Below are 43,685 nucleotides of genomic sequence, written 5' to 3'. Positions count from 1 at the left end.
TAGATAGCTCGGCCTTCGTGAACATGGACAAGGTCGCACGTTGTCGTGATTGACCGCCTAAGTTGGTTTCGAGTATAAGTAGGCGGCAAAGCACGAGTTGGCACTGAGGAATCGCGCGAAGCGCGTCGACCAATGGGCTTTTCGGGTTCACCACCGCGGTGAGCTGATAGCCCATCTCGGCTTGTTGCTGGATCAAGGTGAGGGTTTGGCGTTCCCCACCGCTAAAACCTGACGCGAGATTGACGTGACAAATGTGCATGTTATTACCACACCTTATCGAAGTCTTCGTTTTCTAACACTTTCGGATCGCGTTGAAACTCCAACAATTTTGCATATTTAAGATAGCTATTCACGGCTGAGCTCAATGCGACTGTCATGCCATCAACACCGCCTAAAAATCCTCGCTGAAAAAGATATTTGCGAATAAAGGCATTGAGTCCGTGTATAAACGGTGAGAATCCGTTGGCTCGCTTGCCCTTTTGATACATGATTTTCGCGGCGCGGCCACTAAAGTTACGCCCGGGTTTAGCAAAGAGCTGGCCGATATTCTCAAAGGAGTAGTGGATGAGATCGCAATCAAGTTGTTTAGGGTTTTTAGCCTTTACTGCCGCATGTTGCTTAACCTCGGCAAAACGGGTTTTTGACTTGTTATACAAGCGAATGCAGTAATCTGGGTACCAGCCGCATTGTTTTATCCATCGGCTGCCGATGTGGTTACGTCGGCGAAAGGCAAAGGCATCATGCTCAGTATTAGCCAAATCGAGCGCTTGGATTTGCTTCACCGCCTCTTCAGTAAGGCGTTCGTCAGCATCAATGCTCAAGATCCATTGATTGTCAGTGTGCGCCAGGCCAACGTTTTTTTGCAGGCCATCACCGAGATAAGGCTGTGTGACCACGGTCGCATCCAGCTGTTCAGCAATAGCAATGGTGCTATCTGAGCTTTGTGAGTCAACAACCACAATATCAGAGCACACTTGTCTCAGCGACTCGATACAAGCTTGGATGTTTTTTTCTTCGTTGAGCGTAATGACGACGCCTGTGATCATGATGACCTCTACTTTTTAATATTATGAGCAACTAAACCGAGACATGAACCAATGTTTTAACTTGATTGCCCGTAATTTAACCTTGAAGGTGTAAGTGTCTTCTACGCCATATCGACTATTGACATGCTTTTCGTATTCATCATATGGTGCATTCCTTTTTTTAAGCTGTTTCAAGAATTTAAAACAAGTTTTTTTGAAAGGATAAACAAGTTCTATATTTTTCTTGGATAGAGGATAAATATGGTCGACGATATTAATATAATTGAACTGATACTCTTTACTATAATTTTTGTTTTTTGTTATAGAGCCAGGGCGTTGCCTGTAAAAAATCACATTTTCTCTGATTACTTTAACTTTTGGGAACATAGAGAATACCTGCCAGTAGAACTCTTCATCTTCATGTATTAATCCTCTGGGAATTTTATATTTTTTAGGATGTCTTTCCTATATAATTTATTCCAGACAACAATTTCCAGCTTGAAAAAATCTTCTMTAATGTCTATCTTTAAATCTCTTTTTTTCTTATAATCTCTTGCTTTTCCACTTATCTCATCGTAGCTTATGACTCCTCCTGATACAATGTCATAGCCTTGAGAATTGTTGATAAGATTCTCTAAAGCTTTTACGTCTAACCAATCGTCAGAATCTAGGAAAAATAGATATTCACCCGTTGAAGCTTTAATGCCTGTGTTTCTTGCACCTGACAATCCTTTGTTTGCTTGGTTAATAACTATAACTCTATTATCATCAAGTGCATATTTTTCACATGCTATTTTGCTCTGATCAGTCGAGCCGTCATTGATACAAATTATTTCTATATTTTCATGTGTCTGATTAACCACTGACTCTAAACACTGAGTAATAAAGCGTTCAACATTGTAGACAGGAATAATGACACTAACTTTAGGATTATACATAAGAAACCTTTTATATTCAGATATGATTTTCTCACCGCTGAATTCAGTCAACTTTTCCTCAATATAGGCTCTTTCTTTATCAGACCATGACGAAGTGAGTGATTTATACATTTTACTAGCGAGTATCTCAGGTTCTTGTGGACTGAGATACATTTCCAGGTCACCATCCATTATTTGACGAACACCACCGGCTGAGTCAGTGCAAACTATTCTAGTATCACAGGCCAGTGCTTCGAGCAATACCATTCCGAGCCCCTCAAACTGAGAGCTCAGCACAAAAAGATCAGCATGTTTAAACCATGGGAAAGGGTTCTTACGTGCACCTTTGAAAAACACGCGATGTTCTAAATTGAGCGCTTTTACAGATGCCTCGATATTTTCTCGATCCTTTCCTTCGCCGACAATAACCAGATCTTGAGGTATATCGTGCTGTTCAACGAGGTACGAGTAAGCTTTAACCAGTAATGTGAAGTTTTTGACTTGGGTTAACCTACCAAGGCCAAGAATAAAAGATCGAGGGTGTATATCAGGCTCGTCTATTTCCGCCTGTTTACGGATATAGGCTGTGTTATTTGGATTGCTTATAACTTGTGATCTCGAAGGCGATATATTGTGAACGTTGGTGAGAGATTGGAAGCTGTCATGGGCTCCCTTAGAAACGCAGACAATATTTTTACAATCAAAGAGCGCGCGATAAATGATGCTGGACAAAGCACCGTAATGGTGTGGCTTTATAATATTTTCACAGACATAAACGAAACGCTCGTCTCGCAATGGCCAGAGTTGTTCAAAGGTGCCTTGGCCACGAAAAATGACTAGATCGAATCTTCCTTTTTCTGCCTCTAGCTTTTGTAGCTTTCGTTTGAAGAAAAAAGCACTGGGATAAGCAAATAGCAGCGGGAATGTTTTGCTGATTAATACATTAAATAGTTTGCAAATAAGATAGTAAAATGCACCTATGCCAGTTTTCAATACTGATTTTTTAAGATCAAAAAGGCGGACGTCAACATCTGACGTCGGCTTTATATCTTGAGGTCGATTTTTGAGATAGATTAACGTGGCATCATCACCATTTTCGGCGAACGCATCAGATAAGCTCACGGCGACCCTTTCCATGCCACCGAGCTTTAGACAATTGACCACAATCGCGACACGCATATTAACGCTCACCCTGTGTGTTGTTTATGTTTGCCAATGAGTAAAAACAGCCTGACACAATCACAAAGGCAAATACGCCAAGGCTTCGACTGTTAAAGGTTTCGAACGCGTTAATCGTGAACCAATAAATAAAGAAAGACAGACAAAAGAATGCAATTAATTTGTCTAGATTGCTATCTTTTTGGAAAACAAAACAACGTCTAGCAATATAGAAATAGGTAAACAAAATCAGAGTAAAGCCTGCTAAACCATAAGCGACTAGTGTTTCAACATGGTTACTGTGCAAGTGTGCTAGATTGCTGTACATGGGTACATTGTGCTTTAATGCGGATAGCTTTTCGGATGAACTAATGACATAACCAATGCCATTTTCTCCTAGTCCCACAATAGGTGCGTCTTTAAATACATCCCAAGCGGCCAGCCAAGAGTTAAGTCTGATGCCGACACTGGTCATTGGGATATTATCCAGGTTGCCTTGAACCACACTAGATATGACCGAGCTCTCTTTTAACGCTCGGTTTTGGATGTACTCTGACTGGCTCACAGAGAATAGCGCGAGAAAGACAACCGCGTAGCCGAGGATTAGCTTTTTCTTCCCCTCTATCAGCCCAACAAACACAAGCAGCATAGGCGCTAATGCAATGACGAGTGCCAGCGCGAGCCAAACCTGTCGAGACTGACTGACCAGCGTGATGGCAAGACCCAGAATGGCAGAAAGTGCAAAAAACAAGCGAATAGTCCAGCGGTTACTATTGACGAGATAAAAGCCAAGCCCTGAAAAAATGAAAATAACACCACCTAGCATGGAAGTGTATTGTGCGTTTTTAAGTCCAAAATCAACGCGACGCATATTCAGTGCTTGTTGTATTTGATTGGCAAAGTCACTTTGCGTGTAGCACGCGATAAAAGCCCCCAATACAAAGCAGCCTGCCAATACTAAAACGGAATCTTTTCGTCCTTGTAAAGCAATACCTATAGGGACAAGTAAGAATAGCTTTGCCAGTCGGTCGACATGTGGGTATCCATTCGCGATGTCAGGGATCTGTATCAAACTGTTTGCCCAGCTTAGGCATTGGACAATAATGACACCGAAGAAGGCCCACATAATGGGGTCTTTTTTCAGTTGAGGCCAATGGGTATAAAGCAACGGCAGGCTCAGTAGCAAAAAGCCGGCGCGAAATACGTCACCCACGTCAGGAAATGCGATCGCACACAGGGCATAACCGAATAGGAAAAAGCGGATGATCGGGAAATACAACTGATGATTCAATAAACGAGAACTGCGTGATTTCATGCTGTTACTGCTCACGGTAGAATCCTTTTTACAACTCGGCTCGGGGCGAGATCGTTTAAACACTTCAAATGCCCCAGCGGACATTCGCGTTGGAAGCAAGGGCGGCATTCAATGTCGGTGTGAACGATATCGACCTTGCTGGTTAAAGGCGGCGTGTAATCGGGGGATGTTGAGCCATAAACGGCGATCACCTGGCAGTTGACCGCGGCGGCGATGTGCATCAAACCGGAGTCATTACTGACCACGGTCTGGCAAGCACCTAATAAATCAACGGCCTCAATTAAATTGGTTTTACCGGCCAACACGTGAATATTTGGTGCATTGTCGGCAAGGGCTGCAATTTTTTCACAGGTTTCAATATCTTTGGCAGAGCCAAACAGCCAAACTTGATAGCCCTTATCGTGCATTTGCCTAGCCACCTCGGCGTAGTGTTGCTCCGGCCATTTTTTGGCGGGACCGAACTCGGCACCTGGGCAAAGACCGATAACAGGCTTGTTTTTATTGAGCCCCAGCTTGTCGATCACTGCCGCTTGTGCATTTGAATCAATACTCAGCTCAGGCTTAGGGAGGATCGCTATTCCGCCCAGTGACGCTGAGCTTTGCATCGCAGCGCGCGGATAGGCCAGAGCGACATAGCGCTCAACCATATATTGAAACGCTTTTTTATTGGGGCGTAGGTCGTTGAGTAGGCCATAACGCATTTCACCCTTCCAGCCGGTACGTGTTGGAATACCGGCAAACCAAGGGATCAGTGCGGACTTTGCCGAGTTAGGCAACACATAGGCGTGATCGTAGTGTTGCTGTGCCAAGCTTTTTCCTAGTTGGTAACGTTTTCCTAGCGCGAACTCACCATGGCCCAGCGGCATGTCGATACTACGATTAACCTCTGGCATACGCGCCAAAATAGGGGCACACCATCCAGGCGCCATCACGTCAATGCTGGCGTCAGGGTGTTGTTGTTTGATGGCTTTATACAGTGATTGCGACATCACCATATCGCCGACCCAAGACGGGCCAATGACTAAAACTCGTGTCATGATGCCCGTTTCCTTTTTGCCTCTTGGTAGATATTGCGACCATCTTCGCGGGTGCGAAGAAGCTGCAGGATCCACATGTATTGATCTAGCTTACCGTCGAGCATGGTTTCGATGTGTTGGTTCATCATACGTGCGTCGGTGTGGCTGTCTCCCGTCGGGAAGTCATTAAACGCAGGATGAACCTCAATGACAAACCGGCCAGTTTGGGCATCAAAGCTAGATAGCACGGGCACGATATGCGAACGCGTCACTTTGCTCAACTTGCCGAGGCTGGGCAGTGTTGCCTTGGTCGCTGAGAAAAAAGGGACAAATTCACTGCTCTCGTCACGCATATCCTCATCGGGCAGGTAATAGCCCAAAAAGCCGCGCTTAACCGCACGAATGAAGGGTTTAATCCCTGCTTCACGCTCGTAGCAGTTCCCACCATATTGTACCCGTTGGCGGTGCATCAGCCAGTCGAGGAGACGGTTTTTTTGTCGTTTTGAGAAAGCCGCCACGGGCAAGCCCTGTGAGGCAAATAAAATCGCCGCCGCATCAATCGCCCAAGTATGAGGCACAAACAGGATCACCGGCTCACCGTTGTCGGTATGGCGGGTAATATGCTCCATGCCAATCACATCACAATGGTGTTGAAACCATTGGCGGCTGCGTAATGTAATCAGTGGAAAATTAAGTAAAAACGCACCCGCCGTCGTGAGCGTCTCGACTAAAATCGCTTCACGTGCCTGTTCTGATTGCTCTGGAAAGCAGGCTTCTAGATTAAGCCATGCATTGAGAATTGTGCCTGTTTTCTTTTTCACCAGCTTGCGTGCGACCCATTGGGCAAAGCGATATTTCACCCGCGCAGGCATGAGGAGGCTAACCGGTAAGGCGGCCAATAACATGAGCCAAGTGCCCCAATATTTCGGTGCCAGGTAGGCACGCGAAAACTCAGGGTTGTAGGCGTTCGGATCGTAATCGTGTTGCTGCTTTGTCATTATTCGATTTTCTCATACGCCAAGCGCAACGGCTTGGCGTAAACATCATGGAATTAGCGATTAATTTCAGCTAGGTAGGCGGCAACGCCTTCAGCCACGGTTTTAAAGGAGGCGGTATACCCTGCTTCACGGACCTTGGTCAGATCGGCCTGCGTGTAAGCTTGGTAGCGACCTTTAAGGTGATCTGGGAACGGGACGTCTTCTATTTCTCCTTTGCCGTGAAAGTCGATCACGGCGTTAGCAACAGCGCTAAACGGTTCGGCACGGCCGGTACCACAATTAAAAATACCGGAGATTTGTTGTTGCCAGAACCAGATGTTCATCTGACACACGTCGCCAACATAGACAAAGTCACGCTTAAAGGTGTCACTGCCTTCAAACAGTTTTGGGTCTTCACCGTTCAAAATTTGCTGGTTCAGGTGATACGCAACGGACGCCATGCTGCCTTTATGCTGTTCGCGAGGGCCGTAAACGTTGAAGTAACGGAAACCGGTGATCGGTGGCAGAGTGTCACCGTACGCCTTGGCATCTTCTTGCACACGACGGACATAGTTGTCGAATTGCTGCTTAGAGTAGCCGTAAACATTCAGCGCGCCCTCGTACTCTGGCGCTTCAATAAAGTCTCGGTCGCGGCCGCCGTAGGTGGCGGCTGAGGAGGCGTATAAAAATGGAATGTCACGGTCAATACAATAATGGAGCAGTTCTTTGGAATACTCATAGTTATTGAGCATCATGTACTTACCATCCCACTCGGTGGTGGCAGAACAAGCACCTTGGTGAAAAATCGCTTCGATCGGGCCGAAGTTCTCACCGGCCATGATTTGGGTAAGAAAATCTTCCTTATCCATGTAGTCAGCGATATCCAAATCAACCAGGTTAACGAATTTGGTTCCGTCTTTAAGGTTATCGACGACAACGATGTCACGGTAGCCTTGCTCGTTCAGTGCTTTTACTAAGTTGCTACCGATCATGCCGGCACCACCAGTCACAAAAATCATATCGTTACCTAATTCATCGTTGCAGGCCGACAGACCCCCGTCGCCATTATTGTTGACTGTGATAGTATGGTTACGCATCAACCGGGCAGAGGACTGAACCATACATGAAAACCCAAGACCGAATTATCCATGCTGCACTGGCTTTATTCAATCAACACGGTGAGCCCAATATTACCACGAACCATATTGCGGCTGATCTTGGGATAAGCCCGGGAAACCTTTACTACCACTTTCGTAATAAAGAGGCGATTATACACAGTATTTTTGACCAATACGCGCAAGATCTAGCCCTTGCTTTTGATCCTAGTCAGCCTCAAGAAGATACCCAAGCGCTATTGCAACATTATCTTGATGCAACGTTTAGCTTGATGTGGCGCTATCGTTTTTTTTACGCCAATCTGCCAGACATCCTGCATCGGGATGAGGCGCTACAAAACAAGTACCTCGATGCACAACAACAGCTTCAAACTAATCTTATGACCATTTTGCAGCATTACAGCCAAGCTGGATGGCTGAGTTTGAGCGAGAGTGGATTGGCTGCTTTGGGCGAAACACTGAAGCAGATCGCGTCGAGCTGGATTTTCTACCAAAGTGCGCAAGCGCCACAAACGCAAGTTCATGCCGGAGTGATCTACAAAGGCATTTTGCAGATGCTAGCATTACTGCATTCGCTGACGTCGGCGCAGGGCCAAACCGCCATCGCTGCATTAATGGACCACTATCAGCAGCAATTGGTTCGCCAAGATTTACGCGCACAGGATACATTGAACTAAACAGTCTGACTTCCCTTCTGATACTCTGCGCGATATTCCCCCAGTCGTGAAGCGATTACACGATATGAATCACTGTCTTGCGCGGGTTATTGGCACAAACCTAATGAACGTGCATGATAGCAGCCAATCATTCGCCGTACAGAAACTGTGCGGCGGCCTTCCAAAAGTAATCATCACCAGCATGGAGATTGCGATGACGGCTGCCTTCTATCAGCAAATCCGTCATCAGCTTGAGCAAGTAAAAGCTGATGGCTTGTACAAAAGTGAACGTCTTATTACTTCCCCGCAATCGGCCAGTGTGGCCGTAAACCATGAGCAACAGGTGCTCAACTTCTGCGCCAATAACTACTTAGGGCTAGCCAATCACCCCGCCTTGGTTGAGGCAGCTAAAGCGGGAATGGATGAGCACGGCTTTGGTATGGCGTCAGTGCGCTTTATTTGTGGCACGCAAGATGCCCACAAAATCCTCGAAGCCAAACTCTCTGACTTTTTGGGGATGGAAGATACGATTCTGTATTCGTCATGCTTTGATGCGAACACGGGCTTGTTTGAAACCATCCTGGGTCCAGACGATGCGATTATCTCTGATGCGCTTAACCATGCCTCGATCATCGATGGGGTGCGTTTATGTAAAGCGAAGCGATTCCGATATGCCAACAATGATATGGATGAGCTAGAGGCTCAGCTCAAAGCGGCAAAAGCAGCGGGCGCAGCAAATATCATGGTTGTCACTGACGGCGTCTTCTCAATGGACGGCGTGGTCGCTAACTTACCCGCTGTGTGCGATCTGGCGGAGCAGTATGGCGCGCTAGTGATGGTGGATGACTCTCACGCAGTGGGCTTTATGGGTGATCATGGTCGTGGTACCCACGAATACCACCGAGTGATGGATCGCGTCGATATCATCACCGGTACTTTAGGTAAAGCCATGGGTGGCGCCTCGGGTGGCTATACCTCGGGTAAAAAAGAAGTGATTGATTGGCTGCGTCAACGTTCACGTCCTTATCTGTTCTCAAACTCGCTGGCTCCGGCGATTGTTTCGGCCTCTATTCGCGTGCTCGATATGCTGGCCGAAAGTGACCATTTGCGCGCACAGTTATGGGATAACAGCGCTCATTTCCGTTCACGCATGACCGATGCAGGCTTCACGCTCGCCGGCGCAGATCATGCCATTATTCCGGTGATGCTGGGAGATGCCAAAGTCGCGAGCGAGTTTGCTGAGCGTATGATGCAAGAAGGCGTTTATGTCGTGGGCTTCTCTTATCCGGTGGTGCCGAAAGGACAAGCACGTATCCGCACTCAGATGTCAGCCGCGCATACGCGTGAGCAACTGGACCGTGCCATTGATGCTTTCATCAAGGTCGGCAAAGAAATGCAACTGATTGGGTAATCGCATGACACAAACAAGCATGAAAGCCTTGGCGAAGCTAAAGGCGGAGCCGGGCATTTGGATGACGGAGGCGGAGCTGCCCGAGCTTGGGCATAACGATCTGCTGATTAAAATTCGTAAAACCGCGATTTGTGGTACCGACGTTCATATTTATAAGTGGGATGAATGGTCGCAAAACACCATTCCGGTTCCTATGGTGGTTGGTCACGAATATGTGGGTGAAGTGGTTGGAATCGGCCAAGAAGTTAAAGGCTTCTCCATCGGTGATCGCGTATCTGGCGAAGGCCATATTACCTGTGGGCACTGCCGTAACTGCCGAGGCGGACGCACCCATCTTTGTCGCAACACCGAAGGGGTGGGCGTTAATCGCCCTGGGGCGTTTGCAGAATATTTAGTGATCCCGGCGTTTAATGCCTTCAAAATTCCAGAAGAAGTGTCGGACGATTTAGCCTCGATCTTTGACCCATTTGGCAATGCCGTGCATACCGCACTCTCGTTTGATTTAGTGGGCGAGGATGTGCTGATTACTGGTGCAGGCCCGATTGGTATTATGGCTGCGGCGGTCGCGCGTCATGTGGGGGCAAGACACGTGGTGATCACCGATGTTAACGAGTACCGTTTGGATCTGGCGCGTAAAATGGGTGTCACCCGTGCCGTGAATGTTGCCGATACCGCGATAGAGTCGGTGATGGCGGAGCTTGGGATGACCGAAGGTTTTGATGTTGGCATGGAAATGTCAGGTGTGCCGGCTGCCTTTAACAGTATGTTAGGCGCCATGAACCATGGTGGCAACATTGCTTTATTAGGTATTCCGCCAACCGATATGGGCATTGATTGGAACCAAGTGATCTTCAAAGGTCTAGTCATTAAAGGCATTTATGGCCGTGAGATGTTCGAAACCTGGTACAAAATGGCATCGCTCATTCAGTCAGGCTTAGATCTCACGCCGATCATTACTCACCACTACCGTGTCGATGACTTCCAAGAAGGCTTTGAGGTGATGTGTTCAGGGCTATCTGGCAAGGTGATCCTCGATTGGCAGAGCTAACTTATCTGCAGCGTCAGACTTATCTACTACGTCAGAAAGACAAGCGCCTACCGTTGGGTAGGCGTTTTTGATCGTATTCGACGTTATTTATCAAGGCCATGGGATCGGGTTGATGGTGTTGCCTTTGCGGCGAATCTCGAAATACAGTGATGGGGTTGATTGTCCGCCACTGTCGCCGACTAATGCGATGGGCTCACCCGCAGTGACTGTGTCGCCAACGTCTTTAAGTAATGCCTGGTTATAACCGTACAGGCTCATATCTCCTTTACCATGGTCAACAGCAATCAAAAGCCCATAGCCACGTAGCCAGCTTGATAACACCACTTTCCCCGCATGAGCGGCTTTGACTTCCGTTCCCCGTTTGGCGTCGATGACGATACCGTTCCAAGTCACTTCGCCCGATTGGCGTTCCCCAAAGCGATGCACGAGGTTACCTTGGGTGGGCCAAGTGAGTTTGCCTTTGGCGTGACTAATGCCCGCCATGTTTACCTGCGCACGTCGCGCCGCTTCGGCAATTTGTTCTTGCAAGCGCTGCTTGTTGGTTTTGAGCTCGGCTAAATACGCGCTGTCGCTGGCAATCTTGGTACGAATTTGTTTCGCTGTTTGGCTTTGCGTGTTTTGCTCGTTCTCAAGGGCTTGTTTTTTATCGGTTAACTCTGCCACAAGCTGGGTTTGTTTGTCCCGTTGCTGTTTTAGCTGGTGGGCGGTGAGCTGATAATCGGTACGGGTAGCGGCGAGTGATTCAATCGTCTGTTGCATGGTGCCTGCGACGATTTCGGCATAGCGTGTTAATCGATCAAGCGTGGCCGGTGATTCTTGGCTGAGCAATCGTTTGAGTTGGTCGTGTTTGCCTTGACGATATTGCGCGTCGATAAGCTCGCTCAACTGGGCTTGTTGGGCGATCATTTCCTGCTTTAATCGCGCTTGTTGGCGTGTCAGCTGGGTGATTTCGGTGTCCGTTTCTTGCAGGCTAGCTTGTGCTTGGCGGATCCGCTTCGATAAGGTGTCAATGCGTTTAGATTGGAGTTTTAAGTCACGCTGAAGCGCATTGAGTTTTTTATTGTGTTCAGCCAGCTGTGATTGTTGGCGAGCAATTTCATCACTCACCCCTTCAAGCTGTGAGTTCGCGTGCACAGGGCCAGTGAATAGGCACAGAAAAACGCCAGTGCATAAGGCACTGGCGCGGAGGGTTTGACCTAGGCGTGTTCGTTTCTCCCGCATGGAGCGATTATTTCAGATCGAACAGAGGCTTGCCAGTCATCTCTTCAGGAATCGGCATATCAGATAGCGCTAACATAGTCGGTGCGAGATCAGACAGCTTACCGCCATCTTTCAAGATCACCGGCTTGCTACCGACATACATCAGCGGTACGGGCAAGTTAGTGTGTGCGGTGTATGCACCACCGGTTTCCTGGTTAACCATCATTTCGGCGTTACCGTGGTCGGCGGTGATCAGCATTTGACCATCCACTTCTTTAATGGCTTCCAGCACACGACCGATGCAGCCATCGACGGCTTCACAGGCTTGGACGGCGGCGTCATAAATGCCTGTGTGGCCAACCATGTCACCGTTCGGGTAGTTACAGATGATCATGTCGAACTTGCCAGACTTGATAGCATCGACCAGTTTGTCCGTCAGCTCTTCAGAGCTCATTTCTGGTTGCAGGTCGTAGGTAGCCACTTTGGGCGACGCAACCAAAGAGCGCTCTTCGCCGTCAAACACGGTTTCCATGCCACCATTGAAGAAGAAGGTGACGTGTGCGTATTTTTCCGTTTCTGAGATACGTAGCTGGGTTTTACCGTTTTTCGATAGCCACTCACCCAAGGTGTTAGACAGGCTTGTCGGTGGGAAGGCCACCGTGGTGTCGATATCGGCTGCGTATTCGGTCAGCATCACAAAGTCGGACAGCTCGGCATACTTCTTACGCTCAAAGCCATCAAACTCAGGCATAAAGGCACGAGTCATTTCACGCGCGCGGTCGGCACGGAAGTTCATGAAAACAACGGCGTCACCGTCGTTGATGGTTGCTTTGTTGTCACCATCACGATAAATCGCTGTCGGGGCGACAAACTCATCATTTTCTTCACGTGCATACGCCGCTTCAAGTCCTTCGACCGCATTGGTGGCGCTATGCGCGCCTTGTGCCAAGGTCAGCAAATCGTACGCTCGCTCTACGCGATCCCAGTTGTTGTCACGGTCCATTGCATAGTAGCGACCCACCAGTGAGGCGGTACGTCCTTTACCCAGCTTGGCAAAAAGCGCGTCAAAACGCTCAAGCGATGCTTTTGCGCTACGCGGTGGCGTATCACGGCCATCCAAGAAACAGTGCAGATAGATTTGATCAGCACCGCGCTCAGCGGCCAATTCAACCATAGCAGCAATGTGATCTTCATGCTATGGACGCCACCTGGGGACATCAGGCCCATGATATGAACCGCTTTGCCTTTATCAACCGCTTTATCGACCGCAGCAGCGAGCGCAGGGGTCTGGTTGAACTCGCCATCGGCGATGGATTTGGTGATACGGGTGAGTTCCTGATACACCACGCGACCTGCCCCGATATTAACATGGCCGACTTCTGAGTTACCCATCTGCCCATCAGGCAGGCCAACGTCAAAGCCGGATGCTGAAATCAAGGTGCTGTTGTCGGCCATCAGGCTGTCGATAACCGGTGTGTTAGCATTGGTGATGGCGTTATCGCTTTGTGGGTCACGATAGCCCCAGCCATCGAGAATCACCAGTGCAAGTGGTTTTTTCGCAGACATATTACGTCCTCTTAATTCACGCTAAAGACTGACATTGGATGCCACTGACATTGGATGTCATGGAGCAGCCACTGAGGCTTGGTGCCAGATTGGTTGCTAGCATCAGGCCTCAGTGGTGCAGTGTGCGTAATTTTACAACATTTTACGCAAGGATACGTAGGCTAAGATCAATTATTCCAGCTGACAAGTAACCAGCAAGGGTTGCATGACTTGCCTTCTACCCTTGACTCCCCTCATTATGGCGAAGATTGTCGGTATACGCGAATGGCTTCACTCGATGTCTGCGATTGATGAAACCTTCTTTCTTTTCAACTTATTGAGGAGGGAGAAAAATCGTTGATCGAACACGACGAGTGAGCAAGCACGCGATTTCGTCTTGGCAGGCTTTAAAACCTTGGCGAGCAGGTTATACTCGACACCATTTTCACCCCTTGATGGACTCTCGCCACGCGGGACAAACAAGCAGTATAGAGCAAAGGTTATGCAGGAATATATCGATTTTGTCTCCAACAACATGATTATGGCACTGGTATGGGTTGGCTTAGTTGCCGCCTTATTGATGTCATTAATCAAACAGAAAACCGCCGCTTACAAAGTGGTTACGCCAAACGATGCCGCGATTCTTAATAACCGTGAAAATGGCGTGTTTGTTGATATTCGCAGCCATGACGAGTTTCGTGCGGGTCATATCACGGGAGCAATTAACGTATTGCCCAGTGAAATTAAAGCGCACTCGTTCGGCGAACTTGAAAAACATAAAACTGACCCCATCATCGTAGTATGCAAGACGGGTCAAACCGCGGCTGATAGCGCCAACCAGCTGGCTAAAGCGGGCTTTGAGTCTGTGAATGTGCTCAAAGATGGCTTGACCTCGTGGAACGATGCCAAAATGCCGCTTGTCCGCGCCAAAAGCGGTAAAGGCAAAAGCAAAAAGAAAAAGTGATCCCTCACTCAAATCTCGAGCGACTGCATGACGCGGTGGCTCGCATTTTTTACTGTGCCCGGCACATAAGCAACTATTTAGAAAGGACGAACCACCATGGCTGAAGCAGAAAACAACCAACAAGCCGAGCAAAACTTTGCTATCCAGCGCGTTTTTCTCAAAGACGTGTCTTTTGAGGCGCCAAATTCACCAGACGTTTTTCAGCAAGATTGGGCGCCTGACGTTAACTTGGATTTAGACACGCAAAGCCGCGAGCTAGGTGAAGGCATTTACGAGGTTGTCCTGCGTTTGACGGTGACAGTGAAAAACCAAGAGAGCAGCGCGTTCTTGTGCGAAGTCCAACAAGGCGGCATCTTCTCGGTTACCGGTATGGACGCGCCGCAGTTAGCTCACTGTCTTGGTGCTTTTTGCCCAAATATCCTGTTCCCATACGCACGTGAGACCATTTCTAGCTTGGTGGTTAAAGGAACCTTCCCACAACTAAACCTTGCACCCGTTAACTTTGACGCCTTGTTCATGAACTACTTGCAGCAACAGGCGGATGAGAAGTCTGGCGAAGACGCGCAGGCCTAAGGAGTCATCATGACCGATCTTGCTCCCACTCAAGACGCCGCGATTGTGGTATTAGGGGCCGGCTCGTACGGCACCGCCTTAGCGATATCATTGGCGAGAAATGGTGCCAACGTTGTGTTATGGGGGCACGATCCGAGTCATCTTGCGCAGCTGGAAATTGACCGTGCCAACGAGGCTTTTTTGCCCGGTGTCGCCTTTCCGGACTCCCTGGTGATTTGTGCTGATCTTTCTGTGGCTGTAAATGCGAGTCGTGATTTGTTGTTGGTGGTGCCGAGCCACGTCTTTGGCCAAGTGCTCGGCCAAGTTTGCCCACACTTACGCGCGGATTCTCGGGTTTGCTGGGCCACCAAAGGCCTAGAGCCAGAAACAGGACGCTTGTTGCAAGAGGTGGCCCGTGAGCAGTTAGGGGGCACACGTTCGCTGGCGGTACTCTCTGGCCCAACGTTTGCCAAAGAGTTAGCGGCCGGTATGCCAACCGCGATTTCCGTGTCCTCGCCTGACCCTGAGTTTGTGCGTGATTTGCAAGAGACGATTCATTGCCAGCAGAGCTTCCGCGTTTACGGCAATCATGATTTTATCGGCATGCAATTAGGTGGCGCGGTAAAAAATGTGATTGCGATTGGCGCGGGGATTTCTGATGGTATCGGATTTGGTGCTAATGCGCGCACGGCCTTGATTACACGTGGTTTAGCGGAGATGACGCGCTTGGGTGAAGCGCTAGGCGCATCGCGAGAGACCTTTATGGGCATGGCCGGTTTAGGCGATCTGGTGTTGACCTGCACCGATAATCAATCGCGTAATCGTCGCTTTGGGCTGGCACTTGGCCAAGGTGACGGTGTACAAGCCGCGCAGGATAATATCGGCCAAGTGGTTGAGGGCTTTCGCAATACGAAAGAGGTATGGGCCTTGGCGCAGCGCACTGGGGTTGAAATGCCGATTGTGGAGCAAATCTATCAAGTGCTATATCAAGGTAAGTTGGCGCATCACGCTGCGCGAGATTTGCTGGCTCGCGACAAAAAATCCGAATAGCGGCCACGTGTATCCGCTTATAAATAAACGCGCGGGATGAGAACCGCGCGTTTTTTTTATACACTGGCGCTGGGTGTTGAAACGTTCCGTTGTCGATGATTTTGATAAGGATGAAGGCAGTGAATCAGGTCAGAAAAGAATGCCAGCAGTACCGTGTGTGGCAAGCGGTAAAAAAAGAAGCACGCGAACACTCAGAGCGTGAGCCCATGTTGGCCAGCTTTTACCATGCCACGATTATCAAGCACGATAACCTCGCCAGTGCCTTAAGTTATATTTTGGCCAATAAATTATCCACGCCGTCGATGCCATCGATGGCGGTGCGAGAAGTGATTGAAGAAGTCTACGCTCATGACGCCTCGGTGGCTGAATCCGCTGCCTATGATATCTGTGCCACGGTAGAGCGAGATCCTGCAGTAGAGCTTTACTCCACGCCTTTGTTGTACCTAAAAGGCTTCCATGCCTTGCAAGGTTTCCGCGTAGCGAACTGGTTGTGGCATCAAGGCCGGAATGAGCTGGCAACGTATTTACAAAACCAAATTTCAGTGACCAGTCAAGTGGATGTTCACCCGGCAGCCAGTATCGGGCGAGGGATCATGTTTGACCATGCCACCGGCATCGTGATCGGGGAAACCGCTGTCATCGAAGACAATGTTTCGATACTGCAAGATGTGACCCTCGGGGGGACCGGTAAAGAGGGCGGCGACCGCCATCCGAAAATCCGGACGGGGGTAATGATTGGTGCAGGCGCTAAAATCCTTGGCAATATCGATATTGGTGAGGGCGCGAAAATTGGCTCATGCTCCGTGGTGCTCAATCCGGTACCGCCGCACACCACAGTCGCGGGCGTGCCAGCGAAAATTGTTGGACGTCCGAGCTCACAAATGCCTTCATTGGACATGGATCAAGAGTTTAACGGCTCACACAAAACCTTTATCTCTGGTGACGGCATTTAACCACTGTCACGGCAAAACACAAAAAAACGGAACCGCGAGGTTCCGTTTTTTGATTGCTATGCGCGATTCAGCGCGATATTGCGAGCGACTTAGAAAAGCTTTCTGCCACTTTGTAAAGGTCATCACGAAATGGACGTTTCATGTTCTCAATCGCATCAGTGATGTCGTGGTGAACCATTTTGTCATTCTGAATCCCGACACAACGTCCGCCTTCGCCGCTTTGCAGTAGATCGACCGCATAGGCACCCATCCGAGAGGCAAGGATACGGTCGAACGCACCGGGTTGCCCACCACGTTGAATGTGGCCTAGGATGGTAGCACGCGTTTCGCGGCCAGTTTCGGTTTCAATAAACTTCGCCAGTTCATTGGCATCGGTCATCAGCTCAGTGATCGCGACAATGGCGTGCTTTTTGCCCTTATAAATGCCTTCTTTGACTTTCGCAAGGAGCTTGTCTTTATCCAGACCCACTTCCGGCGTAATGATGTATTCACAGCCACCTGCAATTGATGCCATCAGCGTAAGATCACCACAGTGGCGCCCCATGACTTCAACAATTGAGATCCGCTGGTGCGACGATGAGGTATCACGCAAACGGTCGATAGCGTCGATCACGGTATTCATCGCGGTCATATACCCAATGGTATAGTCGGTACCGGCCACGTCGTTATCAATGGTGCCTGGTAGGCCAATGCAAGGGTAGCCCATCTCAGTCAGTTTTTTCGCGCCCATGAACGATCCGTCACCACCGATCACCACCAGTGCATCAATGCCGTGCATTTTTAAATTTTGGATGGCTTGCTCACGGACTTTTTCGTCAGCAAACTCGGGGAAGCGAGCTGAACCTAGAAAAGTCCCGCCGCGGTTAATCACGTCAGACACGCTTGTTCGGTTTAGGCGTTCGATACGGTTTTGGTGCAAGCCAAGAAAGCCGTCATAAATCCCGTAAACTTCTAATCCTTCGCTCAATGCGCTGCGAACAACACCGCGAATCGCTGCGTTCATACCTGGCGCATCACCGCCACTGGTCAAAACACCAATTTTTCTAACCATGGTTACCCTCTGACTGTTCGTCACTTATTTCGTGCCGATTGCGGAAATGGCAACCTGCTTGCCCCAGTGAACCCGCAATGACGCTTGCTTAAAGTGTAATTTTCCTACTTCTGTAATAGTATTACAATTACTGTAGAAAAAAAGTTGATACATGTCAGCCCGATGAGCTTTTGTTCAGTCTCTCATCACGCTTGTATTTCCCTTGTCACCGCCTGTTTCCTTTGCCACCACCGACTTTGGGTCCTGGTGAATCATGACATCGGCGCCGGGAAAGGCGACCGACAACCTATCTTCCACGACATCTGCAATGGTATGTGCATCCACTAAGGGTAGCTCGTCATCCAGCTCTATGTGGAGTTGGATAAATTTTGTCATACCTGCTTGGCGGGTGCGCAGTTGGTGAATGCCATGCACCCCAACCACAGAGCTAGAAAGGACCGCGATTTTTTCTTGTTCTTCCAGCGGTAACTGCCTATCAAGCAGTGATTGGATGGCCTCGTAAGCCATTCTGATCGCCTGCGACAAGATAAACACACTGATGCCGATGGCAAACCAAGCATCCGCCTGGGTCCAGCCGTACCAACTCAACCCTAAGGCGGCAATAATCGCGACATTCATAAATAAATCAGATTGATAGTGGAGGGCATCGGCGGCAATGGCTGGGCTGGCGGTTTTGCGAATGACCCATTTTTGAAATAAAACTAACCCTAGCGTAATCACTGTGGCCCCGGCACTGACAGCAACGCCAAGCTCTGGGGATGCAATCGGCACTGGCTTGAACAAGCGTTCAAGGCCACTGAGGAGCAAAAAGGAGGCCGATCCGACGATAAAGGTTGATTGCGCGAGTGCGGCGAGGGATTCGGCTTTGCCGTGGCCAAAACTGTGTTCACTGTCAGCGGGTTGGACGGCGTACCGCACCACGATCAAATTGGTCAACGAGGCCAATAAATCAAGCAGAGAGTCGACAAATGAGGCCAGCACACTGACCGATCCTGTCAGCCACCATGCAATCAATTTGGCTAGGAGTAACGTGGTCGCGACTGCGGTGGCAGCCCACGCGGCGGCCTCGACCCAGAAAGCATACTGTTTTTTCATAAAAAAGGGCTGTGTAATGAAACGCAACCCTTAGTATATAGACTGTTGACCCGATGCGTATGACACGACGCCGATTTATCGTGAACAATTGCCTCGACGATCATGGTGACCTTGGCCGCGCTGGCCTTTTTCTTTATCCCAGCCGCTGTGTCGGCGTTGATCATGCATCTTAGCTAAAAAGGTCTGTTGCTGCTCTGACGTCAATACTTGCATCATGGCATGCATGTGGCGAACACGCTCGATACCTTGCCCGTGCATTTTTCGGCCGTGTTGTGGCATGGCATTGACTAGCTCGGTGGCCGCCGCTTCATCAAATTCAGGTTGAGTAAGCAGTGCCCCATTTTCTGCTGGAATCCGTCACGCGCCTGGAGACGCTGCTCGCGATAGGTTTCGCTCAGGGTGTCGAGTTGTGATTGTTGTGCTCTGGTTAAATCCAGATCTCGCCAGATCCCGCGATTTGAATCATCACCGAAATGCGGGGTAGCCAGTGCGGGAATCGCAATAAGTGCCACCGCTAAGCCAAGGGTTAAACGTTTCATCCTGTTTCTCCAATATTGAGGTGTACGCTTTTAGACTAACCGTTGGGATGTAAAGTCACGTTATGCGATGTAAAGATGGGTAAAGTCATGCTTGTGCCGGTGCCGCTATGATAAAAAGATTGTATTAAGTGTCACTGGATTGAGGGAGGGTCGCGGGCGATGCAGCAGGTTTTAATTATTGACGATGACACCGAATTGACCGCACTGCTTCAGGAGTTGCTGTCACTGGAAGGGTTTTCGATTCGCTGTGCGGATAATGGGCAAATGGGTTTGACGATGGCGAGTGAATTACCACCAGATATCATTTTGCTCGATGTCATGATGCCGGTCTTGAACGGCATGGAAACCTTACGTCAGATCCGCGCGACGTCACATGTTGCGATTTTGATGTTGACGGCGCGAGGTGAAGAGGTCGACCGCGTGATGGGCTTAGAGCTTGGGGCGGATGATTACCTGGCCAAACCGTTTAGTGATCGAGAGCTGCTAGCCAGAATGCGGGCGATTTTACGACGCACTCGCTTACCGGCCCCCGACTTGCCGACCCCAGCGCAAGAGCCTGTTTTGGCCCATGACGACGTGCGTGTCTATCCACACCGGCTGGAAACAGTATGCCAAGGTGAGACTGTCGATCTGACCGGCATGGAGACAGAAATGTTGGCGTGTTTGCTGGCACACCCAGGCGAGGTGGTGAGTAAAGCCCTCTTGAGCGAGCAGGTGTTAGGCAAGCGTCTGATGCCATTTGACCGTGCTGTGGATGTGCATATTTCTAATTTGCGCAAAAAGTTACCTGAGCGTGCGGATGCCAAACCAAGAATCAAAACGCTGAGAGGGAAGGGGTATTTATGGGTCGACTAGCCAGCGTGCGTCAAACCCTATCTCGTGTTCCTTTTTTGACCAGTTTGTATGGTCGGGTTTTCGTGATTTTTTGGCTCACATTATTACTGGTATTAGCGGCGGTAATTTGGGTACAGCGTGGCGATCCGCGATCGCTGCACTCGATGTCGGCCGCGGAGCAAGCACGTATTTCTGCTCAAATAAATCAGTTAGTGAGCATCTCGACGGCACGCGATATACCGATAGTGACGCTCGTTACCAGACATAATCAGCGCCGGGGTCACCGCCACAGCCGGGTGGCGAACACGCTTTACTGGGTCCCCAAATCGGCCCGGATTGACGATTTACCGACCGAGTTACGCCGCTTTATGGCCCAAACCGCCGAGACGGAGCAGCCGATGCAACGCTTGGTGCGTCGCGCGATGCTTGCCGGTCCTTTTCCCGTAAGCACCGATAATGCACAAGGCAATCTTTATCATGCCCGTCGTTGGCAGCCTCGTCTTCCTTTCGTGTTGAAAATACTGGAAACACCGCAGCATTTGTTGCTGGTTACTATGTTGGTGAGCACTCCCCTGTTGCTTTGGTTAGCCTATACACTGACGCGTCCCGCGCGCCGTTTTGAGGCGGCGAGTCGCCGTGTGGCCAACGGTGACTTGGTGCCGGACCCTGTGTTAGAGAGTGGCCCGCGGGAATTCAGTGAAGCCGGGAAGGGATTTAACCGCATGGTGACCGCGCTCAATCAAATGGTGACCGGGCAACAGCAACTGGTCTCGGATATTTCTCATGAATTGCGGTCGCCACTGACGCGCTTACAAATGGCAAGAGCTTTGGCTGAACGTGAGTTGGGGCAAAGTGACAGTTTGGCCAGAATTGACCGGGAAGCCGGTCAACTTGAAGCCTTAATTGCTGAGCTGCTCACCTTATCCAAGCTGCAAGCACAAGGGCAGCTTGAGCGAGCGTCAACTCGTGCGGATGCGTTGTGGCAGTCGGTGGTTGAAGATGCGAGTTTCGAAGCGAGTCAACAAGGTAAACAGATCACCATTACACCATGGCCGTTGGTTACATTGAGTGTGAATTCGCGCCTAGCCTGTAGCGCGTTGGAAAACGTGCTAAGAAACGCGATCCGTTATGCACACGTGGGTATCGATATCAACACCTACCTTGATGATACCATGCTGGTCATCCAGATCGCCGATGATGGTCCGGGGGTGCCAGACGCTATGTTGGACGATATCTTCCGGCCTTTCTATCGTGTTTCTGCCGCCCGCGAGCGGCAATCTGGCGGGACAGGGCTGGGGCTTGCTATCACCGCGCAAGCGGTACAGCAGCATGGTGGACAGGTGCTGGCCCAAAATCGACCGGATGGTGGACTGATGGTCACACTTCGCTGGCCGGTGCATTAACATTGCGCTGGTTCCCTGCGGTTGCGACAATAACGTCCTATTTCTCACTGTGGTAACTGACCATGTTTGACATTGCGCTTTATGAGCCAGAAATTGCGCCCAACACGGGCAATATTATTCGATTATGTGCTAATTGTGGTGCCAACTTGCACTTAATTGAACCATTAGGCTTCGATTTGGAAGAGAAAAAGGTCCGCCGTGCGGGGTTGGATTATCATGATCTGACGCGAGTCACCCGGCATGCCAGTTATGCCGCCTTTATCGATGCCATGGCGGGACGTCGGATCTTTGCGTGTACCACCAAAGCGACGCAATATCATACCCAGGCAGCATTTGCACCTGGTGACGTGCTGTTGTTTGGCCCTGAAACACGTGGACTACCGCACGATCTTATTCAGGCATTACCGGATACGCAGCGTTTGCGTATCCCGATGCAGCCTGAGGCACGTAGTCTCAACCTCTCCAACGCCGTGGCGATCATTGGTTATGAAGCCTGGCGGCAACTTGGCTTTAATGGCGCACAATAAAAAACGCCCCCATTAGACCTGGGGGCGTTTTTCTATGCGTTTAGCGAGCGAGTGACTTACGCTTTTTTCGCCTCAGCCGCTGCTTTCGCGATCGCCGCAAAGCCCGCTGCGTCGAGGGCAGCGCCGCCAACGAGGGCGCCGTCGATATCTGGCATTGCGAACAGTTCAGCCGCGTTACCAGCTTTTACTGAGCCGCCGTATTGGATAACCACCTTGCTGGCAACATCTTCGCTATAAGACGCAATGTGCTTACGGATGGCAGCGTGAATATCTTGCGCCTGCTGAGCAGTTGCCGCTTTGCCGGTGCCGATCGCCCAGATTGGCTCATACGCGATCACTGCATCGTTCAAGGCTTCAACCCCTTGTGATTGGATCACAGCGTCCAGTTGGCGTGAACATACCGCTAGGGTTTCACCCGCTTCGTTTTGCGCGTCTGATTCACCGATACACAGAACAGGCGTTAGGCCATTTTCTTTCAAGAAAGCAAATTTCTTCGCCACAAACTCGTCAGACTCTTGGTGATACTCACGGCGCTCAGAGTGACCAATGATGATATGCGTCGCTCCGACGTCTTTCAGCATCTCTGCCGAGATATCGCCGGTGAATGCGCCGCTGTTGTTAGTGTCTACGTTTTGCGCGCCAAGTTTTATCGCGCTATCAGCCAGCTGTTGCTCTGCTTGTGCCAAATACATCACAGGGGGTGCAACCGCCACGTCAACGCCTTCAACGTCTTTTAGTTCAGCATTAAGGCCGTTAAGCAGTTCAGTGACCATGGCTTTGCTGCCATTGAGTTTCCAGTTACCCATTACCAATGGATGGCGCATAGGAGTTCCTCCGCGGTTGAGTTGATTTGAAGTTAAAAGATGTAAAGAAGGTAGTCTATTGTCGCGTGGCCTTCTCTGTTTAAAATCATAGAATGACGAGAATGTTTCCGTTTTTACCCGTTTTAGACGTAAAAGGGAACCTTAAGTAGTAAATTTTCATCATATTGGCATCCCGATATCGACGAAAGTGTGACCGCCGCGCTCGTGTCATGCGATGAGTTTCGGCACTATGCGGGTTGGCATTTTTAAAAGAGGGAGTTTTATGCCCCATTTGGTGATGGAATATACCGAAGCGCTTGCGGAGCGCGTCAATATTGATCAGCTGGTGGATGATCTGCACCAAGCGGCGATGGCTACGGACTGTTTTGATCCTGACGCGCTAAAATCACGTGCTGTCCCTTGCGGTGTTTGGCGTGTCGGCGCGCAAGCCGATCGTAGCGAGTTTGTGCATGTTGAGTTTCGCTTACTGGCGGGACGCAGTGATCAACAAAAACAGCAAATCAGTGACGCGTTAGCCAGGCCGCTGCGTGACCATGCTGGCCATGTCACTAGCCTAACGGTGGAAGTCCGTGACATGGATACTACCAGTTATCGCAAGTGGGTCGGCCCCAATCATGCCTTATGAGTGATTAAACCCCGTTTATCTCGATTGAGTGGGGGAGTGTGGGTGCGTTGGCGGCTTGTCCCACTTTAAATTCCATGATGTCCGCTTGGTGGCTGCGCAAGGCGTCTGGGTTGGTAAACGCAGTCGAAAAGCGCGAATACTGACGAGTCAGTGCTTGGAAAAGCATCATATTGACGTGTAACGGATTTTTACCATGATCAATCATGCGATTGATATGGCTCAACATGGCATGAAGCTGGGGCTGGGTAGCGTGGGACGCATTAGCGATCACCTCTTCGCTCATTTTTAGCCGCAGTGTTTCTAACGCGTGGGGATCGGTCTGGGCCAAAGCGGCCAGCTCGTCAAAAGAAGGAAGGGTCTTCATCGCATACTCCTTACGCGTCGCCGGCCGCGTGGCCGTGTTACCAAAGCGTTAATATAACTATGAGTCGGGGTTTATCAGGGATCAAACTTGCGCTGTCTGGCTACGTTGGCGGTATGAATAGAGAAGTAGGCGGTGTGTGGAGTAATTAACTGAATCTATGTCGTTTTTATGGGTTTATTATCGCGGATAAAAATGCCCCGCTTTACCGTATGCGTACCAGCAAAGCAGGGGAGCGTTTTACCAATAATGCTCCGTAGTCACATTCCCGGGCTTGCGGCGTAAATTTTTACTGAGCCTTTTCCTTCGAGCAGTGTTTTCACTTCTTTGACCATCGCAGGGTTACCACATAACATCACCTGGCTATGCTCGGGGGTCAGGGGAAGGCCAACCACGCGCTCGAGTAATCCGTCGTCGAGTGCGTGTGTGATACGGCCTGACAAGGCACCAGCGGTAGGTTCACGACTGACGAAGGGCTGAACCACCAGTTGATCGGGGTATTTTTCTGCCAGTGCGTTGATACGGGCTTGATACGTCAAATCCGCGGCAAAACGGACGGCATGGACCAAGATGATTTTACGAAAACGCGACCAGACATCGCCTTGCTCCATCAGTGATATGTAAGGGCCGATGGCTGTCCCCGTGGCAATCATCCAGAGGTGCTGACCTGGTGGTACTTCATCCAAGGTAAAATAGCCGGCTGGATCTTGGGTGATCATCACGTTATCACCTGGTTCGAGCGCGTGAAGGCGGGGTGACATCAGGCCATCAGCGACACGTGTCGCATACACTTCTAAGTATTTACTTTGTGGAGGGTTCACAAACGAATAGGCGCGCTGGATCAGTTTGCCATCGATCTCCATCCCTAGCTTTGTGAACTGGCCTGCCGTAAACGGCGAGACAGGGGCGGATAACACCAGGCTGAAGAGATCCTTTGTCCAATGTTGGTTCTCCACGACGTCAGCCTTGATCCAAGTGGCCATATTACCTCCTCACGTTTTATCTCCAATGCGGTATGTACAGCGACGCTGTCCTGAAACAATGTGTTCTTCACGTTCAACCCGATAATGGTCGCCCAGTAAGTGTCGGAATAACTGAATTTCTGAGCGACATAGCGCAGGGCAGGTTTTCGCTGCTTGACAGATAGGGCAGTGATGTTCAATCAACATATAGTCGGCGCCGTCTCGGTGAAGCTCGGCCATATACCCCTCGCTCTCTCTAAGATACGCCAAGGTTTGCAATTTAGCCTCTAAATTATCGCAATCTTTGAGCGCATCTTGATATTGGGCGAAGATCGCTGTTTCACGCTGGGCGATCACTTTCGCCACCCCTTGGTCACCAAAAACTCCTTGCACCGAATCGATCAAGGTGACGGATAAATCATGATGGCTATCCGCAAATCGACGGTGTCCAGTCGCCGTTAGAGACCAATGGCGTGTAGGACGGCCGACCTTGGCGCGGATATCTTCAAAATCCACTAAGCCATCACGCTCTAGCTTTGTAAATGCTGACGCACGCCCATAGTCGTCATATTCAGCTTGTCCGCTAAGACTTTTGCACTGACACTGCCTTCGCGCTTAATGGTGTCTAAAATGCGGTCAGTGGATTTCATGGTCCGGACCTCGATTACCCCAATGGCAAGTGTGCAAACGCATACTCACAAATAAATAAAGTAAAGTATTTATAAAAGGGTAATCGAAATCGATAGACTTGACCAGTCAGCGGCCGCATTCATGACGGTGAAAGCTATAAAATGTGCGGTTTGATCGCCTCATCTTTACGGCTTAAATAGTGGGTGGAACAAATGCGGCGAATAGTCCGACATTGGCCACGAACCACCAAGGTTTCTGTGGTTGCTAGATCACCTTGCCGGCTGATCCCATCAAGCAGATCGCCCTTGGTGATGCCGGTGGCGGCAAAAACAACATGATCGCTACTGGCCATTTGCGATAGCGTGAGCACTTGTCGGGGTTGAATGCCCATTTGTTCGCAACGTGCGATTTCTTGTTCGCCATGCAGGCGGTTATCTGGGGTGTCACCTTTCACATCATGACGAGGCAGCAAACGGCCTTGCATATCCCCGCCCAATGCACGGATCACGGCCGCGGAGATCACACCCTCTGGTGCGCCGCCGATCCCAACCATCACGTCCACCTCACTTTCTGGCATACAGGTCAAAATCGAGGCAGCGACATCGCCGTCAGGAAATGCAAAAACCCGGATCCCTTGTGCTTGCATATGAGCAATGATGTCATCATGGCGGGGTTTAGCTAACGTTGCGACGACTAAGGTGTCGAGTGTTTTGCCCAGTGCAATGGCGACATTATCGAGGTTCTCAAGCAGGGGTTTATTGAGGTCAATCGCGCCTTTGGCACTGGGGCCCACCACTAACTTTTCCATGTACATGTCCGGCGCTTTTAAAAAGCTGCCTTTTTCTCCAGCGGCCAGTACTGCCAAGGCGTTGGCTTGACCCATCGCTGTCATGCGTGTGCCTTCAATGGGATCAACGGCAATATCGACCGCTTCTCCGCCAAGCCCGACCTGCTCACCAATATATAGCATGGGGGCGTCATCGATTTCCCCTTCACCAATGACAACTTCACCGTCAATTTCGGTGAGGTTAAGCAAGGTGCGCATTACCTCAACCGCAGCATTATCTGCTGCGTTTTTATCCCCTCTTCCCAGCCACTTATAACCAGCGAGAGCGGCACCTTCGGTCACGCGAGAAAAAGCCAATGCGAGATCACGTTTCATGAGTACTCCAGAATGTCAGCCATATTAAGACAGGCGTCAGCCTAATTTTCGCGCAGTTTATCAGAAATAGAAAACGTTTGCGTGACGGTCGCGAGGGTGATTTTTTTCATCGCCGTGTGATAGTTGGCGAAGTCGCTGCATTTTTGCGCACTTGTCCATGAACAGGTAGTGAGAATAGTGGCAGTCTGATATCACCTGAGTACAATAAAGTCGGGGTGCACACCTGTTGCACGGGTTGCTGCCTGATGGGCAGTAACGGGATCAATCGTCAGAAATAAGGTGGCCTTGATGTCATTGGAAGTATTAGAACAACTCGAAGCTAAAGTACAAATGGCGGTGGATACCATTTCGCTGCTACAAATGGAACTCGAAGAGCTCAAAGAGAAGAACGGGTCGCTGGAGCAAGACGCCGTGGCGGAAAAAGAAAGCCGTGAGCAATTGGCACAAGAAAACGCCAAGCTAAAAGAAGAGCAAGAAGCCTGGCAGAATCGCATTCGCAGCTTGCTGGGTAAGATTGAGAGCGTTGAATAAACCAAAAACAGAGCCGATGGGCTCTGTTTTTCATTGGTCAGCGTGCGTCATTAATCCTCGTCGAGGTCATCGTCTTCTTCGTCGACCTCGGTGATGCTAAGCGGATCCGGCGATAAAATAACGCCTGTGGTATCGGCATAGACATGGTCATCAGGCAAGAAGGTGACACCACCAAAGTTGACGGGAACGTCGGTTTCTCCGGTGCCTTGCTCATCAGCACCCACAGGAATAGACGCTAGCGCTTGGATACCAATATCAATTTCATCAATGGTATCGACGTCACGCACACAGCCATAAACAATGATGCCAGCCCAGTCGTTATCTGCTGCGAGCTGTGCAATCTCGCCATCAATCAAGGCTCGGCGTAACGAGCCACCGCCATCGATCAACATAACCCGCTGTTCGCCGTCTTGCTCGGCCATCTCTCGAATTAAGCCTGTATCTTCGAAGCATTTTACTGTGGTAATTTGGCCACCAAACGAGTTGCGGCCCCCATAAGAGCTAAACATTGGCTCCACGACATCCACTTGGTCGAGGTACATGTCGCATAGTTCCGAGGTATTGTATTCCATAGTCTAACTTCTTGTTGAGGCAGAAAAAGGCTGACAAGCTTACGCTGCCAACATGGCAAGTCCAAGTATAACGGGGCAATAAGGGTTTGCAATGACAAAGCGGCTAATCTGTGTCTTTATTAGACTAACAGCATTCCAGTCATAAATAGCCCATTGGTTACCAAGGCGCAGCGCACCATGCTTCCCATCATGGGACGAAGCGCGGTCGCATTGGCCGTTTGATACACTTCACGTCCATGGCGTACTAATAGAGGAACACTCGCCAAAAATAGCCATCCTAACCAGGCCTGTAAGGTTAACGCCGCGAATAGTGAGTAACACACAATCGCACCGGCAAGCAGGATGACATGATATTGCCGGCCTCGTTCGGGCCCCAGGCGCACCACCAGTGTGTGTTTGCCACAAGCTCGATCGTTGTCAATATCACGTAAGTTATTGATGTTTAGTACGCCGACAGCCAGTAATCCGCATGCCGTAGCGGGCAAAATGACCAGTGAGTCGATCTGTCCAACTTGTAAATAGTAGGTGCCTGCGACGCCTAGCCAACCAAAAAACATGAGAACAGATAAATCACCGAGCCCTCGATATCCATAAGGTTTGTTACCGACGGTGTAAGTGATGGAGGCGACGATTGCCATTAATCCGAGCAATAAAAAACTAATAATATCGGTGGGCTGTTGGCAGGCGATTGCGATCAGTCCGCCGCCACTTAAGACCGTTAAAGCAACATTGAATATCAGGGCCCGACGCATGGTGGTGAGGCTCACTTTACCCGATTGAATCGCGCGCATCGGACCTAATCGGGTCATGTTGTCCGTGCCTTTTATCGCATCCCCGTAGTCATTGGCAAGATTAGAGAGGATTTGTAAGAACAAGGCGGTGATCAGCGCCATCACACTGATGGACCAAGAGAGGCTTCCTTGCGTGGCAGCGACGGCACTTCCCGATAGAATAGATGTCACGGCCAAAGGCAGGGTTTTGGGTCGCGCAGCATCAAGCCAAATAGCAAGAGTAGGGTGCAGCATAGCGATCCTCGAGACGAAAAAACGATATCGCTATTATCGCGTAAGCGGCATAAGGAGTAACGAGCTTGCGGTCGAAATCCGGCGTCCTATTGCGCCAGCTCAAGTTTTGATGCAAAAAAGGGCAGCGTTTGCTGCCCTGAATTCGATATTAACGCAGTGGTTACAGAATAAAGCGGCTTAAGTCTTCGTCATCCACCAGCTCTTCGTAGGTGGCTACGGACGTATTCCGCGTCAACCACGACCTGTTGACCGGCACGTTCTCTGGCTTCGTATGAGACATCTTCCATCAATCGCTCCATCAAGGTATGGAGACGACGCGCGCCGATGTTTTCGGTTTTCTCATTGACCCGCCACGCCGCGGAAGCGAGCTCATCAATACCGCTTTGCTCAAAGCTCAAGTCAATCTCCTCGGTTTTGAGTAGCGCCGAGTATTGTTGGGTCAGTGAGGCGTTAGGTTCGGTGAGGATCCGCTTGAAGTCATTGGTTGAGAGCGCTTCCAGTTCGACGCGGATTGGCAGACGGCCTTGTAGCTCTGGGATCAGGTCAGATGGACGTGATACCTGGAAGGCACCGGAAGCGATAAACAGGATATGATCGGTGTTGATCATGCCATGCTTGGTTGAGACCGTACTGCCTTCAACTAACGGTAAGAGATCACGCTGTACCCCTTCACGGGACACATCGCCACCACTGGTGTTGCCGGATTTACAGATTTTATCAATCTCATCCACGAACACAATGCCGTTGTTCTCTACCATGTGAATGGCTTGCTCTTTGATTTCTTCTTGGTTGACCAGCTTGGCGGCCTCTTCTTCGGTCAGCGCCTTCATTGCGTCTTTGATTTTCATCTTACGCTTTTTGGTGCTGTTGCCGGCAAGGTTTTGGAACATCCCTTGCAGCTGGTTGGTCATTTCTTCCATGCCTGGAGGTGACATGATTTCCACACCCATTTGCGGTGCAGCCACATCGACTTCTACTTCTTTATCGTCAAGTTTCCCTTCGCGTAATTTTTTACGGAAGCTTTGGCGCGTTGACGAATCTTCTTGGCTCTCTTCGTTTTGACCCCATGCATCACGCGCTGGTGGCAATAAGATATCGAGAATCCGGTCTTCTGCTTGCTCTTCCGCGTGGAATTTGACCTTTTCCATCGCCTGCTGCTGGGTCAGGTTCATTGCCACATCCGCGAGATCGCGAATAATGGTTTCGACTTCTTTCCCCACATAGCCCACCTCGGTGAACTTGGTCGCTTCTACCTTGATAAAAGGTGCATTGGCTAACCGTGCGAGACGACGCGCAATTTCGGTTTTACCCACACCGGTAGGACCGATCATCAAGATGTTTTTCGGGGTCACTTCCGCACGCAAGTCTTCTGGCAGTTGCATACGGCGCCAGCGGTTTCGCAGTGCGATCGCCACCGCACGTTTGGCATTGTCTTGACCGATAATATGGCGATCAAGTTCGTGCACTATTTCGCGTGGAGTCATTTCAGACATCACTAATCCTGTTTATTACTCTCGAGTTCTTCAACCGTGTGTTGTTGGTTTGTAAACACACATATATCACCGGCGATGGTTAGCGCTTTCTCTGCAATCTCGCGGGCGTCTAACTCGGTGTTTTCTAGCATGGCAATGGCAGCGGCTTGCGCATAGTTTCCGCCTGAGCCAATGGCGATCAGGTCGTTCTCTGGCTCAACCACATCACCATTACCGGTAATGATTAAGGACGCGGTTTCATCGGCGACGGCCAGTAAGGCTTCGAGGCGACGCAGTGCGCGATCGGTTCGCCATTCTTTGGCAAGCTCAACCGCGGCTTTGGTTAGGTGCCCTTGGTGGAGCTCAAGCTTACGCTCAAAGCGCTCAAATAAGGTAAAGGCATCCGCGGTACCGCCAGCAAAACCGGCTAATACTTGGCCGTTATATAAGCGACGAACTTTTCGAGCATTGCCTTTCATCACGGTATTGCCGAGCGATACTTGACCATCGCCAGCAATAACCACTTTACCTTCGCGACGGACGGAGACGATTGTAGTCACGGGAACCTCTTTGTTTGTGTCTGGTACACCAGATGGGTGATTAGTGTAAATGGTTGGGTTTTGACGCTGACTTTTCAAGGGGTGGGAGGAATTTCACTTGGCGGTGAGGCGAACAAATCGCCTCGTTTAATAAATTGACCCCTTGATCCTGTCTCCCCGCTGACTATTCCCAATACCAGATGGCACAAGGTTCGACGCCGGCACGGCGCAGCATATTGCGATCTTTCTCTGCTTGCCGTTTGCGAGGGTACGGACCGAGCACAACACGATACCAGGTGCCTTTCTCGCCAGGGCTTACTTTGATTTGGCTTTCTAAGCCTGAAACGCAATGATGGCTTTACGTTCATTGGCCTGCCCTTGGCTACGGTAAGCACCGCATTGCATGAGGTAAGGACGGGTAGATTGTGGCAGCGCTTTGGCTTTTACTTCCACTTCTTTGCCTTCCAGCTCTTCGATATAGCGCCACTTTTCTTCCGGCTTTTTCGGGAGGCTTTCCCCCTGGCTTTGTGTGGCTGGCTGATCGCGAGTTGCAGGGGGAGAAGGGCGGTGCTGGTGCATCGGTTTTGCTCAACCAATACAGGCCATAAGCAAACGCGCCAACTAAGATTGCAGCGAGAAGGGCCCATTTAAACGGGAAGCCAGCGCGCGTCTTTGTCGGTTGGCGGCGGGTATTTTTTTTACGCGGCGCTTTGCCACGTTTGACGTAATCACGAGTTGCCACAGCAAATAATCAAATTAAGAAGCCAGTAAAAGGCTTATATTACTGGCTTCAGCCTGTGCTGACTAGTCTTACTACCGAGACGGTGGGGCGACGCTCTCACGGATCACCAGCTTGGCGTCCAAAAGTCGCGATCCGGGATTCACTTCTCGTCCTTGTAAGGTGTTCAGTAACATTAACATCGCTTGGCGACCAATGTCGTAGCGAGGTTGTGATACGGTCGTGAGGGGGGGATCGCAATATTCAGCAAACTGGATATCGTCAAAGCCTACCATCGAGATGTCTTGCGGCACTCGCATCCCCAAACGTTTCGCTTGTTGCATCGCTCCGACGGCCATCACATCGCAATGACAGAATACCGCAGTCGGTGGCTCAGGCAGTGAAAGCAAATGAGTCATGGCGCGGGCACCGGACGCAAAACTAAAGTCACCAACGACGCTATAAGCAGGGTTGATGGTGATCCCCGACCGATGTAACGCTTGCTGATAGCCTTGTGAGCGGAACTGCGTTAATGCCGTCTCCGGTACACCGGTAATGTTAGCGATTCGGGTATGACCGACTTGTGTCAGGTAATTAACGGCCTCAAAGGCGGCGGTGAGGTTATCGATATGAACAGTTGGTAACTCCAAGTCTGGCGCATATTCACAGGCCATGACCAGGGGGGGCAAGTTTTTTTGCTCAGGCTTGCTGACATCAAAAGGGACATCAGAGCCAAGCAGCAACATGCCATCCGCTTGTTTGGTAAAGACCAAATTAACGAATGAATTTTCGCGGTGGTGTTGCTGGGCACTGTCACCAAGTAAAACCAGGTAGCCATGTTCCATTGCGGCTTCTTCAATGCCGCGAATGATCTCACTGAAGTAAGGATCACAAATATCCGGTACGATAGCGACGATGGTTTTTGATTCGTTGCGGCGCAAGTTCCGTGCGAGTGAATTGGGGGAATAACCGGCTTCAACCACAGCATGCTCAACTTTTTTACGCGTGGAGGCTGATACCTTTTCTGGGTTCATCAGTGCGCGCGATACCGTTGCTGTGGATACACCGGCAATGTGGGCAACGTCCTTCATTGTCGCCATAATGACAGTCCTCTTGTTATCTGTATTGTGAGATCAAACAGTTATTAGCTCATCTGACCTGTTTTCTTAGCCAATTGCGGCTTTATTTTACCTAGCCTTGTCCAATTTAAACACGGACAAGCTAACACTTATTGCAATGAAAGCGTGATCTATGTCGCTTTACTGCAAGGGAATGTTAAGAAAGGTCTTGCGGCTCAACATCTAATGACCAACGTACTCTACGTGAAAGCGGCAATTGATGGATCGCAGGAAGAGCAACCGTTAACCATTGCTGCATGACTTTTCGGCTTGGTGCTTGGATTAATAATTGCCAGCGATAACGGCCCGCGCGTTTGGCCATCGCTGCGGGCATAGGACCCATGATATGGCTTTGATCTTGTTGAATGGGTGAAGCCGCGAGGGTTTGACGCACTTGTTGTAAAAATTGCTGCACACTGTTTTCTTCGTGACCTTCGGCACGGAATAAACTCAGGAATGTGTACGGCGGAAGCCAAGCTTGGCGGCGTTCCGTGAGGGCTGATTCGGCAAAGGCTTGATAGCCTTTATGCACCAGCGATTGGATCAGGCTATGCTCAGGGTGGTGAGTTTGTAATAGCACCGTCCCTGGTTTACTGGCGCGTCCTGCTCGTCCGGCCACTTGCACCATCAGCTGAGCGAGTCGTTCGGGCGCGCGAAAATCATTACTAAACAAGGCACCGTCGACATCAACTAAAGCCACCAGTGTGACATTGGGGAAGTGGTGCCCTTTGGCGAGCATCTGCGTGCCCAGTAGTATCTGATATTCGCCCTTTTCGATCCCGTTAAGATAGGTCTCTAAGCTCCCCTTGCGCCGAGTATTATCGCGGTCAATACGCACGGTTTGATACTCAGGGAAAAGCTCGCCCAACTGGTTTTCTAGCTGCTCGGTGCCCACGCCCACACTGATTAATTGGGTGGAGCCGCAATCGCCGCACTGGTGCGGGACGGGTTTTTGATGGCCACAATGATGGCAGCGCAATTCTTGATGTTGCTGGTGAAGAGTGTAGTAAGCATCACAACGTTGACAATTAGCGAGCCAACCGCATTCATGGCACATCATGGCGGGCGCATAACCACGGCGGTTTAAAAACAGCATCACCTGATTGCCTTGTTGCAGGTGCTGCCGCATTTCGGCAATGAGTGGGGCGGATAACCCGGCCTCGAGATAGTGCCCTTTGATGTCGAGTATCCCTTGGCGCGCCGTAACCGCATTGCCGGGGCGCTGAGTGAGCTTGAGGTACTGATATTTACCGGTTTTCGCGTTATGTAAGCTTTCTAAAGAGGGCGTGGCAGAGCCGAGTATTACCGGCACCTGTTCTTCATGCCCGCGCATAACGGCCAAGTCCCGGGCATGGTAACGGAAGCTATCTTGCTGTTTATACGAGGGGTCATGCTCTTCATCAATAATGATGATGCCCAAATTGGCCATTGGCGTGAACAGCGCAGACCGCGTACCAATAATGATCGCGGCTTGGTTCTCGCGCGCCGCCAGCCAGGCTTTTAGTCGATCGTTGTCATTTAAGCCTGAATGCATCACGGTGACGGGGACACGAAAGCGGCGTTCAAATCGACGAATGGTTTGCGGGGTGAGGCCGATTTCTGGTACTAAAATTAAGGCTTGCTCACCGCGTTCAAGCACGGGTTCGAGCACGTTCAGGTACACTTCTGTTTTCCCTGACCCGGTGATCCCCTCGAGTAAGGCGCAAGCAAAGCCATCATTGGCATTAATAGTCGCCACCGCCATCGCCTGCTCATGATTGAGCGCGGGTTTATCTTCGGTCACGGCAAAATGCGGTTGCCAAACTTGGGCATCTAGCGGTGGTGTGTAAGGGGCTATCCAGCCTTTTTCGGCTACGGTTTTTAGTCACCGGTGCGCCGATGTCTTGTTCTATCAAGTCGGCATGAGTGGCAGGGCCGTGAGTGAGTAACTGCAACACCCGGGCTTGTTTGGGTGCACGGCTCAGACCCGAAAGAGGTTGGTTTTGTCCTGACTCGGTAATTTGCCACCATTTTTGCTGCTGTAATGTCGCCGGCCGTCCTTTTCGAAGCTGGGTTGGCATCACGGCGCCCATCGCATCGCCTAACGGGTGATGATAAAAACGGCTTGCCCAATGGAGTAAATTGTAGACGCCAGGCGTCCAAACCGGTTGGGTATCCAGCACGGCATCGATCGCCTTGAGTTGGCTCGCGTCGACACTAGCGGTGGAGGATAAGCCCATGACAATGCCAACTTTGTGTTGGCGGCCAAACGGAACTTTCACGCGCCCACCAATGATGGGGCGTTGATTGTCACCAATTCGGTAATCAAACGTTTTCGCCAACGGGACCGGTAGGGCCACTTGAGCAAACTGTTCCATCACAACATCTTATTGACTAGAAGGAAGCTCAGTGTAACGGTTCACCTTGGGTTGGCAAAGCCTTGTTGTACGGTGACGTGGCGTGGTGGTTGCACAAAAAAGTTGCGAAACCGGAGGGGCTTGATTAGAATTGCGCGCCTTAGAAAATATTTGTTAACGACGTGTGGTGCCCGGCTTAGGATCGGGAGAGCGACACGGCCTTTAAAATGAGGTTATCCCTATGAAAGCTGGTATCCATCCAGAGTACAAAGCCGTCACAGCAAAATGCTCGTGCGGTAACGAATTTTCGTTCAGCACAACGCTAGGTAAAAACATCAACCTAGACGTGTGTGACAAATGTCACCCATTCTACACCGGTAAGCAGCGTATCCTTGATGCTGGTGGCCGTGTTGACCGCTTTAAGAAACGTTTCGGTGCCCTTAGCAGCAAAAAATAAGCCGCTAAAGACCGAATACAGAGAAAGGACGCGTAAGCGTCCTTTTTTTGATCTTAGTGTCACTGTTCTCGCCCAACCGGTCCGAGCTTTCTGTTGAATCAGTGGTTAAGGCTGGTGGACGTTTACCCTCTGCGTTACCATCTTTACCCTTATACAAACCTTTCCTGTGTGGTTTGTAGAGTGTCTGGCTAATACCGGTCATCCTTCCTTACCGGTATTGGTTATCCCTTCACGATAATAACTAGGAAAACGACATGTCGGACGATAAACGCCAGCAAGCGCTGGATTATCATGCATACCCTACCCCCGGAAAAATCTCCGTTGAACTGAGTAAGCCTGCTGATTCAGCGGCGGATCTTGCACTTGCCTACAGCCCAGGGGTCGCTGAGCCTGTGCGTGAAATAGCCCAAGATACGGATGCGGTGTATCGCTATACCGGTAAAGGCAATATGGTCGCGGTGATATCCAATGGGACCGCTATTTTGGGATTAGGGAATTTAGGGCCGATGGCGTCAAAGCCCGTCATGGAAGGTAAAGCGTTATTGTTCAAGCGTTTTGCAGGCTTGGACTCGATCGACATCGAAGTCAAACATCGCACCATCGATGAGTTTGTTGATACCGTTGCCAATATTGCGGATACCTTTGGCGGTATTAATCTCGAAGATATTAAAGCCCCAGATTGTTTTGAAATTGAAAAGCAGCTGATTGAGCGCTGCGAAGTGCCTGTTTTCCATGATGACCAACATGGTACCGCGATCGTAACTGCCGCTGGTATGCTGAACGCGCTTGAGTTGCAAGGTAAAAAAATCGGAGAGGCCACCATTGTATGTCTGGGGGCGGGCGCCGCTGCGGTGGCCTGTATGGAGCTATTGATCAAGTGTGGCGCACAGCGCGAAAAGATTTACATGCTGGATCGCAAAGGCGTGATCCACACCCGTCGTGATGACATTAACAAGTATAAGCAGCTGTTTGCCAATAACACCGACAAACGCACCCTCGAAGACGTGATTGAAGGCGCGGACTTGTTTGTAGGGGTGTCAGGTCCGGATTTGCTCTCGCCTGAGGCATTAAAACTGATGGCGAATAAACCTATCGTGTTTGCTTGCTCAAATCCAGATCCAGAGATTAACCCAGAGGTGGCGCACCAAGTCCGGAGTGATCTGATTATAGGGACGGGACGTTCGGATTATCCTAACCAGGTGAATAATGTCTTGTGCTTCCCGTTTATTTTTCGGGGCGCGTTAGATGTGCGTGCCAGTGAAATTAATGATGCGATGAAGCTTGCGGCCGTTGAAGCGATTCGCAGCCTTGCTAAAGAACCTGTGCCCCAATCGGTTTTAGACGCAGCGGGCTTATCATCACTCAGTTTTGGGCCTGACTACATCATCCCTAAGCCCATGGACGCGCGTTTATTGTCTAAGGTGGCACGCGCGGTGGCGCTGGCGGCTGTTGAAACTGGCGTTGCCCGTATCAAGATGCCTGAAAACTATATGTTATAGCGTGGCGTATTCTCACGCACAAGTAATAGACAGTAAGGATGCTGAACCAATAAAAACCCGCCGATTGGCGGKTTTTTTAGTATTCGCTATCATCGAACTCGATCCCAAGTTCTTCCATGATCCGACGTGCTTCGGCAGGAATGCTGTCGGGTTTATCCTTACGGATATCGTCATCGGTTGGCAGAGGCTGCCCAGTATAGGCATGCAAAAATGCCTCACACAACAGCTCACTGTTGGTCGCATGACGCAGGTTATGAACCTGACGGCGAGTACGCTCATCAGTAAGTATTTTTAATACTTTGAGTGGGATAGAGACGGTGATCTTCTTTACCTGTTCTTTCTTTTTACCATGTTCGGCATACGGATTAATGTAATCGCCGTTCCACTGCGCCATGTCTCACCTATCTTGATTATGGAATACCCAGAATAATGCTACGGAGATTTTAGCTATATTAACCGCCACATGCAAAGGTGTTTAGACGTCTAGAAGTGTTGACGTCCTAAAAGTGCGGGGGTAAGGTAGTATGATGACGACGGGATCACGTAAATCGTGCCAGAGCCAGAATAGCAAGGATGAACCATGACACGTAAAAAAACCGATACCATTGCCGTGCGAACCGGAATTGGCACTGATACCCAACATCATGCGGTCGTGCCGCCTTTATATTTATCAACCAATTATCGCTTTCCTGCTTTTGGCGACGTACCCACCTATGATTATGCCCGTGGAGGCAACCCGACCCGTGCGCAGTTAGAGCAAGCGTTAACGGAACTGGAAGGCGGTGCCGGCGCTGTGGTGACCAACTGTGGGATGGCTGCTATTAACTTGGTGCTCTCTTTACTTGATGCTGGCGATCATATCGTCGCGCCGCACGATTGTTATGGTGGCACCTATCGCTTGTTGGACTCACGCGCGAAGCAAGGAATCTGGCAGGTCAATTTTGTCGATCAATCGGACAATGATGCCTTGACTCACGCACTGGCTAAGCAGCCGAAACTGGTGCTGGTGGAAACGCCATCCAATCCACTATTACGTGTGGTGGATATCGCTGACATCTGTCAAAAGGCCCATGAAGCGGGCGCTTTGGTGGTAGTCGATAACACCTTTTTATCACCAGCGCTACAACAGCCGTTTTCACTGGGGGCCGACATCGTCGTGCATTCCACCACCAAGTTTATTAATGGTCATTCTGATATCGTTGGTGGCGCCGTGGTGGCGAAGACGCCGGAATTAGCGGAAACGCTCGCTTGGTGGGGAAACTGCTTAGGCGCAACAGGCAACGCCTTTGACAGTTATATGACATTGCGAGGGTTGCGCACACTGGGCGCTCGGGTTAAACAACACCAGCAAAATACGCAAGCGGTATTGGCCTATTTACAAACCGTGCCTGCGGTGCGGCAACTCTATTATCCTGGTTTGTCGACACACCCAGCCATGAAATCGCCGCCCGTCAGCAGTCTGGGTTTGGTAGTATGCTCAGCCTCGAGCTTGAGACCGATCAAGCTGGGATCGTGCGCTTTATTGAGGGGTTGTCTTTATTTGCGCTTGCTGAGTCATTGGGGGGCGTGGAAAGCCTGGTGACGCATCCGGGATCAATGACGCACCGTGCGATGAGTGATGTCGCGCAAGCCGAGGCTGGCATCACCTCCACGTTGCTGCGTTTTTCTATTGGACTGGAAGACGCCGAGGACTTAGTGGCCGATTTGGCTCATGCCTTCGCCCATTTAGCTGACCAGTAATACCGATTGCTTTAGGTGTTGCTTGGCACCGCACCGCTTTACTGATATTTATTGAGACCAAGAGAGACCTTGTCATGCATGCGCAACCGATGGACACATCCCCCGAATCACAACGCCAATTGCATAAATTTGGTGGCAGTAGCTTAGCGAGCCAGATTGTTACCGTCGTGTGGTCGATGTGCTGACGGCGCATGCGAAACCACACGACTTAATTGTAGTCTCGGCGGCAGGAAAAACCACCAATCAGCTGATTGATTGGCTCGCTCAACTCGGCAAAGACGGCCGGTTGGCCCACGAGACATTACAAGGGGTCCGCGCGTTTCAGCAGGACTTGATTGAAAACTTGATCAACGGTGATCATAAGCAGCAGCTTGTTGACGCCTTATATACGGATATTGCCACCATCGCGTCGCTCGGGGAGACAGAACTGAGTGACAGCGTGCGATCCTATGTGCAGGGATTCGGTGAGGTTTGGTCCGCGCGCCTGTTAGCCGCATTGCTCAACCAGCATCATCGTCAAGCGGTGATGTTAGACTCGCGTCACTGTTTGCGCGCGGAACGTGCCGCCCAACCCGAAGTAGACCGCGGCGCATCGTGGCCACTTTTACAGCATCAGCTTTCTCAGCACACGCAATCTCATGTGGTCATCACCGGCTTTATGGCGCAAAACCAAGCCGGGGAGACCGTGCTTTTGGGGCGCAACGGGTCCGACTATTCGGCCACCGTGCTCGGTGCGTTGGCCGGTGTCAGCCGCGTCACCATCTGGAGTGATGTTGCCGGCGTATACAGCGCGGATCCACGCCATGTGGATAACGCCTGCTTGTTGCCCTTAATCCGACTCGATGAAGCGGGCGAATTGGCACGCCTGGCGGCACCTGTGCTTCATAGCCGTACTTTACAGCCAGTGGCGCAAAGTGCAACGGATCTTACCTTACGCTGTACTCATGCTCCCGACAGTGGATCGACCCATATTGAACGTGTGCTAGCCACGGGGCGAGGGGCAAAAATCATTACATCCTTAGATGATGTGTGCCTGTTGCAATTCGATGTCGCGCGCGGGCAAGATTTTCAGGCGATTAAACAAGAATTAAGCCGCATTCTTTCTCAGTTGAAAGTGCAGCCACTGGCCACCGATTATCAAGACGATCAGTACCGTATTTTACTGGCCTTTACGGCAGAGGTCGTGGCTTCCGTCATGGCGCAAATCCAGGATGCAGGGCTGTCCGCTGAATTAAAGCTACGCGAAGGGTTCAACATGGTTGCGGCCGTCGGGGCGGGGGTGGTCAATAATCCGGTGCATTGTCATGGTTTTCATCAACAGCTAAAGTCACAGCCCGTCGAATTTATCAGTGAATCTGCGTCTGGCCTGAGCATGGTCGCGATTTTGCGCCAGGTACACACGCCTGCACTTGTGGCCAGCTTGCATGACGCGCTTTTCCAAGCCCAGCGTCGTATTGGCCTGGTGTTGGTCGGAAAAGGCAACATTGGGACGCGTTGGCTCAGCCTATTTGCCGAGCAAAAGTTACACCTGGAAAAGCGTCATGGAAAGGAAGTGTCGCTGATTTCTGTGGTGGATAGTCGCAATCAATGGTTGGACTTTGCTGGGATAGCTCCGATGCAAGTAAGGGATGACTTTGATGATAATGGCACGCCATACTTTGATGATGAGTGGTTAACACGCTTATTGAATCATCCTTATGATGATGTTGTGATTTTAGACGTCACCGCCAGTCCCTCACTGGCGGCACTTTATCCGCGTCTCGCCGAGCATGGTTTTCATTTAATTTCTGCCAACAAAGAAGCGGGCGCGGCCCCGGCCGAACAATATCATGGGGTTCAACATGCGTTTGCCAAAACCGGTCGTCATTGGTTATATAACGCCACGGTAGGGGCTGGGCTCCCCATTAATTATGCGGTCCAAGACTTACGGGAAAGCGGTGATCATATCCTCGCGCTGTCGGGGATTTTCTCGGGCACCTTGTCTTGGCTATTTTTGCAATTCACGGGCGAGGCACCGTTCAGTGCTTTACTCGAGCAGGCCTGGCAGCAAGGGCTAACTGAACCGGATCCGCGTGATGATTTGTCGGGGGCCGACGTGGTGCGTAAATTGGTTATCTTGGCGCGGGAAGCCGGCATGTCATTGGAGCCTGAGCAGGTTAAGGTTGAGTCCTTGGTGCCCAAGTCGCTGGCCTCTCTCTCTTTAGATGCGTTTTTTGATAACGCATATCAGATGGATGCGTGTTTACAAGAGCGATTGGAAAAAGCGCATAAAGACCGATCCGTATTGCGCTATGTGGCGCGTCTAGACGCCAATGGCAACGCTCATGTTAGCTTAGAATCCTTACCCAGTGAGCATCCACTTGCGCATCTACTGCCTTGTGATAACGTCTTTGCAATTGAAAGCCAATGGTACCGCGAAAATCCGTTAGTGATCCGCGGACCGGGAGCCGGCCGTGATGTCACCGCCGGCGCCATTCAATCCGATCTAAACTGTTTGATTCGTCGCCTTCACTAATCCGCTCATAGTCTATTGTTATCAAGCTGTCTGCGTGCTGCGTAGGCAGCTTTTTTTCGTATTGAGTCTACCTTCATAACACCATGAGTTCTTTTCATGGTTGAGATCGTTGACATTTCACCCAGATAACGACAACCTTTAGACATATGGACGTCTAAACGTATAAATTAAAAACGCATATTACCGCGAATAAAATTGGTTGCAGGGAGAGGGTATGAGCTACACGCACGCAGGCCACATTGATGCACTAAATCAGAATATTGCCGACTTAGACGGCGACATTAACGTCTCGTTTGAGTTTTTTCCGCCGAGTACGCCCAGTATGGAAGAAACGCTTTGGCACTCTGTGCATCGTCTAAAAGCGCTCAAACCCAAGTTTATGTCGGTGACCTATGGCGCGAATTCTGGCGAGCGTGATCGCACTCACGACATAGTGAAAAGTATTCATGATCAAACGGGGATTGCGGCGGCCCCACATCTGACTTGCATCGATGCCAGCGAAGACGAACTCCGGCATATTGCCCGTGACTACTGGCAAAGTGGTATTCGTGACATTGTTGCTTTGCGCGGGGACTTACCGTCGCCGGAGAAAAAACCGAATATGTATGCGGCGGATTTAGTGCGGCTGCTGAAAGAAGAACATGACTTTGATATTTCGGTCGCCGCCTATCCTGAGGTACATCCTGAAGCGAAAAGCGCGCAAGCGGATTTGATTAATCTGAAACGTAAAGTGGATGCCGGTGCGAGTCGAGCCATCACCCAGTTCTTCTTTGATGTGGAAAGTTATCTACGCTTTCGTGACCGCTGCGTAGCGGCGGGGATTGATGTGGAAATTGTTCCTGGCATTCTTCCCGTCTCGAACTTCAAGCAAGCGTCTCGGTTTGCCAAAATGACCGATGTGCGTGTCCCACAGTGGATGCACAAGCAGTACCAAGGCCTGGAGGATGATCTGGTGACACGCCAGATGGTTGGTGCCTCGATTGCCATCGATATGGTGCGAGTGCTCAGTCGTGAAGGGGTGAAAGATTTTCACTTTTATACCCTCAACCGCGCTGAATTGACCTATGCGCTTTGCCATACCTTAGGGGTTCGCCCGATGGCCGTCGCTCCTTAGTCAACCTGCCAGAACGGTTTATTGTTTAGCAAAAAAATGCGCCCCATTTCGCGGGGCGCATTCGGTTGCGTGTTGTGTTTGTGTTATGTGTATTAAGCGCTAGTAGCCAGCATGGTGAGCTCGTCGCGCACTTCCTGCGCCCAAGCCATCCAAGCACGGCGTTGGTGAATACTGCGGCGTAATGCTAATCGCATCAGGCGTTGCTTTTGAGTTAATTGTGCGTCCTGGCCGTACTCACGCAGCTCAAGCAGGGCATAATGGTTAAGCAGCTGTTGCGATTCGGCAATCAAGTTATTGACATGCTCGAGCATCGGCGCGGGATCCAATACCTCACAGCTGAGTAGCCGTGCGACATACTCGTCGCGAGGCGGAGCCAGCTTGGGTGCTTTAATAAACCACGCCTCTAACACCTCAGTGCCTACTGGGGTAATGGTATACACCTTTTTGTCCGGTTTACCCACTTGAGGCTCTAAGCGATAGGTGACAGCGCCTCGTTCGGCGAGCTTATTCAGTTCACGATAGACCTGTTGATGGCTGGCTTTCCACACATTATTGATGGTGGTGGAAAACGCTTGGTAATATCATAACCCGTGGCGTCGCCGTTGCTGAGCACTGTGAGTATTACATGGGGAAGTGACATCTTTTATATCCACATTTATTTGTACAACAATTGATTCGCGTAAGTGGACCGTACAGGGCTATTTCACTCTGCTCAATGCCTGTTCAAGGTCGGCAATGATGTCATCAATGTGCTCAATGCCGACACAAAGACGGATCATTTCAGGCGTTACCCCGGCCTTGGCTTGCTCTTGCGCATTAAGCTGACGATGGGTGGTTGAGGCAGGATGGCAGGCTAAGGACTTGGCATCGCCGATGTTCACTAAGCGTTTAAACAGATTCAGCGCATCGTAAAACTGCACCCCTTCATCAAAGCCGCCTTTTAAGCCGAATGACAGCAGTGAGGCCGGTAACCCACCGAGGATCAGTGATTTAGCACGTTCATAATGAGGGTGGCTCGGCTGACCAGCATAGTTTACCCACGCCACTGCAGATGATTCGGAGTACAGCTACTCGCTCACGTGTAGCGATGAGTACAGTCATACTCGCTCACGTGTAGCGATGAGTACAGTCATA

The 43,685-nt window shown here is 50.4% G+C and carries 33 protein-coding genes and 12 pseudogenes; 17 read left to right on the top strand and 28 right to left on the bottom strand.

The features are described 5' to 3' along the window. The 7 genes and pseudogenes from DZ54_RS19385 to rfaD all read right to left on the bottom strand — a co-directional run. Positions 1-259: pseudogene (locus DZ54_RS19385) on the bottom strand (hypothetical protein); the annotation flags it as partial. Positions 260-263: 4 nt separating this feature from the next. Continuing rightward, the gene (locus DZ54_RS0105535) at positions 264-1,046 is read right to left on the bottom strand and encodes a glycosyltransferase family 2 protein (protein WP_025673369.1); all 783 of its coding nucleotides are present in this window, start codon (positions 1,044-1,046) and stop codon (positions 264-266) included. A gap of 404 nt (positions 1,047-1,450) precedes the next feature. Next, positions 1,451-3,121 (bottom strand): glycosyltransferase, encoded by a 1,671-nt coding sequence (locus tag DZ54_RS19375; RefSeq protein ID WP_025673367.1) that lies wholly within the window; start codon positions 3,119-3,121, stop codon positions 1,451-1,453. 1 nt (position 3,122) lies between these two features. Then, positions 3,123-4,430, bottom strand: coding sequence for an O-antigen ligase family protein (locus tag DZ54_RS0105520; protein ID WP_025673366.1), 1,308 nt, complete (start codon positions 4,428-4,430; stop codon positions 3,123-3,125). Beyond that, entirely contained in the window at positions 4,427-5,452 is a 1,026-nt protein-coding gene (gene waaF / locus DZ54_RS0105515; protein WP_025673365.1) for a lipopolysaccharide heptosyltransferase II, read from the bottom strand. The genes DZ54_RS0105520 and waaF overlap by 4 nt, the downstream gene beginning before the upstream one ends. Then, positions 5,449-6,429, bottom strand: coding sequence for a lauroyl-Kdo(2)-lipid IV(A) myristoyltransferase (gene lpxM / locus DZ54_RS0105510; protein ID WP_025673364.1), 981 nt, complete (start codon positions 6,427-6,429; stop codon positions 5,449-5,451). The genes waaF and lpxM overlap by 4 nt, the downstream gene beginning before the upstream one ends. Positions 6,430-6,482: 53 nt before the next feature. Then, complete coding sequence (gene rfaD, locus DZ54_RS0105505; RefSeq protein WP_025673363.1) at positions 6,483-7,427, bottom strand: ADP-glyceromanno-heptose 6-epimerase; 945 nt, start codon at positions 7,425-7,427, stop codon at positions 6,483-6,485. A gap of 104 nt (positions 7,428-7,531) precedes the next feature. On the opposite strand from rfaD, the gene DZ54_RS0105500 reads away from it, so the two are divergent. The 3 genes from DZ54_RS0105500 (at position 7,532) to tdh (ending at position 10,638) form a co-directional block, all read left to right on the top strand. Beyond that, the gene (locus tag DZ54_RS0105500; RefSeq protein WP_025673362.1) at positions 7,532-8,200 is read left to right on the top strand and encodes a TetR/AcrR family transcriptional regulator; all 669 of its coding nucleotides are present in this window, start codon (positions 7,532-7,534) and stop codon (positions 8,198-8,200) included. Between the two features lie 193 nt (positions 8,201-8,393). After that, a complete protein-coding gene (locus DZ54_RS0105495) occupies positions 8,394-9,590 on the top strand; it encodes a glycine C-acetyltransferase (protein WP_025673361.1) in 1,197 nt (398 codons plus the stop codon). A 19-nt stretch (positions 9,591-9,609) separates the two neighbouring features. Further along, the gene (gene tdh / locus DZ54_RS0105490) at positions 9,610-10,638 is read left to right on the top strand and encodes an L-threonine 3-dehydrogenase (RefSeq protein ID WP_025673360.1); all 1,029 of its coding nucleotides are present in this window, start codon (positions 9,610-9,612) and stop codon (positions 10,636-10,638) included. Between the two features lie 90 nt (positions 10,639-10,728). Here the strand turns inward: tdh and DZ54_RS0105485 are convergent, their stop codons facing one another. Both DZ54_RS0105485 and gpmM read right to left on the bottom strand, forming a co-directional pair. After that, on the bottom strand, positions 10,729-11,772 hold the full coding sequence (locus tag DZ54_RS0105485) for a murein hydrolase activator EnvC family protein (RefSeq protein WP_240473922.1): 1,044 nt from the start codon (positions 11,770-11,772) through the stop codon (positions 10,729-10,731). Between the two features lie 94 nt (positions 11,773-11,866). Further along, positions 11,867-13,404 (bottom strand): annotated as a pseudogene (gene gpmM / locus DZ54_RS19370) (2,3-bisphosphoglycerate-independent phosphoglycerate mutase). Between the two features lie 481 nt (positions 13,405-13,885). Here gpmM and DZ54_RS0105475 point away from each other — a divergent pair. From DZ54_RS0105475 to cysE, 4 genes are all read left to right on the top strand, one after another. After that, on the top strand, positions 13,886-14,347 hold the full coding sequence (locus DZ54_RS0105475; protein WP_025673358.1) for a rhodanese-like domain-containing protein: 462 nt from the start codon (positions 13,886-13,888) through the stop codon (positions 14,345-14,347). A gap of 96 nt (positions 14,348-14,443) precedes the next feature. Continuing rightward, the gene (secB, locus tag DZ54_RS0105470) at positions 14,444-14,920 is read left to right on the top strand and encodes a protein-export chaperone SecB (protein WP_025673357.1); all 477 of its coding nucleotides are present in this window, start codon (positions 14,444-14,446) and stop codon (positions 14,918-14,920) included. 9 nt (positions 14,921-14,929) lie between these two features. After that, positions 14,930-15,949: an NAD(P)H-dependent glycerol-3-phosphate dehydrogenase gene (gene gpsA / locus DZ54_RS0105465; protein WP_025673356.1), complete on the top strand. Its 1,020-nt coding sequence runs from the start codon at positions 14,930-14,932 to the stop codon at positions 15,947-15,949. Positions 15,950-16,068: 119 nt separating this feature from the next. Next, positions 16,069-16,902, top strand: a complete 834-nt coding sequence (gene cysE / locus DZ54_RS0105460; protein WP_025673355.1) for a serine O-acetyltransferase — start codon at positions 16,069-16,071, stop codon at positions 16,900-16,902. A 67-nt stretch (positions 16,903-16,969) separates the two neighbouring features. On the opposite strand, the gene pfkA is transcribed toward cysE, so the two are convergent. The 4 genes from pfkA to DZ54_RS0105440 form a co-directional block, all read right to left on the bottom strand. Next, positions 16,970-17,953: a 6-phosphofructokinase gene (gene pfkA, locus DZ54_RS0105455; protein WP_025673354.1), complete on the bottom strand. Its 984-nt coding sequence runs from the start codon at positions 17,951-17,953 to the stop codon at positions 16,970-16,972. A 174-nt stretch (positions 17,954-18,127) separates the two neighbouring features. After that, positions 18,128-19,048 carry a CDF family cation-efflux transporter FieF gene (gene fieF / locus DZ54_RS0105450; RefSeq protein WP_025673353.1) on the bottom strand — a complete coding sequence of 307 codons (921 nt, stop codon included), beginning with the start codon at positions 19,046-19,048 and terminating at the stop codon, positions 18,128-18,130. Between the two features lie 75 nt (positions 19,049-19,123). Next, entirely contained in the window at positions 19,124-19,306 is a 183-nt protein-coding gene (locus DZ54_RS0105445; protein WP_037353639.1) for a hypothetical protein, read from the bottom strand. Between the two features lie 29 nt (positions 19,307-19,335). Next, complete coding sequence (locus tag DZ54_RS0105440; RefSeq protein WP_025673351.1) at positions 19,336-19,587, bottom strand: hypothetical protein; 252 nt, start codon at positions 19,585-19,587, stop codon at positions 19,336-19,338. 159 nt (positions 19,588-19,746) lie between these two features. Between DZ54_RS0105440 and DZ54_RS0105435 the strand changes: the two genes are divergently transcribed. The 3 genes from DZ54_RS0105435 to trmL all read left to right on the top strand — a co-directional run bounded on the left by DZ54_RS0105435 (position 19,747) and on the right by trmL (position 22,351). Next, positions 19,747-20,442 (top strand): response regulator, encoded by a 696-nt coding sequence (locus DZ54_RS0105435; RefSeq protein WP_025673350.1) that lies wholly within the window; start codon positions 19,747-19,749, stop codon positions 20,440-20,442. Further along, positions 20,430-21,824, top strand: coding sequence for an envelope stress sensor histidine kinase CpxA (gene cpxA / locus DZ54_RS0105430; RefSeq protein WP_051415925.1), 1,395 nt, complete (start codon positions 20,430-20,432; stop codon positions 21,822-21,824). The genes DZ54_RS0105435 and cpxA overlap by 13 nt, the downstream gene beginning before the upstream one ends. A 62-nt stretch (positions 21,825-21,886) precedes the next feature. Beyond that, positions 21,887-22,351, top strand: coding sequence for a tRNA (uridine(34)/cytosine(34)/5-carboxymethylaminomethyluridine(34)-2'-O)-methyltransferase TrmL (gene trmL, locus DZ54_RS0105425; RefSeq protein WP_025673348.1), 465 nt, complete (start codon positions 21,887-21,889; stop codon positions 22,349-22,351). Positions 22,352-22,407: 56 nt separating this feature from the next. Here trmL and tpiA read toward each other — a convergent pair whose 3' ends face one another. Beyond that, positions 22,408-23,175, bottom strand: a complete 768-nt coding sequence (tpiA, locus tag DZ54_RS0105420) for a triose-phosphate isomerase (protein WP_025673347.1) — start codon at positions 23,173-23,175, stop codon at positions 22,408-22,410. 262 nt (positions 23,176-23,437) lie between these two features. On the opposite strand from tpiA, the gene DZ54_RS0105415 reads away from it, so the two are divergent. After that, positions 23,438-23,800 carry a 5-carboxymethyl-2-hydroxymuconate Delta-isomerase gene (locus tag DZ54_RS0105415; RefSeq protein ID WP_025673346.1) on the top strand — a complete coding sequence of 121 codons (363 nt, stop codon included), beginning with the start codon at positions 23,438-23,440 and terminating at the stop codon, positions 23,798-23,800. A gap of 4 nt (positions 23,801-23,804) precedes the next feature. Here DZ54_RS0105415 and DZ54_RS19365 read toward each other — a convergent pair whose 3' ends face one another. The 4 genes and pseudogenes from DZ54_RS19365 to glpX all read right to left on the bottom strand — a co-directional run bounded on the left by DZ54_RS19365 (position 23,805) and on the right by glpX (position 26,915). Next, positions 23,805-24,164 carry a DUF3135 domain-containing protein gene (locus DZ54_RS19365; protein WP_025673345.1) on the bottom strand — a complete coding sequence of 120 codons (360 nt, stop codon included), beginning with the start codon at positions 24,162-24,164 and terminating at the stop codon, positions 23,805-23,807. A 237-nt stretch (positions 24,165-24,401) separates the two neighbouring features. Then, a pseudogene (locus tag DZ54_RS19360) lies at positions 24,402-25,144 on the bottom strand (ferredoxin--NADP reductase). 9 nt (positions 25,145-25,153) lie between these two features. Further along, positions 25,154-25,773, bottom strand: a pseudogene (locus tag DZ54_RS19355) (helix-turn-helix transcriptional regulator). 134 nt (positions 25,774-25,907) lie between these two features. Further along, positions 25,908-26,915 (bottom strand): class II fructose-bisphosphatase, encoded by a 1,008-nt coding sequence (gene glpX, locus DZ54_RS0105395; RefSeq protein WP_025673344.1) that lies wholly within the window; start codon positions 26,913-26,915, stop codon positions 25,908-25,910. 288 nt (positions 26,916-27,203) lie between these two features. Here glpX and zapB point away from each other — a divergent pair, with 288 nt between their 5' ends. After that, the gene (gene zapB / locus DZ54_RS0105390; RefSeq protein ID WP_025673343.1) at positions 27,204-27,446 is read left to right on the top strand and encodes a cell division protein ZapB; all 243 of its coding nucleotides are present in this window, start codon (positions 27,204-27,206) and stop codon (positions 27,444-27,446) included. A 50-nt stretch (positions 27,447-27,496) separates the two neighbouring features. Here the strand turns inward: zapB and rraA are convergent, their stop codons facing one another. The 7 genes and pseudogenes from rraA to priA all read right to left on the bottom strand — a co-directional run bounded on the left by rraA (position 27,497) and on the right by priA (position 35,250). Continuing rightward, positions 27,497-28,018, bottom strand: coding sequence for a ribonuclease E activity regulator RraA (gene rraA / locus DZ54_RS0105385; RefSeq protein WP_025673342.1), 522 nt, complete (start codon positions 28,016-28,018; stop codon positions 27,497-27,499). A gap of 119 nt (positions 28,019-28,137) precedes the next feature. Next, positions 28,138-29,043, bottom strand: a complete 906-nt coding sequence (locus DZ54_RS0105380; protein ID WP_025673341.1) for a 1,4-dihydroxy-2-naphthoate polyprenyltransferase — start codon at positions 29,041-29,043, stop codon at positions 28,138-28,140. Positions 29,044-29,203: 160 nt separating this feature from the next. After that, a pseudogene (hslU, locus tag DZ54_RS19350) lies at positions 29,204-30,536 on the bottom strand (HslU--HslV peptidase ATPase subunit). Between the two features lie 2 nt (positions 30,537-30,538). Next, positions 30,539-31,075 carry an ATP-dependent protease subunit HslV gene (gene hslV, locus DZ54_RS0105370; RefSeq protein WP_025673340.1) on the bottom strand — a complete coding sequence of 179 codons (537 nt, stop codon included), beginning with the start codon at positions 31,073-31,075 and terminating at the stop codon, positions 30,539-30,541. A gap of 163 nt (positions 31,076-31,238) precedes the next feature. Next, positions 31,239-31,796 (bottom strand): annotated as a pseudogene (locus DZ54_RS27365) (SPOR domain-containing protein). 71 nt (positions 31,797-31,867) lie between these two features. Next, positions 31,868-32,878: pseudogene (gene cytR / locus DZ54_RS0105360) on the bottom strand (DNA-binding transcriptional regulator CytR); the annotation flags it as partial. Between the two features lie 169 nt (positions 32,879-33,047). Then, positions 33,048-35,250: pseudogene (gene priA, locus DZ54_RS19340) on the bottom strand (primosomal protein N'). Positions 35,251-35,467: 217 nt separating this feature from the next. Between priA and rpmE the strand changes: the two are divergent. Beyond that, positions 35,468-35,683 carry a 50S ribosomal protein L31 gene (gene rpmE / locus DZ54_RS0105350; protein ID WP_025673338.1) on the top strand — a complete coding sequence of 72 codons (216 nt, stop codon included), beginning with the start codon at positions 35,468-35,470 and terminating at the stop codon, positions 35,681-35,683. A gap of 254 nt (positions 35,684-35,937) precedes the next feature. Beyond that, on the top strand, positions 35,938-37,182 hold the full coding sequence (locus tag DZ54_RS0105340; RefSeq protein ID WP_025673336.1) for a malic enzyme-like NAD(P)-binding protein: 1,245 nt from the start codon (positions 35,938-35,940) through the stop codon (positions 37,180-37,182). A gap of 76 nt (positions 37,183-37,258) precedes the next feature. Here DZ54_RS0105340 and metJ read toward each other — a convergent pair whose 3' ends face one another. Beyond that, positions 37,259-37,576: a met regulon transcriptional regulator MetJ gene (metJ, locus tag DZ54_RS0105335; protein WP_025673335.1), complete on the bottom strand. Its 318-nt coding sequence runs from the start codon at positions 37,574-37,576 to the stop codon at positions 37,259-37,261. Between the two features lie 186 nt (positions 37,577-37,762). Here metJ and metB point away from each other — a divergent pair. The 3 genes and pseudogenes from metB to metF all read left to right on the top strand — a co-directional run bounded on the left by metB (position 37,763) and on the right by metF (position 42,551). Then, positions 37,763-38,922: pseudogene (gene metB, locus DZ54_RS19335) on the top strand (cystathionine gamma-synthase). A gap of 74 nt (positions 38,923-38,996) precedes the next feature. Next, positions 38,997-41,437, top strand: a pseudogene (locus DZ54_RS19330) (bifunctional aspartate kinase/homoserine dehydrogenase II). 214 nt (positions 41,438-41,651) lie between these two features. Next, positions 41,652-42,551, top strand: coding sequence for a methylenetetrahydrofolate reductase (metF, locus tag DZ54_RS0105320; protein WP_025673334.1), 900 nt, complete (start codon positions 41,652-41,654; stop codon positions 42,549-42,551). A 92-nt stretch (positions 42,552-42,643) separates the two neighbouring features. Here the strand turns inward: metF and DZ54_RS19325 are convergent. Next, positions 42,644-43,191: pseudogene (locus tag DZ54_RS19325) on the bottom strand (PadR family transcriptional regulator). Between the two features lie 58 nt (positions 43,192-43,249). Next, positions 43,250-43,597: pseudogene (locus DZ54_RS0105310) on the bottom strand (PLP-dependent transferase); the annotation flags it as partial. Positions 43,598-43,685 lie beyond the last annotated feature (88 nt).

The organism is Salinivibrio socompensis S35, from assembly GCF_000513715.1.
GTDB lineage: Bacteria > Pseudomonadota > Gammaproteobacteria > Enterobacterales > Vibrionaceae > Salinivibrio > Salinivibrio socompensis.
The sequence above is the reverse complement of the archived record's forward strand: the minus strand, read 5'-3'. Positions and strand labels throughout refer to the sequence as shown.

What these genes read in the sequence shown, in the direction of transcription:
- metJ (WP_025673335.1), bottom strand. Translation starts at nt 37,576, where the DNA reads ATGGCGCAGTGGAACGGCGATTACATTAATCCGTATGCCGAACATGGT.
- DZ54_RS0105340 (WP_025673336.1), top strand. Translation starts at nt 35,938, where the DNA reads ATGTCGGACGATAAACGCCAGCAAGCGCTGGATTATCATGCATACCCT.
- pfkA (WP_025673354.1), bottom strand. Translation starts at nt 17,953, where the DNA reads ATGGTTAGAAAAATTGGTGTTTTGACCAGTGGCGGTGATGCGCCAGGT.
- DZ54_RS19365 (WP_025673345.1), bottom strand. Translation starts at nt 24,164, where the DNA reads ATGAAGACCCTTCCTTCTTTTGACGAGCTGGCCGCTTTGGCCCAGACC.
- glpX (WP_025673344.1), bottom strand. Translation starts at nt 26,915, where the DNA reads ATGAAACGTGATCTCGCATTGGCTTTTTCTCGCGTGACCGAAGGTGCC.
- DZ54_RS0105445 (WP_037353639.1), bottom strand. Translation starts at nt 19,306, where the DNA reads ATGCACGGGCAAGGTATCGAGCGTGTTCGCCACATGCATGCCATGATG.
- rraA (WP_025673342.1), bottom strand. Translation starts at nt 28,018, where the DNA reads ATGGAATACAATACCTCGGAACTATGCGACATGTACCTCGACCAAGTG.
- rfaD (WP_025673363.1), bottom strand. Translation starts at nt 7,427, where the DNA reads ATGATTTTTGTGACTGGTGGTGCCGGCATGATCGGTAGCAACTTAGTA.
- tpiA (WP_025673347.1), bottom strand. Translation starts at nt 23,175, where the DNA reads ATGCGCCATCCATTGGTAATGGGTAACTGGAAACTCAATGGCAGCAAA.
- fieF (WP_025673353.1), bottom strand. Translation starts at nt 19,048, where the DNA reads ATGAAAAAACAGTATGCTTTCTGGGTCGAGGCCGCCGCGTGGGCTGCC.
- zapB (WP_025673343.1), top strand. Translation starts at nt 27,204, where the DNA reads ATGTCATTGGAAGTATTAGAACAACTCGAAGCTAAAGTACAAATGGCG.
- lpxM (WP_025673364.1), bottom strand. Translation starts at nt 6,429, where the DNA reads ATGACAAAGCAGCAACACGATTACGATCCGAACGCCTACAACCCTGAG.
- DZ54_RS0105535 (WP_025673369.1), bottom strand. Translation starts at nt 1,046, where the DNA reads ATGATCACAGGCGTCGTCATTACGCTCAACGAAGAAAAAAACATCCAA.
- cpxA (WP_051415925.1), top strand. Translation starts at nt 20,430, where the DNA reads ATGGGTCGACTAGCCAGCGTGCGTCAAACCCTATCTCGTGTTCCTTTT.
- metF (WP_025673334.1), top strand. Translation starts at nt 41,652, where the DNA reads ATGAGCTACACGCACGCAGGCCACATTGATGCACTAAATCAGAATATT.
- DZ54_RS0105500 (WP_025673362.1), top strand. Translation starts at nt 7,532, where the DNA reads ATGAAAACCCAAGACCGAATTATCCATGCTGCACTGGCTTTATTCAAT.
- waaF (WP_025673365.1), bottom strand. Translation starts at nt 5,452, where the DNA reads ATGACACGAGTTTTAGTCATTGGCCCGTCTTGGGTCGGCGATATGGTG.
- secB (WP_025673357.1), top strand. Translation starts at nt 14,444, where the DNA reads ATGGCTGAAGCAGAAAACAACCAACAAGCCGAGCAAAACTTTGCTATC.
- trmL (WP_025673348.1), top strand. Translation starts at nt 21,887, where the DNA reads ATGTTTGACATTGCGCTTTATGAGCCAGAAATTGCGCCCAACACGGGC.
- DZ54_RS0105380 (WP_025673341.1), bottom strand. Translation starts at nt 29,043, where the DNA reads ATGCTGCACCCTACTCTTGCTATTTGGCTTGATGCTGCGCGACCCAAA.
- tdh (WP_025673360.1), top strand. Translation starts at nt 9,610, where the DNA reads ATGAAAGCCTTGGCGAAGCTAAAGGCGGAGCCGGGCATTTGGATGACG.
- DZ54_RS0105440 (WP_025673351.1), bottom strand. Translation starts at nt 19,587, where the DNA reads ATGAAACGTTTAACCCTTGGCTTAGCGGTGGCACTTATTGCGATTCCC.
- DZ54_RS0105495 (WP_025673361.1), top strand. Translation starts at nt 8,394, where the DNA reads ATGACGGCTGCCTTCTATCAGCAAATCCGTCATCAGCTTGAGCAAGTA.
- DZ54_RS0105475 (WP_025673358.1), top strand. Translation starts at nt 13,886, where the DNA reads ATGCAGGAATATATCGATTTTGTCTCCAACAACATGATTATGGCACTG.
- DZ54_RS0105415 (WP_025673346.1), top strand. Translation starts at nt 23,438, where the DNA reads ATGCCCCATTTGGTGATGGAATATACCGAAGCGCTTGCGGAGCGCGTC.
- rpmE (WP_025673338.1), top strand. Translation starts at nt 35,468, where the DNA reads ATGAAAGCTGGTATCCATCCAGAGTACAAAGCCGTCACAGCAAAATGC.
- DZ54_RS0105435 (WP_025673350.1), top strand. Translation starts at nt 19,747, where the DNA reads ATGCAGCAGGTTTTAATTATTGACGATGACACCGAATTGACCGCACTG.
- gpsA (WP_025673356.1), top strand. Translation starts at nt 14,930, where the DNA reads ATGACCGATCTTGCTCCCACTCAAGACGCCGCGATTGTGGTATTAGGG.